The following is a 42,753-nucleotide window of genomic DNA, read 5'->3' as shown; positions in this document are numbered from 1 at the left end:
ATGCTTTAGAACAAGCCTTAAATCTTTGAAGAATAAAAAACAGTACGTATTAAATGCTTTAATTACAAAATATACAAATGCTAGGGTTGAGGGTAAGAATAATACTATTAAAGTACTCAAAAGAGTATCCTTCGGATTTAGAAGTTTTAAAAATTTAAGATTAAGAGTATTACTAAGAGAAAAAATACAAGTAATTTAAAAACAGCATCTATACATGAAAACTGTATTAGATGCTGCCTTTAAAAATTAAATATTGACTTCATCAACGTTATTTGACAAAGAGCCTTCAAAATTAGCTTTGAAGTGCCATTTTTATAATTATTGGTTGTTTGAGTTCTCAGAATTGGTGTCAAAATGTTCATTAGTTTCTTTTTGTATATCAATGCTTGAATTATCACCTGAGTTATTTTCAGTGTTATTCTCTTGGACATCTTTAGCATTATTTGAGTCTGTATTTTGATTGTTATTTTGCTTAGGAGTTTCAGTTTTATTTTCAGAATTACCTCCAAACAAGCCTGATACCCAGTTCCATACTTTTTCGAAGAATCCTTCTACTTCTTGACTATCTGGTAATTTTATAGCCTTATCATCTGTGGCATCTATTTTAGCATTGTTGCCAAGTAAACTATCGTTAGTCTTTTCTAGTATACCTAAGTTTTTACTTCCACCATTAAATAAATTACCAAACCAACCCTTTACAGAATCAAAAAGTCCAGTACCTTTTACATCTTCTCCTAAAGCCTTTAAGTCTGCATTTACATTATCAGAAACATTGCTTAATGTACGCTTCATACTATTATAGTCATAATCTTGTTTAGATATTTTTAACATCATATCTTGTATTTTTTGTAACTCTTCAGGGCTTAAATTAATATTATAGTTATTAGTGATATTATTTATAGTTTCTGCTATTTGTGCAGTATCGTGAGTTCCATTTTTTATAATCTCTGCTTTTATATCGTTTATTACACCAGTGGCTTTTTCTTGACCAACTTCATCACCTAAGTCACCTGTAACTACTAATTCTTCTGTAGCTAGTTCTTTTTTCTCCTCATCTAGTTTCTTTCCAGTTGAGCTCTCAAAAGCTTTCATTACACCAGTAAGTCCACCTGTACCACTTACAGGGAAAGGTGCTGCAACTATTACATTAGCATCTTGCAACCCAGCAGTAGAAAGTGTTGTAGCTATCATAGAACTTGTAACCCATGTAAGGTTTGCAGTTTTTACATTTATTCCATTTCCCTGAGATGTTGGTTCAACATAAGAACAGGATATAGTTACCTTACCAAGTTGAGAATCATTAGCAACTCCCTCTAAGTATTTTCTTTCTTCAGCATTTGTAACATCTAAAATCATTGTTTCATCTTTTTTAACTCCAAAGTAATTTAACATCTTATCTTTTTGTTCTGATGTTAAGTTTGCACCTAGAGTTACTATCCTTGTACTATCTGCAAAGGAAAAGTTAAAACTTCCCAATATCAGAGTACAACATATTATAAGTGAACTAATTTTCTTTTTTAATTTCATACCTAACCTCCTAATTATGTAAGCAATTTTAAAAATTACAATAAGGTAAATTATAATCTTACCTACTTATATATTAAAAAAAGTCAACCGAAAAATACCTATAAAAACAAGTCGATTTAAGTTATTAGATGGAAGACTTTTTGAAAAACTTAGTCTATAGAAATTTTAATTTAAAAATTAGAAAAATAAATATCTATAATCTTTATGAAATATATCTACTTGATATACTATAATATAAACTAATTTTAAAATCAATGCGATTACAAGATTGTAATAAAGAAGTAGCTTAGAATTTACTTATATAATAATGTAAGGTATATAATAATGTAGAGTATTTATGAATTTAATATATTTATGATATGCTGAAATACTAATTTGAAATTTGTATTGGATAAGTAAAGTATAGCACCTGAAATTATCAGATGCTATACTTGGTTTTAAATATTATATTATTATTTTCCAATGAACATTTGAGTCCAGTAGATAGTTCCTTTAGCGTCTTTAGCTACACCAACACCTAAATCAGTGAAATTGGCATTTAAAATATTTTTTCTATGGCCTTCAGAATTCATCCAAGCAGTTACAACTTCTTTAGGATTTCTTTGTCCCATAGCTATATTTTCTCCGGCAGTTCTATAACTGATTCCGAATTTCTTCATCATATCAAATGGAGAACCATAAGTTGGAGATGTATGGCTAAAGTAATTTTTGTTGATCATATCTTGAGATTTAGTAGTTGCTACATTAGATAAATTAGAATCTAATTTAAGTGGTTTTAAACCTCTACTAGTTCTTTCAACATTTACTAAATCTAAAACTTCTTTTTGATAAGAAGCAAAGTTACCAGTTAATTGAGACTCATTTCCTTTAGTTGTTTCAGGTAACTTATTAGAGTTTTCAGTGCTGTTTACTTTGTCGTTAGTGTTGTTACTATTATTGTTAGTGTTGTTACTATTATTGTTAGTGTTGTTACTATTATTGTTAGTAGCAGTATCAGTATTATTTACGTTTTCAGTACTGTTATTAGTGTTAGAATTACTTTCATTTACATTAACATCAGGATTTGAAGGCTTAGTTAAGCATGAGCCTATAGGTAGTGTAAATCTCTTACCATTTACATTTAAGTATATGCAATTCTTATAATAAACCTTTGAACGATATTCATTTGATAAAGCACTTACAGGCAATATAGTTGAAGCAGTTGTAGCCGACACAATTGCCAAAGATAATAAAGTTTTCATTCTTTTTGTCATAAAAACACCTCGCTGTTAAAATTTGAAATATTTAGAATTTGTTTCTAAATTGTAACCTTAATGGTAGGGGTATCCCTCCCGTAAATCTATAATAACATAGAATTTTAAAATATATACTGTAAATATATGCTAATATAGAGTTTTTACTGTTTACATATATAAATATTTCAGCTAATTGATTGAAAAATTGCTTAATGTAGTATACTATAAAAGGAAAATACTTTATCAAAAAGAAATTTAGCTTGAAAGGAGAAAATTATGTCAAGAGAATTAGTAAAAGACAGAGTCATAAAATATTTAATAGAGGACTTATTAGTTCCACAAGAAATGATAGATACAGATGTAAATTTATCTGAGTTTGAAGAGGGAGCAGAAGGTATATTAGATATAGTAGTTAATGTTAAAGATGAAGAAGATTATTATGTACCAGTTATGATAGTTAAATGTGTTGATGAGGATATAGAATTAGAAGGCGAAGTATTAGACAAACAAATAGAATTTTTAGAGGAAGTAGACAACATAACTATGTCAGGAAGACTGGTATTAACTAACGGGGATGCAATGATGTATGCAGACTGGAGAGGTGAAGAATACGATACAGAGGCAGCTCTTCCAACTTATGAGGTAATGGTAAAAGAATTTAAGGAAATGGAAGAAATGGCTGATGAATTAGAAAAAGAACACGGACATGAACACGAATGTGGATGCACAGGAGAAGGTCATAGTTGTAGATGCACAGAGGAAGGCCATGAATGTGGCTGCGGACATCATCACGAATAAGCTGTATAGCTGTAAAATTACATACTTATAGGGGTTATCCCAACTTGACTATAGAATTTAATGGTGTTATTATTATTAAGTTAAAATCAATTAAAAATACATATAGAATTGTATGTATTTTATAGACCGTTGGTGTTGGGGCAAATACTAAAGGCTTATTAATATAACAGGGACTATAAGGTCGTTCGGGAGTAAAAGACTGCACATTGTGTAGTCTTTTATTCTTTTAAAAATAAACAATCACTTCGATATAAAAACTTAAATTATGTCACATAATTTCACAATAAAATAATAATATTCATTTATATCTGCAAATCTAATAATATTTTACGACAATGTATATAAAAAACAAGGAATTTAATGTATATATGTAGAATTATAAATAAATAAATTTATTGACATTCAATAGTTATTAAACAGGCATTTTTTTATTGAGATAATCATATTATAAAAATAAATAAAGGCTACAGACACTTTAACGTTTCAATTAACAAACTATATATAGAAGGGGTTAAATTATGGGGGCTAAAAGAGAACATACTTATGAAAATTATATTTATGCAAACTCATCAAATGCATCAAACTCTATGAAGATGTATTTAAAAGAAATTGAAGAGTACAAAATGTTGTCTGCGGCAGAGGAAATTGAGTTGGCAAAGGGAATAATTAACTGTTCACCACTAGCAAAAGAGAAATTTATCAATGCAAATTATAGGCTTGTTGTTAGTATTGCTAAAAAATATAGAAAAGAAAGTATTGATATACTTGACTTAATTCAGGCAGGTAATATTGGACTTATAAAAGCGGTTGATAAATATGATTACAAGAAGGGTTATAAATTTAGTACCTATGCAACTTGGTGGATAAAGCAGAGTATAACAAGATATATTGATGATTGTGAAAATGCTATTAGAATACCAGTACATCTTCACCAACGAATAAATTTTGTAAAGAGGAAAAAGCAAGAGCTTTCAAATATATTACACAGGGAGCCTAATTTAAATGAATTAGCAGAGGCTTGTGATCTTGAAATTGAAAAGATAATAGATATACTAAAACGTGAGAAAAATGTGATTTCCTTAGATACTCCTATAAAAGAAGATGAAGAAAGTAGCTTGGTAGAATTTATACCTTCTAATGATAATTATGACGATGTTGTAATTCATGAAGTAGAACAAAATAATCTTAAAGAAAAAATAGAAGAGTTATTGAAAGATCTTAATGATCAAGAACAAAGGGTTTTAAGAATGAGATTTGGTATTGACGATGATACACCAAAAACTTTAGAGGAAATAGGCAAAGTATTTGGTGTAACAAGGGAGAGAATAAGACAAATAGAAGCTAAGGCAATACGAAAATTAAGACATCCAAGTAGATTAAAAAAATTAAAAAATTTCTACTAGATAAAAACAAGGTAGATACTGGGGGATTACGTGAGTGATCCCCTAGTTTGATTTATAAATTTTATATAGGTTATAATGTAGTAGTATGCTATTGTATTTTGAATTTGTTTACTTGGTTAGATTTACAAACTATTTATAAGTTATTATAATATATAGAGGAAACTTCAAATTACGACACTTAGAGTGTATGCAAGTTATTAATCAAAAATATAATAGGTGTAGTTTTACTTAATAGAGAATTGGATTAGATTTCCAAGCTACCCCAGTAACCGTGATACAGACGAAATCTTATATACCACTGATTTAATTGGGAAGGTTAGAGAGTAGGATGAAGTTAAGCCGGGAGAACTGCCTATTATATATACTAATATCTGCTGTGGGTAAGATGTTAGATGCAAAATATTAATTGGGACTAAATTTAAAGCTCCAAATTTTAGCATCTTACTTAAATTATTTAAGAGAGGAGGATAATTTTATAGTAGTTAAATTATTGAGAAAAAATAAGTAGGAAAAATAAGGAGAAAAATAATGAAAAAAAGATTTTTAGCGTGTTTATTGGCAATAATGATGTTTATAATGGTTGGATGTAGTTCACAAAAACAAAGAAAAATTATAGATAGGGAAGGAACTGAAGTAAGTATCCCTACCAAAATAGAGAAAATAGTTTCAACAGCCCCATCTAATACTGAAGTTATACTAGATTTAGGGTTAGGGGATAAGTTGGTTGCAATAGATAAATACTCTTCAGATATAGAGGGTTTAAAGGGTAATCTAACAAAAATAGATTTTTCAAATCCAGATGCAGAAGCTATAATTGCCCTTGAACCAGACATAATAATAGCCTCTGGTCACAATAAAACAGGATCAGCAGGAGATCCATTTAAAGCAGTTTCTGACGCAGGAATCCCTGTTGTATATATACCAAGTAGCGATAGTATAGATGGAATATACAAAGATATAGAGTTCATATCAAATGTTTTAGGACAAGACAAAAAGGGAGAAGAACTAATATCAAATATGAAGTCTGAAATAGACAAGATAGCATCTATAGGAAAAACAATAAAGGATAAAAAAAGTGTTTACTTTGAAATAGCTCCAGCTCCAGATATGTATAGTTTCGGCAGTGATACATTTTTAAATGAAATGATAGAAATAGTTGGTGCAGAAAATATATTTAAAGATGAAAAGTCATGGATATCACCTAGTGCAGAATCTATTATAGATAAAAACCCAGATGTAATACTTACTAATGTAGATTATCCAAAAAACTCTATAGAAGAAATAAAAACTAGAGATGGATTTGAGAATATAAAAGCAGTAAAAAATAATGAAGTATACAAAGTAGATAAAAACTCTTCATCTCGTCCATCAAATAAAATAATATTGGCTCTAGACCAAATGGCTAAGGCAATATATCCGGATAAATATGAAAAATAAAAAGTACGCTATTTTAAGTTTAGGTTTAGTTTTTTTGATAATATGTATTGGAACTTCTTTAGGAAGTTCCAATATTAATATATTGGAAACAGCATCTATTTTGTTTAATAAAATATTAAAAATCCCTTTGAAAGACGGAGTAGATACAAAAAATATATCTATAATTTGGCATCTAAGACTACCGAGGGTACTTTTAGCGTTTATAGTTGGAGGGTGTCTAGCCACTAGTGGGGCTGTAGTTCAGTCCGTTCTAAAAAATCAGTTGGCATCACCATATACTCTTGGTGTTTCTTCGGGCACATCACTAGGGGCTGGGTTAGTTATAATTACAGGAATATCAATCCCTGTAATAGGTTCATTTACATTACCTATAGTAGGTTTTTTATTTGGGTTGGCAACTGTATATTCTGTAATCGCATTTTCATCAAAGATAGATAGAACCATGTCAAATAACACCATAATATTGTCAGGTATAGTATTTTCTTTATTTGTGAATGCACTTCTTACAACTTTGACGGCTTTGTTTTCCGAAGACCTAAAGAGTATATCGCTTTGGCAAATGGGAAGTTTTGCTATGAAAGGATGGAGTTATGTGCGTTTAATACTTCCATTTCTATTAGTGGGTATGATTGGTATACTTAGATACACAAAAGAAATGGACATACTTACCCTTGGTGATGAACAGGCAAAGTCTATTGGAATAGATGTTGAAACAATAAAGAAAAAATTATTTATATATTCTACAGTACTTATAGGAGGGGCAATATCTTTAAGTGGAACAATAGGTTTTGTAGATTTAATAGCTCCACATTTAGTAAGAAAAATATTTGGATCGAGACACAAGTATGTAATACCAATGTCGTTTGTTTTTGGAGGGTGTTTAATGGTTACAACAGACCTTATTGCCAGGACAATAATATCTCCATCTGAATTACCAGTAGGGGCTGTGACAGCCATAATAGGAGCACCATTCTTTGCATACGTATACTTTAAAAAAGCTAGGTGATTTATATGTTGGAAATAAAAAATATTTATAGTGGATATGATGGCATAGACATAATAAAAGATGTAAGCGTAACTGTAAATAGAGGAGAAAATTTATGTATAGTTGGACCAAATGGATGTGGCAAGAGTACACTTTTAAAATCTATAGCAAATATTATAGACTACAGAGGAAGTATAAAAATAGACGGTAAGGAAATGAGTTCTATGGATAGAAAGTACCTAGCTACTAAGGTAGGTCTAATGAGTCAAATATCTCAAATATACTTTCCATACACGGTTTATGATACTGTAGCTTTTGGAAGATATCCCTATTTAAAAGGGGTATTTTCAGATTTGTCAATTGAAGATAAGAATATTGTGATTGAGAACATAAAAAAAGTAAATCTATATGAACTTAAGGATAAGATGATAAGTGAATTATCTGGAGGTCAGCTGCAAAGGGTTTTTTTGGCTAGAATATTTGCACAAAATCCAGATATAATACTTCTTGATGAGCCTACAAACCACTTAGATTTAAAGCATCAAATAGAACTTTTAGAAAATTTAAATTCTTGGGCAAAACAAAACAATAAGATAGTAATTGGAGTTTTGCATGATTTGAATTTAGTTCAATATTTTGCAGATAATGTACTAATGATGAACAAAGGACAAGCTATTTCATATGGTAGCTCCAAAGATGTTTTAAATGAAAGCTTATTAAAGGAGATTTATGGATTAGATATTAAGAATTTTATGCTAGAAATACTAAAGAGATGGGAAGTTGTCTAAATTTTAAAATATATAATTATAAAAGTAGGTACTAAAGACTTAAAAATTTAGTACCTACTTTTAGTTTTTAAAAGTTAAATTTTAAGTCTTTAGGACACAAAAAATTCATATATATTAGTAAATATTTTAATAAGTAGAGGATGAGTGTATGCATTTAAACAGAAAAGAAGAATTCTATAAGTTAACTTCTATAATGGAAAATATTAATATAAATATAGCTAATTTAAAGGATATTATAGATAAAAGCTCAATCAATGAAATTCAAAATAGTGTTTTAAGATATTATGAAATTGATATGAAAAGTTCTATAAAAAGAATAAATAGAACCAAGGAGTTAGTAGAGTATATACAAAAGGAGGTCATAACAGCACTAGAGAGTATAAAAGAGTTAGAGAACCCATTTTTGATATTTATAGTGGGTCAAGGCAATTATGGGAAATCAACATTGGTAAATGCACTTCTAAAAGAAAATTTAATTAAAACATCTAATATACCTAACACATGAAAGGTTGATTTGTTTATAAAGTCTAAATACGAAAGAATTGAAATAATGTATAGCGACAAAAGGAATATATCAAAGAGTCTTTCAAAAGGTAAAAAAATACTAAGGGAAGAAGAAGAAAAATATAAAAATTCAAAAAAATTTATTTCTAAGAAACTAAAGCACTATCGAATTCAGAAAAATACTGATATATGGGATTTGAAAAAATATAAATTAGATTTAGAGGCTAAGCACCTTTATAGGTCGGAGATAGTTCAGACTAAGTATTTTATAAATAATGATGGAATACTAAAAGATTTTATACTGGTGGATACGCCAGGCCTAAATCAAACTTTACTTAATGAAGATATTGATAGATCTAAGCTTTATTACAAAAGAGCAGATGGGATTATATGGTTAATAGATGTTCAAAATATAGTGTCTTTAGGTAGCAACAATGCTATAAAAAAAATTCACTTAATAAATGAGGATAATAGCTTAAATATATACAGTGAACCCACCGAGATGTGTTCAACTAAGAATATGATTTTAGTAGTAAATAAGATTGATATATTAAAAAATAATGACAAAGATGATATACAACGGATAAAAACACAAGTAAAATCCATGTATAAAGATATTTTCAAGGACATAGTTTTTATATCTGCGAAAAATGCATTATTAGGAACGAGTTTAAATGATGAATCTCTAATAAGTGAAAGCAATATAGAAGAACTCTACAACAGTATAGATAAAAATTTTAAACTTACAGCTGCAAAAAATCAAATTATATCCAAGTATAAAAATTTATCTATTACAGGCAAAAATATAATAGAGTACATAGATCAATATAAGAGGCGGCTATACAAGGACATTTGTGAGTATAATACTATAGAATTTCAGATAAAGGAAAAAACAGAAGAAATTAAAGAGTATGTTAATAAATTTTTAAAGAGTATGGAAAAATATGAGTATCTAAAGAGTACTACTCAGAGCCAAATCAACGAAGATGTTAGAAGATTAGAATATATCTGCAACAAAAAACTAGAAAAGATATATATATATTTATATTCAAGGGCTATGTTTACTTCGGGTGATATTGAAGATAAATATATGAGTGCCATGAATAATAATTTTAAGGTTTCGTTTAATCTAAATTACATTTCAAAAGAAAAATTACCAGTAAATATAATTTCAACTAAAATTAAATATCTAATAGACGATATATTAGAAGAACTAGACTATAAGATAAACCTTATAAGAAATGATATAGATAAAGTTAAAAATTATAATTTTAACCTAATTTACTTAGATTATTTGGATATAAACAAGCATATTAATTGTTTAGATAACATAGAAGAAATATTAAGAAAGTTGGGGTGATATTTTGGAAGAAATAAAAAAAGTATTAATAGATTCTCCTATTAGAAAAAATATAGGTGATAATATACCGTTTAAAAAGCTAATCTCCAAAAACCTAGATGAGATAATGGAGAGCTTAGAAATATTAGAGAAAAAAGAAAAATCTCCATTAAATATAGTAATAGTTGGAGAGGTTAAGTCGGGTAAATCTAGTTTGGTAAATGCTATTTTATCAAAAGAAGTAAGTGAAGTGGATGTACTAGAGGCAACCTCTTCTATAATAGAAATATCTTATGGAGAAAAAGAAACTAGAGCCAATATAGAAGGTGTAGAGAAGGTATACTTGGACAGAGAATTTTTAAAAAGGGTAAATATAGTTGATACTCCGGGTCTTAAGAGTATAACTGATAGAAATGAACAAAAAACATTAAATTATATACAAAATGCAGATTTAATTTTATTTTTATTTGATGCAACCCATTTAGGGCAAGAGGATATATATGATACTCTGGATTTAATTTCTACCTACAAAAAGCCAATGGCAGGTATAGTCAATAAAGCAGATTTGCTAGAGGATGATAGATTGGATGTGCTTGAGTACATAAAAGATGAATACTCTATTTATATAGAGGACTTCTTTATGATATCGGCATATATGGAGTATCAGGATAGAATAAGTAAGCAGGCATCTATAGGTGATGCGGATTTGGTTATATCTGATTACGATGATTTAAGGGAGAACTTTCAAAACCTTGATAAATATATAGAAGAAGTATGTAATAATTGTGAAAGTATAAAGGATTCTAGTATAAGGTCATCCTTGGAAGGTATAATTCATAAAGAGATTATACATCATCATGATTACTTAAAGAGCATAAATATAATATTGGGTGAACTAAATAAGTATGAAGGCCTAATTGAAAAGAAATGCGAATATATAAACGACAAGATGAATTTTGAAATAAGCGACTGGATAAACAGAGTATTTTTGGGCGATGAGTTATATAAAATAAATGATAATATTGCAAATGCTAGGTTGTATATAAATGAAGATTATATAAATGAAACTATAAATAGAAAAAAGAATGACCTAGACTCTATATATTTCAAAGAATGGAACGAGTGCCTAAAGGAAATAGAATACGAGGTAGATGAAAGTATAAAAAAATCTGTAGACAATATAGAATATAAAAAAGAAATTTTAAACGCACCAAATATAAAGATAGATGATTCTAATATAAATTTAAATGACCTACTAGCAACACTGGGAACAGGAGCAGTATTAGGTGCAACATCAGGAGGAATTATATCTATTTATTCATCTGCAATAGGATCATCTGCAGCATCTCTAACTATAGGGAATGCACTTTTGGCATACTGTCCACCTCTTTTAATTGCCGGGACAATAACTGGAGGTTTAGGAAAATTAATATATGAGAAGGTTAAAATGGAGCAAAAAAATAACGATATTATCTTAGAAATAAATAGATTTGTAGAACAATTAAAACTAGATGTAGCTAAAAGTTTAAGCGAGGGATATGAAAACTCAAGCAAAGAAATAATAGATAAAACAAAGGAAATGTTTAGTGTTAATAAAGGTATATCCATAGATAAATGTGAGGCAGAGACATTTTGTGAAAGTATAGATAGCTATATTAAAAATCTAGAAAAATATATAATAAACTAATTATATAATACAATTAAGTTAAGAATATAAGTAAAGGAGCTCTTTGAGCTCCTTATTTATAATGCATATAAAAAATTTTATAATTACTAAAGGTTTACTCCTAAATTTAGAAAAGTCTTTGGAGTTTGTATAGATACATAGCAAAAGTTTTTACCATATGATTTATGTAAGATGACATACTAAGACTGCTTTTTTCTTCTTCTAAATATAGTTTGTTGATATCCATACCTAAAAGTAGATTAATATTCGATATATATTTAATCTGTATACAAACCATATATATAAAATAAATTAGGCAAATTGTAAATATCAAAAGCAAAAAAATAAACATAGACACACTTCCCTCCTTAAAAATCGAACAGGCTTTAATTAAATTTTACTTGATTATCTTTTTAATATCATCTGAAAAATAATTATAAAAAAACCAATTAAAGGGCAGTTTTCAACAATTATAACACTAAAATTATATTAATAGATATAATATACTGTAAAATATAATAGAATAGAGAAATAATTTGTTGCAAAAAAAATAGGTATTTATGGATTTGTATTATAAGATAAACCCATAAATACCGATGATTTTAAACAAATAAATTATAAATAGCTGTTGTGGATAGACAAACTAAAAATGCAATAACTGTAGGAATTATAAAGCCTAAAGCCGTCCATTTAGAACTGCCAGTTTCTCTTTTTATTGTTATAAGAGTAGTAGCACATGGCCAGTGAAGTAGGCTAAATAACATAACATTTAAAGCTGTTAAATAGGTCCATCCATTATTTCTTAAAACTTCTCCTAAAGCCTGGAAGCTATCGAGTTCTATCATAGAACCAGTAGCCAAGTAAGACATTAAAAGAATAGGAATAACAATTTCATTTGCAGGGAGACCTAGAATAAATGCCAGTAGTATAAATCCATCAAGGCCAATAATTTTGGCTAATGGATCTAAAAAGTTTGCAGCATGAACCAATAGACTAAGATCCCCTATATAGATATTTGCAAATATCCAAGTTATAAGACCTGCTGGCATAGCAACGACAATAGCCCTACCTAAAACAAATATAGTTCTATCTATTATAGATGTATACAATACTCTACCTATCTGAGGGACCCTATAAGGTGGTAATTCCAATGTAAAAGTGGATGGAACTCCTTTTAAAAGGGTCTTAGAAAGTGTATATGAAACAAGCAAAGTAACTATAACACCAAATATTATTAACAAAGTAACACATAGTGCAGTAGTTATACTAGAAACAAAAGAGTTATTTATAATAGAGCTAAAGAAAATAGTCGATACAGCAATAAGAGTAGGGAATCTACCATTACAAGGTACGAAGTTATTTGTCAATATAGCTATCAATCTTTCTCTAGGTGAATCTATTATTCTACACCCGATAACACCAGCTGCATTACACCCAAATCCCATACACATAGTCAGACATTGTTTCCCGTGAGCGCAAGCTTTTTTAAACATGTGGTCTAAATTAAATGCAACTCTTGGCAAATATCCAAAATCTTCAAGAAGAGTGAATATAGGAAAGAATATTGCCATAGGAGGTAGCATTACAGAAACAACCCAAGCAAGAGTTCTATATACTCCCAGTACCAACATATTATTTATCCATAATGGTAAGTGTATAGCACTTAATAGATTTGTAAGTTTAGGCTCGAATGCAAATAAAAATTCAGCCAACATGGTAGAAGGATAGTTTGCACCCTGTATTGTAATCCAAAGTACACCGGCTAATAATAAGAGCATAATTGGTAGCCCAAAGATTTTGGATGTCAGTATCTTATCTACTTTTTCATCTTTATCATTATTTCTACTGAGGTTTATTTTATTTATACAAGCTCTATCAGCCAAGTCCTTAGCTGCATCGTAATTTATCTTGCTAAATCTATCTCTTGTTTCTTGTCTGTCTATACCTTTTGGAATTTTATTTTTTACTTCTTCTAGAGATTTCATATAATCTCCATCTATACAATTATTCATAGAGCCAAAAATGCTCTCATCTCCATCTATAAGTCTAAGGGCTAACCATCTTGGGCTTATATAAGGTATTGCAGCTCTTAATTCACCTTCAAGCGAATAAACTATATCTTCTATATTCTCATCATAAGTTATGCGTTTATTATTAAACTTATATTTATCAAAGCATACATCGTTTATAGACTTAAGAAGATCATCAGTTCCAACTCCACTTCTTGCAGCAGTTAGCACTACGGGTATCCCTAGTTCTTCTTCAATTTTTTCTTTGTTTATATGGATTCCTTTTTTATTTGCTTCATCTATTAAGTTAATACATAAGATGACTTTGTCAGTAAGTTCCATAACTTGAAATACCAAGCTAAGGTTTCTTTCAAGACAAGTTGCATCGCAGACTACTACTACTGCATCAGGATTGCCAAAACATATAAAATCACGTGCAACAACCTCTTCTTGAGACATTGCAAATAGAGAATATGTTCCGGGAAGATCTATCAATGCGTAGTTAGTATCTTTATAATTAAAATCACCACGTGCAGTAGCTACTGTTTTTCCAGGCCAATTTCCTGTATGTTGTCTGAGCCCTGTTAAGTGGTTAAAGACAGTACTTTTACCTGTATTTGGATTGCCGGCTAGTGCAATTACAAATTGATCTTCTTTTTTTTCAATATCAAACATATCTTTTAAAGATTTAATTTTCGTTGTTTCATGAGTTAACCCCATAATTATATCTCCCCCCTAAATGAAAAATTAAATACAAGAGACTAATATTAAGCTACTTTCTTCTTGTCTTAGAGCTATCTTAGTTCCTCTAATATTATAAACTGTCAGATTATTTTTAGGACCCTTTCTAACTACATCTATTAAAGCGCCTTGAGTTAAACCAAGTGCAAGCATTCTCTCTCTTAAATTCCCAGTAGATAGAAGGTTTTCAACTTTAACAGTCTTTCTCACATCTATATCAGCAAGTTTCTTCAAAATGGCACCTCCTTAAAATTTAGCCTAAGCTAACATTCCTAATTTAAATTTATGCACTTAGGGATATCTTTGTTACTGGATATTAATAAAAGATACATTATAAAGATAGATTGTTAATACAATTAAATGTGGGGAGGTGTTTTTTTTGGTAAGAAACGAAGAGTACCATACTTTTAGCGAGTATATGAAAAGTAATTCTCTGACTCCTAGTGAAGAGGATTATATAGAAATGATTTATAGATTATCTTTTGAAGAAAGCTCTATAAAACTAAATGACATATCTAAGTCATTAAATATAAAGCCACCATCAGTAACAAAAATGGTTAAGAAGCTGGACAAAAAAAATTTGCTTATATATACAAAATATGGGGATATAAAGCTTACGAGAATAGGTAAGATTGTTGGTAAAAAGCTTTTAGATAGACATAATACAATATATGAATTCCTCATGCTAATAGGTGTTGAAGATGGTATACATGAGGAAACTGAGAAGATAGAACATACTATAAGCGTAGAAACGCTTAGAAAAATTAATAAGTTAATCGATTTTTTAAATCATGAAAAAGATATACTAGAAAAACTGAGGAATTTTAAAAGAGATTAAATCATCTATTTTTTTATAATGCATATGAAATTATATTCATTTCAAAAAAATTATCATTTAAAGGTTTTAGATAGAAATTTTTTTTATAAATAAGTACCCCTACTTTACAGACAGTTACATTATAATTAAGTATATAAATGAAATATAAAATTATAAATACAGAATAAAAAGGCTGTAAAGGTGGGTGATTACAATATGAAACTGGCAATCTGTGATGATGAAATTGTTTTTAGAAAGCAATTAATAGAGTCTATAGACAAGTATTATAAAAATTATTCTAATCTAGATATATATGAGTTTTCTTCGGGGGAGGAATTACTTGAGAGTTATGATTCTGGGGCAGTATATGATATAGTGTTTTTAGATATAGAGATGAAAGATATAAATGGTCTAGATACAGCCAAAATAATTAGAAAGTACAGAAGAAATGAGATAATAGTATTTTTAACTAGTCACACAAAATATGCTATAGATGGATACGAGGTAAATGCTCTTAGGTTTTTAGAAAAACCGATTAATCAAGAAAAATTAATATCGACATTGGACTATATCGATATTAATTTTTCGACTAAAAAATCCCTTCTACTGCACACTATTGATGGGGATAGTATTATTTACTTAGACGATATTATTTATTTAGAGTCTATAAGAAATTATGTGCATATCTACACTAGAGTTAAATCAGATTTAGACGGTAGAGTAAAAGAACATAAAGTTAGAAAAAATTTAAAGGATTTTCTAGAGGATTTACAAGAAAGTTGTTTTTATCGTTGCCATAGAAGTTATATAGTAAATTTAGATTATGTATGTTCATACGATAGTAGACAGGTAAGTTTTAGGATTAATATTTACAATTCATCACAAATAAAAAACATTCTATACCAAAATGAAGTTTTTTTAAGTATTTTTGGTAAAATAATAATATCAAAAGTAGGAGGGGTTGTATGCAGGAAGAACTAGCGTTAGAACAAAAAAAAGAAATAAAAAAGGATATGAATAGTTTAGGAAAGGCCATAATGCTTTATACGGTTTCTCTATTTGGAGTATTTATTGTTATATCAATAGGGGTATCTATATCCATAGCTATGAAATACAGCAATAACGAAAAGTTAGTGGAAAAAATGACCGAGGAAGTAGTTAATAATCTTGCAAATAATGGATGGTCATACATACTATCTGTTGTTGTAGGATTAATTTTTATTTATATATACAGAAAGAATAAGTTATTTACAGAGGACTTAACTGAAACTAACAAAAAAATGGACCTAAAGACATTTATAACTATGTTTGTGATTTTAATGGCGCCACAATTTATTGCAGTAATTTTGCAGGTTTTATTAGAGTCAGGATTAAATAGCATAGGATTTTCTATTATGGGTCAAATCGAGGAAGCTACAAGTGGAAGTCAAACATTTTCGATGTTTTTATATGTAGCATTTGTAGGACCTATTATTGAGGAAGTTGTGTTTAGGGGTGCGGTTTTAGGATCTCTAAAAAAATATGGTAAAGGTTTTGCTATCATAATATCCGCGGTCTTATTTGGTATAATGCATGCTAATTTAATTCAATCAATATTTGCAATTATTATAGGTTTAGTTTTGGGATATGTTAGAACTGAGTACTCTATAAAGTGGGCTATTTTACTCCATACTATTAATAACCTAATATCAGAAGTAATGTCTTATATGTCATATGGAGGAAATGATTTTTTAGAAACTCTTATTTCAGGTGGTTTATCTGCTTTTATTTTTGCTTTAAGTCTATTAATTTTAAATTCTAAAAAAGAAGAACTCAAAAACTATATAAAAATTAATAAACCAGTTAAAAAGTCTTGTTCCTACGCACTTACAAGATTTTGGATACTTGCATTTATTTTGTTGAATACTTTAATTGCAATAGGAGGAATAGAGAAAATATAATAATTAAAAACTTACATTTATTAAAATAGCTATAATTAGTATGAATTTTATAAAATACTAATTATAGCTATTACTATTTATATTACATAAATCAAATTAGTTGATGCAACTTTTAATACCATCGATAAAAAAATGGTATAATAGGCTTATGTTGTAATTTTTAGATTTAATTAAATTGCTAAAATGCAGTAAGATTTTTTGGAGGTATAAAGTTGAATGAAACTAAAAAATTAACAGAAGCGGCTTTATTATCATCGCTGTTTATAGTTGCTACAATAGTTATAGTTGGAACAGGATTTGGATATATGTTATACCTGGATTTTATAGTACCAGTATTTTTTTGCTCTATATGTATAAAATGTGATATTAAGTATACTTTACTATCAGCTCTTAGTTCACTACTTATAATATTTTTAGTGCTTGGAAATATAGGAACAGCTATATGGGCAAGTCAGAGTATTATTTTAGGTATAACTTGTGGATTTATGATGAAAAAATCGACTACAGTACTAGATGATATTTTATGTAGTTCTATTATAGGAGTTATTATAATGATTTTTGTAGATGTATATGCATCTAAGTTGATAGGTTATAGTTTTATGAAAGAGTTCCAAGGTTATATGAAGTATGTTCCTATAAGAGAATTCGCGGATATAGCCTATTATTTAATGATATCTCTATTCGTATTGGGAACAGTATTTAGCATATATATATTATCTCTAATGCTATGCAACAAAATCAATATTTTAAAATTAAATTCAAAAAAGAAATTTCTAGTTATAAGAAATTTTAGAAGTTGTGGAAGGTTTTTGTGCTGTTCAAAAAATATATTTTATTTATCAGTAGCATATATATTTATAATTGAAATTATAAGACTTTTCAATATAGATTATAGCTTAGTTTATCTAAAGACTAGTATAATATGTTCAGAGTATATATGTATATATTTTGTAATGAGAGATTCTTTTACTTCAATACAAAATTTTATTATGGCAAAGTATAAGAAGATTATTTACCCAAGAGTACTTGGTATATCAATAATGATACTGTTTTTCGTTAATTTAAAATTAACGACTATAGGTCTAGCTATATCAAATATAATCCTTGATAGGAAAATAAATATAATAATAAAGCAAATAGACATAATAAACAGCTATACGTACGCATTGGCTACAAAAAAATAGTATTTCAAAAACAGTCTTTAAATACTTTGGAGAGGGGAAATTATGAATAAAAGAAGTATAAAAGTAATTTCAGTGGATATTATTTTTCTTACTGTATTAGCCACATTAATATATGAGTATATATCAAGTGGTAGCGTGCTAGAGGCTGACAAAATAAGTTATCTAAAGGAAGCTCCAATAGCACATAGAGGATTATTTGACGAAAGCCACCCGGAGAACTCATTGGCAGCGTTTGAAAATGCGATTCAGAGTGGCTATCCAATAGAACTAGATGTCCAATTTACGAAGGACGAAGAAATTATAGTGTTCCACGATGAAAACCTAAAGCGTATAACTGGATACAATAAATATGTAGGTGAAGTTAAATATGAAGAAATTAAAAAGTTAAATATTCTAGGTACAGATGAAAAAATACCTCTATTAAAAGATGTATTAGATTTGGTAGATGGAAGGGTACCTATAATAATTGAAATAAAAGATAGTGACAATGTAATTGAACTTAGTGAGTCCGTGTATAATATTACAAAAAACTACAGTGGAAAATACGCTATTCAATCTTTTAATCCATTTGTGTTAGAGTGGTATAAAAACAATGCTAGTGAAGTAGTTAGAGGTCAACTATCAGGTACATTTAAAAAAGACTCCGGCGGTTTAAGGTGGTATGAAAAGTTTGCACTGGAAAACTTAATGTTAAACTATAAAAGTAGACCAAACTATATTGCATATGAATTAGATGGATTACCGCACTTTAGAGTTTCTTCTTTAAGAAGAAAGGGGATATTAACTCTTTCATGGACTGTTGGCAGCCCAAAAGATTTAGAAAAGGCAAATAGGTATTCTGATAATATAATATTTGATAGTTTTATACCTAAATAATCAAAAAAATAAAAATTAACCAATACTTATTAACCAATACTTTAGGTAGTAGATAAGCACCTAGTACAAATCAATATTTGAAAGTTTATGTTATCAATTAGCATAAATAGAAAAAAATTGAACATAATATTAAAATAGGTTGACAAAATATGAAAATATTAATATATTATTATTAAAATATAATATTTAAAGCTATGACTAGAAGAAGTAGGGCTAATGTATCTTTGCAGAGAGGTTCCGGTTGGTGAAAGGAATTAAGTAAGTTAGTTTGAATACATCTATGAGCAGTGGTTCTGAAACATAAGATTAGTAGGAGTCTACCGTTTCGCACACGTTATAGTGCTGAGTATATTTATACTTAAAGAGGTTGATATCGTGAGATATTAATAAATTAAGGTGGTAACACGTGAGCACAGCTCCCGTCCTTTTATAGGACAGGGGCTTTTTTTAATGCATAGGAAATTATCTTTATTATATGCATTTCAAAAAAATTATCATTTAAAAAAATTATTATTTAAGGTTTTTAAATAGAAAATTTTTTTATTATTATGGACTTATAAAAATTAGGAGGATAAAGATGAAAACTATTGACGAGCAAATTAAAATAATTATGAAAGGTGTAGAAGATATAATAGATGAAAAAGAACTAAAAGAAAAATTAGAGAAGGCACAAAAAGAAAAAAGGCAATTGATAGTAAAATTAGGATTAGATCCTAGTGCTCCAGACATACATTTAGGACATACAGTTGTGCTTAGAAAAATGAAGCAATTACAAGATTTGGGACACAAGGTAATTATAATAATAGGAGACTTTACGGGTAAAATAGGTGATCCAACTGGAAAATCTAAAGCGAGAAAGGCACTAACTACAGAACAAGTTTTAGAAAATGCCAAAACCTACGAAGAACAAATATTTAAGGTATTAGATAAAGAAAAAACAGAAGTTAGATTTAATAGCGAATGGTTGGCAAAATTAAATTTTGAAGAAGTAATAAAATTAGCGGCTACAATTACTGTTGCAAGAATGCTTGAAAGAGAAGACTTTAAAAATAGATACGAAAACCAAATGCCTATATCAGTTCATGAATTCTTCTATCCTTTAATGCAGGCATATGATTCGGTTGCTATAAAGGCTGATATAGAATTAGGAGGAACAGATCAGAGATTTAACTTACTTATGGGCAGATCTTTACAAAGAGAGTTTAATCAAGAATCACAAATAGTAATGATGATGCCTCTAATAGAGGGCTTAGATGGTAAAGACAAGATGAGTAAGAGTTTAGGAAACTACATTGGAATAGATGAAAAGGCAGAAGTAATGTATGCTAAGGCTATGCGTATACCAGATGAGTTAATAGTAAAATACTACAATTTAGTAACTGATGTTCACCCTGATGAAGTTAATAGAATAAAATTAGAATTAGAAGAAGGTAAAACTAATCCAAGAGATATAAAAATGAATTTAGCTAGGGAAATAGTTGCATTATACCACGGAGAAGAAGAAGCTAAGAAGGCTGAAGTAGAATTCAAAAATGTATTTCAACAAGGACAAATACCTACAGATATAAAAACTTTACAAGGAAGTAAAGATGATTTTGACTTACCTGAGATATTGGTTTCAAATGGAGTTGTAAAAAGTAAGAGCGAAGTAAGAAGATTAGCTACACAAGGTGGAGTAAAAATAAATGGAGAAAAAGTAACTAATTTAGCTGAAGTTAAGGTTGAAAATGAATTAATAGTTCAGATAGGAAAGAAAATATTTGTTAAAGTTGAGTTAGTTTAGAATATTTATTAAAAATATCCTTTAAAATCTTATATCTAGATTTTGAAGGATATTTTTAATATCTCTAGAAATATTTTATTTTAGGTTATATTACTAGAATAAATCAAGTATAGCCTGTATAGACGTTTACAATATATATTTACTTAAACTGTTATAGTAATTTTAAAAATAAGAAATGCTACTTGAGTAGACTTAAATCAATAGCTTGTAATTTTGGTGAAAATTCTGGGTATTTATCTATAAATTTTACAATGAAATTATCATCAAATTTAAATAAAGTAGATACTATGTTTGATAAGTTTAAACAAAAATCTTGGTGTGAATTAAACATATCAGTTTTAATATATTTTATAAGTAATTCTCTGTTTATGCTTAGACTGCAATAATAAATTATTTTTAGATCTTTTTCGTTTATATCTAAATTTAGATTTTTTATAAGTGGAATATAAAAATTACTTAATAAATAATCAGATATAAACTCGTAAAGTGAGTTGTTATTTAATACCTTAAGATGGAAATCTAGGTTTGTTTCACTCTGCAGTATTTTATAGTTAAAGATAAAAGAAATAATAGTAAATTTTTCAAGATAGGACAAATCATCTTTAAAGTTATTATCGATAAATACTATAATCTCTTTTAAAAAGTCTTCATATATCCTTTTTAATAAATCTTGTTTAGTTTTGAAGTAATATGTAAAATTACCTAATGTAATATTACACTCATCACAGATTTGTTGAATTGTCGTCTGAGAATAACCTTTTTTATAAAATAGTTTTTTAGATACTGATATGATATAGCTGCAAGTATTTACTCCTTTTTTGTATCTAGCCATACAAAACCTCCTAATAAAGTAGAAACGATTATGTAAATATATTTCTTGATTATAATTAAATTATATCTAAAAATTGAATAAAATAAAAGAATTTAACGCAAAAAATATTTTTTTGTTTAAAAAAAATGATTCTCTAAGCGGATTATAATAGGATGACATTATAAAATGAAAATTTTGAATATTATGAAAAAAGAAATAAAAAATAAAAAGAAGTCGTATAACTTCTTTTTAAGAAAATTTAATTATAAAAATCTTATATTAATATGAAAAAATATTCATTATACTAAAATTTTAAATTTATACCCATTTTCTTTAAAATAAGGAATTATTAAATCTAGTGACTTAACAGTTTCTTCTTTACCATAAGTGTCATGCATCAAGATAACAACTATTTCCTTATCTTTAGATGATTCTTTTGCAAATTCAAAGAGTTCATTATAGTCTTTCTTTTTACCCTCTGCATCAGCATTCAAAGCATTCCAGTCTATAGATGCCATATCGTGTTCAGTTAAATAATTTTTAAGCGGATCCATATTCTTCCATGACATATACCCTCCAGGGCATCTTAAAACTCTTGATGAAAACTTATCTCCTAATACTTTTTTCATAGCCATATCAGTTTGATTTATTTCATTTACAAAATTATCTAGGTTTAAACTTCTATTAGGATATAATGTTTTGTAGTTATGAGAATATGAGTGGTGAGCTATAGCATGTCCCTCATCAAAAGTTCTTTTTAGTATTTCAGGAGCACCATTAGATTCCAAAGAGTCTCCTTTTATAAAGAATGTAGCTTTGACGGAATGTTTATTTAGAGTATCTAAGACTTTAGGTGTATTTGTAGTTGAAGGACCGTCATCAAATGTAAGAAAAACTACTTTTTCTCCATTATTTGAATAGTCAAAGGTACTAAGTTTGTTATAGATTTCTTTTGCATCAAATCCGTATTTTTTTACTGAATTTTTTTTGGCACCTATAATAGGTTCATTTTTCTCTTTTTCAATTTTCTCTAACCTTATTCTTTCCTTCTCAGCCTCTAACTTTTCAAGTCTCTTCTTTTCAGCTGTATTTTTAACTACTACTGTTGCTCCGACTATAAATGTCAGTAAGATAGTTAGTACTACTGTTAATTTTGTTTTGCTTAACTTTGTTCTATTCATTGCATATACCTCTCTTTACCTAATATGTCGAATTATATCGAAATCATATAATACAATTATATCTAAAAGGATTAGCAAAGTAAATTGACAATGTTGTAAATAATTTTTTGAAATTATTTGAAACTATTTGTAAATATGTAACAAATACATATATATCTTAGTACTTATATATAAGATGTTAATTAAATACGATGAAAACTTCAATATAGTTTAAAAAATAAATTAGAAAATGAACTAGAATAATTGTTTAATACTTGGTTATAAAATAAACCTGAATAATTGTAAAAAACATATTTACAAAATAAGGTTAATGTATTAACCTTAGACTTAGGATGCATATTATACAAAATATATTATATATATTATATATATAATATATTTATTTATGTGCCTATAAAACTCTCTTTTTAGGGGGTTTATAATTTTGTGTAAAACAATATTTTCAGACTTATATAACACAAATTTCTATTCATAAAGGAGGGAGAATATTGAAGAAATATTCAGGAGAAATAGGGTTGATTGTTGTTGCAATAATATGGGGTAGTGGTTTTGTAGGAACACAGTTAGCATTAGATGGAGGTCTTACTTCCTTACAGATTATAACACTAAGATTTTTTATAGCATCTGTAATTTTAAATATATTATTCTTTAAGAGAATTAAAGAAAATATTAATAAGAAAGTTTTAAAAAGTGGTTTTTTATTAGGAATATTTTTATTTTTATCATTTTGGGTTCAAACGGTAGGCTTAGTTTATACTACAGCCTCTAAAAATGCATTTATAACAGCTGCTAATGTAGTCATAGTTCCATTTATAGGATATTTTATTTTTAAAAGAAAACTAGATAAGTTTGGAATGGCAAGTAGTTTAATAGCTCTTATAGGAATAGGAATATTATCTTTAGAAGCAGATTTCTCTGTTAATATAGGAGATTTACTTACATTAGTATGTGCCTTTGGATTTGCATTTCATATATTCTTTACAAGTGAATTTGCCAGGGATAATGATCCTATAGTATTGACAGTAGTACAGTTTTTTGTAGCTTTTTTACTTTCATTTATAGTGCAAATGCTAACGGGAGAGATGAAACTAGAAGCTCAATTAGGTGGTTATTTAGGAATGTTACATTTAGCTATATTTAGTACAACGATAGGATTTTTAACTCAAACAGTTTGTCAAAAAAAGGTTGATGGTACTAAGACAGCTATAATACTATCTACAGAAGCTGTATTTGGGACTATATTTTCTATAATAATACTAAAAGAGGCGCTTACATTAAAATTAATAATAGGTAGTATTTTAATATTTGTAGCAATCATAATATCTGAGACTAAATTATCATTCTTGAAAAAAGAGGAAAAAGTTGATAATATATATGGTAACAGTAATGTTGAAAATATATAGAAGTATTGTTTAATAAGAAAAAATAAAATTTATTGTTTAAGGTATATGTCTGCGGGTATATATATAACTGTAACACATTAAGATGTTAAAAAATTTAATTTATTAAATATATACAATATAGGAGGAGTAATATTATGAAGAAATTTGTTTGTACAGTATGTGGATATATACATGAAGGGGAAGCTGCACCAGAAAAATGTCCAGTTTGTAAAGTAGGACCAGAGAAATTCGAAGAAATGAGTGGAGAAATGGTTTGGGCTGACGAACATAGAATAGGTGTTGCTCAAGGTGTAGACGAAGAAATAGTAGAAGGATTAAGAGCTAACTTTACTGGAGAATGTACAGAAGTAGGAATGTACTTAGCAATGAGCAGACAGGCTGATAGAGAAGGATATCCAGAAGTAGCTGAAGCTTATAAGAGAATAGCTTTTGAAGAAGCAGAACATGCTGCTAAATTCGCAGAGTTATTAGGAGAAGTTGTTGTGGCTGATACTAAGAAAAACTTAGAAATGAGAGTTGAAGCTGAGTATGGTGCAACTGATGGTAAAATGAAATTAGCTAAGAGAGCTAAAGAATTAGGACTTGATGCTATACATGATACAGTTCATGAAATGTGTAAAGATGAAGCTAGACATGGTAAAGCATTCTTAGGATTATTAGATAGACATTTCAGAAAATAATATGAATAGTATTTAAATAAATAGAAAGTCAGTCTGTGATTAAATTTATCATGGGCTGACTTTTTATAATGCATAGAAAATTTTTTTATTTAGATAAATAGAATTCTATAAGACCTTATAGTTTATAATATGCTAAAATAAATAATTGATAGGGAGAAATTTTATAACTCTATTTATAAAAAATGGAAAGGATTATTTTAAGTTATGATTTTGATTAAACAAGGAAGATTGATAAATCCTAAAACTAAAAGAGATGAAGTTGTAGACATAGTTATAAAAGAGGACAAAATATATAAAATAGGAAATTTTGAACAAACGGATGAATATGAGTATATAATAGACGCTAGAGGGCTTGTAATATCACCAGGTTTAATAGATGTACATGTACATTTTAGAGATCCAGGCTTTACATATAAAGAAGATATATTAACAGGGGCAAACTCAGCACAAAAAGGAGGGTTTACAACTGTTGTATGCATGGCAAACACAAACCCTATAGTGGACAATGAAGAAACTTTAAACTACATAAAAGAGAAATCAAAGTTAGCTGATATAAATGTATTACAAGCAGCGGCCATAACCAAAGGGTTTAATGGAAAAGAGTTAGTGGATATGAAAAAACTTAAAGAAGCAGGTGTACTTGGATTTACTGATGATGGTTTACCTATAATGAATAGTAAATTGATTATGGATGCTATGGTTATAGCAAAAGAACTGGATGTAGTGCTTAGTTTTCATGAGGAGGATCCAAATTTAGTTGAAAACCCAGGTATAAATGAGGGTGAGGTTTCTAAGAAACTAGGAATAGAAGGTGCTATAAGTGTAGCTGAAGATGTTATGGTTGCAAGGGACTGTATGTTAGCACTTAAGACTGGGGCTAAGATAAATATACAACATATAAGTTCTAAAGTAGCTATAGATATGGTTAGGCTAGCAAAATCTTTAGGTGCAAACATTTATGCAGAAGCTTCACCTCACCATTTTTCATTAACAGAAAAAGACGTACTTAAGTTTGGAACAAATGCTAAGATGAATCCTCCACTTAGGACAGAAGAAGATAGAAATAAGATTATAGAGGCGCTTAAAGATGATACTATCGAAATAATAGCTACAGATCATGCACCACATAGTCAGGATGAGAAAGATAGGGAATTTGTAAATGCGCCAAGTGGAATTATAGGACTTGAGACATCTCTAGCCCTTGGAATTACTAACTTGGTTAAAAAAGGCCATATAAGTATTATGAAGCTTCTAGAAAAAATGACTATAAAACCAGCAGAGTTATATAACCTAGATAGTGGAAATATACAAGAGGGTTCATTGGCTGATTTGGTTATATTTAATATGGATGAAGAGTGGGTAGTTAAAGATTTTGCTTCAAAGGCCACGAATTCTCCGTTTATAGGAGAAACTTTACATGGAAAAGTAAAATATACTATTTGTAATGGAAAAGTAGTATATAAAGATGAAAACTAATCTTATATAGATTTATATATAATTTTAGATTATGAGTTACTTAAAGTAGATAATTTATTAGAATAAAAAAAATCCCAGTAAAATTTTTTTACTAGGATTTTTTTTAATTGACTAATTTAATAGAATATTAACCGTAGATAGCCTCAATAGGATGTACTTTAGAAGCTTTAATGGCAGGTATCATACCAAATATTACTCCTGTTAGTATAGTCGTCACAAGGGCGTATATTAGGCTTTTAAAACTAAATACTGCCTCAAATGGAAGGCGAGTAGATATATAATTAGTTGCAATTATACCTACCACAATACCGAGTATTCCTCCACAGGTAGTTATAAATATAGCCTCTGATAGAAATTGCATAAGTATGTTTTTAGGTTTGGCACCTACAGCCCTTCTTATACCGATTTCTCTTTTTCTTTCCATAACAGATATATACATTATGTTCATAACTCCAATACCTCCTACGAACATAGAAATAACTGTTATAGCCATTACAAAGTTGCTAATATTGGATTTAGCTGACTCTATTTCAGCTATAGAATCAGATTGATTTTCAGCTTCATAATAACCGGCTATACCAGGATGCAATTCAGTTAATTTATTTACTATATTAGTAGATACATCAGAGACTTCATATCCCTTGGCTACTGTTAAACTTAAACCAGATATTTCAGTTGAATACATATCTTGAATGCTAGAAGAATTAAATGCTTTTTCAGGAATAAATGAAACAAAAAATCCTGGATCTTCATACATTTGTGTGTTTTCTTCATTATCATTGCCAGGCATTGGAAGATCTGCAACACCTATTATTTCATATACTATATTGTCTAAACTGACACCATTTCCAATTGCTTTCTCAGGATTGTCAAAAAGTTGGGTTGCAGTGTCAGTTGTAAGTATTATTACTTTTCTATCTTCGTCGTCTGGGGAAAATCCTCTACCAAAATTGACATCACACCCTTTTACTAAATCTTTGTTTTTAAAAGGGCAATAATCTATAGGTGCACTTTTTTTGTCAAAGAAAATCTCAGATGAATTCACAGATCCCATACTATTAAAGTCTTGATTAGCAGGGGCTATTTTTTCTACTCCTTCAATAAAGGAAAGAGTTTCGATATCCTGATTTGTAAATGGTTTGAAGAAAATACTCATAGAGTCTCCACCGTTACCACTACCACTATAATCATCTGAATAAAAGTAAATATTGGTTTTTCTAGTATTTATTTTGTCAAATGACTTAGAAATTTCTTTTTCAAATCCATTTCCTATGGAGTTTACTATTACGACTGATGTTATTCCTATTATAATCCAAAGCAATGTAGCGATAGTACGGAGTTTATGACCTTTAAAATTCGCTAGAATACTTTTTATTAAACCCATAATTACACCTCCATACTAAGTACGCCATCTTTTAATCTTATAACTTTAGTTGCATACTTAATTAAATCTTGATCATGTGTAACCATAATTATAGTTTTTCCTTGGCTATTAAGTTTTTTCAAAATATTCATAATTTCAATTCCTGTTTCACTATCTAGTGCTCCTGTAGGTTCATCTGCAAATATTATCTGTGGATTGTTCACCAAAGATCGGGCTATAGCCACACGCTGTTGCTGGCCACCGGATAGTTGTACTGGAAAATAACTTGATTTATCCAAAAGACCTACTGCACTTAGTTTATCATTTATAATTTGTTCTTTATCTATATTTTTTGAAGAATTACTATATGTAAGAGGTAATTCTACATTTTTATAAATACTCAATGTGTTTATTAGATTAAATTGCTGAAAAACAAATCCGATATTCTTGTTTCTAAAAACCGAACGTTGATTTTCAGTTAAATTTGTTACGTCGTTGTTATCGAATAAATACTTACCATTATCAAAATTATCAAGAAAACTTAATATGTTTAATAATGTAGTTTTACCGCTCCCGGATTTACCCATTATCATAACAAACTCGCCTGATTCTATATCTAGATTAATTGATTTCAAGACGCATAATTTATTTTTCCCTACTTTATAATACTTCTCAAGACCCTCTAGTTTTATTATTGAACTCAAAATACTTATATCCTATTTGCTACTGTATTACTCGGAGTAGCCAACAGGATCTCCTTCTTTCATATCTTCAGTAGGGAATTTTATTATATTATCATTTTCTTTAAGTCCAGATCTTATTATAGCGAATTCATCATTTTTGCTTGCAACATCGACAATTTGTTTTTTTAGTGTTCCATCTAAGTCCTTAAAAACATATGATTTCTTGCCATCTTTAAGTATACAAGATGATGGAATTTTAAAGCTTGAATCTGAAACTTTAAATGATGCTTGGACATGAAAACCGTTGACTAAATCTTCCTGAGAGTCAAAGGCTATATTTATGTCATAGTAAGATAATGAAGACTGTTGGTCTGAACTAGCAGCATCAGAAGAAGGTCTTTTTGAAATATAGCTTATTCTTCCTGTTAGTTTTTTGCTGTTTGAAAATATCATAACATCTACTGTTTGGTCGATATTCATCTTAGCTAAGTCTTGTTCACTTGCTTTTCCCTTCATATAAAACTCTTCTCCCTGAAGTGATATAAAGGCAGATGGTTGTTCAGAATTTTGATTATCTTCATTTAGAAAAACAGTCCCTGAAAAAGGAGCATAAGTACTGTTTGAAACTTTTTTACTTACAGTAGATATCTGAGAATTTAGCTTTTTTATTTCGATATCCAAAGAAGTTTTTTCCTCAACTGAACTAGATAAGTTTCTTTGGTTCTTAATGTCACTCAGTTGAGAGTTTAGCGAAGACAACTCAGATGCCGCAGAGTTATTTTTACTTGTAAAAAGTAAGTCTCCTTTTTTTACAGACTGTCCATTTTTTACTGAAATACTACTTATTTCATCTCCTTCAGGTGGATAAAAGTCCTTAGATTCTTTTGGGACTATTACTCCATTTATAAAAATCTTCTCACCCTCTGGAATAGTGTAAGTTTCTACCCCTTCTTCTACACCACTGTTTAAATCATCGTTGTTTTTTAGCTTGCCATATGCGAACATACCTATTGCTATACAAGCCACTATAGATATAGCAGTTATAATCACAAGTTTTTTATTTTTGAAAAATAGCATATTTTTCCTCCTAACATAAATAATACGATATAAAAATAATTTTAAATGTAATTAGGGAAAAAAGGTAGAATAAGTTTAAATTGTAACCAAATTGAAATAATTATTTGGAAGAATAGTATATTTTGTAGAATAAGGCTTTTAAATTATCTCATGATTTTAAAAAAAATGGTAAAGATAAATATGTACAATTTATAATAAGGAGTAGTGTATGTTGAAATCTAAAGGAACAATTAATAAATTTATGTGTTTATTATGTCTATTTATAGTATTAACACTGTCAACTGGATTTGGATATAGTAGTGAAAAAGGTAAAATATCTAGAAACATATATATACAAGACGTATATGTAGGTTCCATGGGGTTGGATGAGGCTAGAAAAAAACTAAATGATAAATACAAGATAGGTCCAATACTAATAAAGTATAATGACAATAAATGGACTATAAATCCGAGTGATATAAATCTTGACTACAATATAGAAGAATCCTTAATGCAGGCCTACAAGTATACTAGAACTGATAATAAGTTAGAAAATATTAAGAGGTATATTGATTTATCCTTTAATCAGCCTCAAAAAATATACTTAAGGGCTACATACGATGAATTAAAACTAACAAAATACTTAGAAAAAATTTCTAGAACCATAAACATTGACGTAGAAGAAGCCAACATAAAGATAAATGATTCTGGAGAGTTTAAAAGAATACCTTCTAAAGACGGCTTAGAGGTCGATGTAGTAAAGTTAAAAGAAGAAATTTATAAAATGATACGAAAAAAAAGTATAAGCAAAAAAGCATTAGATGCTCCTGTAAAAGTTGTTAAGCCTAAAATAACTACAAAAGATGTAGAGTCGATAGACTCTATACTAGGCAAATATAGTACAAGTTTTAATGAAAATAATGCTAGAGGAAATAACATCCATATAGCTGGAAAAAGTAGTAGCGACAAGATTATAATGCCACAGGAGATATTTTCATACAACAAAAGTACAGGATCTAGAACGTCGAGCAATGGATATAAACCAGCAAAAGTAATTGTCGGAGGAAAGTATGTAAACGGAGAGGGTGGAGGTGTATGCCAAGTATCTACCACTATATATAACGCTGCACTATTAGCGGCTCTCCCAATAGAAGAGGTCCACAACCATACATTTCCATCCAGATATGCACCTAGAGGAAAGGATGCAGCTGTATCATATGGTTATACTGACTTAAAGTTTAAAAATCCATATTCACATCCTATATATATAAAAAATATAGTCAGCAACGGAGCAATAACATCTATGATATATGGTAGTAGTCAGGACAAAGAGAGAGTATTTATAAAAACAGAAGAACAGTACAAAAATGATAATTTAGTAGTAAAGACTTATAGAATATATTTAGATGAGGAAAACAACAAAATAAGAGAAGAGTTAGTTTCTACGAGTAAATATAAAACTAAGCATTAAAAAATATAGTAGGTGTTTCAAATTTAAGAATTCAAAACACCTACTATATTTTTTATTCTTCTCCCGTTTTTATGCTATTAGAGTCATAACTTATCCAATCACTAAAGCTTCCTATATAAACTTTATGCTCAATTCCTAACTCTCTTAAAACAAGACTATTAACACAGGCGGAAACACCAGAACCACAATATAAAATTACCTCTTTATAATTTTCTAATTCCAAGAAAAAAGAGCGGAGAAAGGATATATCTTTAAATGAACCGTCTTTAAAGTTGTCTTTTAATAAATCCTTGAAATAATAGTTTTTAGCACTAGGTATATGACCAGCTTTTGAGTAGGCAGGTTCAATTATACCTTGGTATCTTCTATTTTCACGGCAATCTATTATTATAGTATCGGGATTATAAAGCTTAGATTTTACATAGTCCATAGACGCTATTAAATTGTTATTGATTTTCATGTTTATTTTTTTTGACGTAGAGTTTGGGATGTTGATTTTTTCTTCAAGAGTACCGCCATGATGAGTAAAGGATGCTATGCCCCCATCCAATACTACTACATTATCTATTCCTAGGTGTTTTATTTGAAAAAACAGCCTACAAGCACCATTTAAATCACCGTCATCATAAATTACAACAATAGTATTATTATCAATTCCCATTTTTTCTAATTTTTCCTTTAGGATACTAGGGTCTTGAAGTGGATTTTTGCCTCCATGTTTTTGAACTGAAGATGATAAATCTTTATCTATATCCAAAAGAAAGCTTCCCTTTATATGACCCTTTTTATAAGCTTTAATGCCATAATCTCTATCAATAAGGTCAAACCTGCAGTCTATAATAACCAAGTTGTCTTCGTTATCTAATTTTAAAAGCAGCTCTTTAGCAGAAATGGTATTTTTCATAAAATCTCCCCCATTATATATTCTATTTAGATAGTTGTACTAATAATAGTATATCACTAATTTTTTTGAAATGCATATACGGAAATTATCATTATTAACAGTTTAAAAATGAATATAATTTCTTATCCGTTATAAAAAATATTTTGTTTAGAGGAAAAGATAGCGGGTATATATTTAGTAACAAAGAAAAACAAAATAAATTATAAAAATGATATATAAATTTAGGAGGAGTAATATTATGAAAAAATTTGTTTGTACAGTATGTGGATATATACATGAAGGAGAAAGTGCACCAGAAAAATGTCCTGTTTGTAAAGTAGGGCCTGAAAAATTCGAAGAAATGAGTGGCGAAATGGTTTGGGCTGATGAACATAGAATAGGTGTAGCAAAGGGAGTAGATGAAGAAATAATAGAAGGATTAAGAGCAAACTTCACTGGAGAATGTACAGAAGTAGGAATGTACTTAGCAATGAGTAGACAAGCAGACAGAGAAGGTTACCCAGAAGTAGCTGAAGCGTATAAGAGAATAGCTTTTGAAGAAGCAGAACATGCTGCAAAATTTGCAGAGTTATTAGGAGAAGTTGTTGTAGCTGATACTAAAGAAAACTTAACAGTTAGAGTAGAAGCAGAATATGGAGCAACTGATGGAAAATTAAAATTAGCTAAAAAAGCTAAAGAATTAGGACTTGATGCTATACATGATACAGTTCATGAAATGTGTAAAGATGAAGCTAGACATGGTAAAGCATTCTTAGGATTATTAGAAAGACACTTTGGAAAACAAGCTTAATATATAAAATATGCTAGGTGGGAGAAAATAAAAATCTCCCACCTATTTTTAATTTTAAAACTTCACAACTAAAAAAAATAAAATATTATCATGATTTTTATTGGGTAATATACTTAAAAATGGTATATTATAAGTGTGATTAATTTCACGTATGCAAAAAGTACTGTAATATTTAAGATATTCAGTAAGTATCAATAGTGTATAGTTTTATTAATAGTGTATAGTTTTATTAATAGTGTATAGTTTTATTAATGGTAGATATATAAATCTATCGAAATCTACTTGTCAGAATCATATCTTAAATTCGGCGAATGGGGGAGAATAAAATATGAGCAACAGAATAGTTACTAAAAGACAGTTAACAGATAGTATATACTTAATGGAAATAGAAGCGCCTAGGGTTGCTAAGGCTTCTAATCCAGGTCAATTTGTTATAGTTAAGAATGATGAAAAAGGGGAAAGAGTTCCTTTAACAGTGGCAGACTATGATAAGGAAAGAGGAACAGTTACTATTGTATTCCAAACTGTTGGATGCTCAACTAAAAAGTTAGCTATGTTCGAAGAAAACGATTTCATTATGGACTTTGTAGGGCCATTAGGTCAAGCAAGTGAGTTTATACATGAAGACATTGAAGAACTGAAAAATAAAAATATAGTTTTTATTGCAGGTGGTGTGGGGGCTGCACCTGTATATCCACAAGTAAAATGGTTTAAAGAACATGGATTAGATGTGGATGTAATAGTTGGAGCTAGAAACAAAGAACTAATAATATTAGAAGATGAATTAAAAAGTGTTGCTAAAAATTTATATGTAGGAACAGATGATGGCTCATATGGATTCAATGGAAGAGTTACAGATATATTAAAAGACTTAGTAGAAAATCAAGGTAAAAAATATGATCATGCGGTTGTAATTGGACCTATGATAATGATGAAATTTATGAGTATGTTAACTAAAGAATTAAACATACCTACAACAGTAAGTTTAAATACGATAATGGTTGATGGAACTGGAATGTGTGGAGCGTGTAGAGTTACAGTAGGAGATGAAGTCAAATTTGCATGTGTAGATGGACCGGAATTTGATGGTCATTTAGTAAATTTTGATGAGGCTATGAGAAGACAGGCTATGTATAAAACACAAGAGGGAAAATTGCTATTAAAACTTGAAGATGGGGATACACACCATCATGGTAATTGTGGATGCGGAGGTGACAAGTAATGGCTAATAAAATGTCTAGAGTACCAGTTAAGGAGCAAGATCCAAAAAAGAGAGCTACAAACTTTGATGAGGTATGCTTAGGTTATACATTTGAAGAAGCTGTTTTAGAATCTAGTAGATGCCTAGTGTGCAAAAAACCTAGATGTGTTGAAGGGTGCCCTGTAGAAATCAATATACCTAAATTTGTAGAGAAAATAAAAGAAAGAGATATAGAAGGAGCTGCTAAAGAGATCGCTAAGAACAGTTCTTTGCCAGCTGTATGTGGAAGAGTATGTCCTCAAGAAAGCCAATGCGAAGGGAAATGTGTACTTGGCATAAAGGGTGAGGCTTTATCAATAGGTAAACTAGAGAGATTTGTTGCAGATTGGTCAAGAGAAAATAAGGTAAACTTATCTGATAGAGAACCTAAAAATGGTAAAAGAGTAGCTGTTATAGGTAGTGGCCCAGCAGGTCTTGCTTGTGCGGGAGACTTAGCTAAAAAAGGCTATGAAGTAACTATATTTGAAGCTATGCATGAACCAGGTGGGGTGTTGACTTATGGTATACCAGAGTTTAGACTTCCCAAAGAAGGTGTAGTAAAACCTGAAATAAATAATATAAAAGAATTAGGTGTTGAAATAGAAACAAATGCAATCATAGGTAAAACTATACAAATAGATGAGCTTATGAATGAAGAGGGATTTGATGCAGTATTTATTGGTTCTGGAGCAGGATTACCTAAATTTATGGGCATCAAAGGTGAAAATGCAAATGGAGTATTTTCAGCAAATGAATTTTTAACAAGAATAAATTTAATGAAAGCTTACTTAGAAGGTTATGATACACCTGTAAGATTAGGTAAAAAAGTTGCGGTAGTAGGTGGAGGAAATGTTGCCATGGATGCTGCAAGAACAGCCTTAAGATTAGGTGCAGAAACTCATATAGTATATAGAAGAAGTGAAGCTGAATTACCAGCTAGGGTAGAGGAAGTACATCATGCAAAAGAAGAGGGTATAATACTTGATATATTAACTAATCCAGTAGAAATCTTAGTAGATGAAAATGGAGATGTTAATGGTATGAGATGTGTAAAGATGCAGCTAGGAGAACCAGATTCATCAGGAAGAAGAAGACCTATAGAAATAGAAGGATCTGAGTTTGTTATGGATGTAGATACAGTTATAATGTCTCTAGGAACAAGCCCTAACCCAATGATAACATCAAACACAGAGGGACTTGATGTAAATAAGAGAAAATGTATAGAAGCTGATGAAGTAGGCTTAACTTCAAAAGAGGGCGTTTATGCAGGTGGAGATGCAGTTACAGGTGCAGCTACAGTAATATCTGCCATGGGAGCTGGGAAAAAGGCTGCTGAGGCAATAGATGAATATTTAAAACAAAAAAGTTTGTCAGAATGCTAACATAACTACAAGTTTGTAACATGGATAAAGGGATATCTCTAAATGATTGAATCGTAAAGAGATATCTCTTTTTTATGTATAAGGAAATTACAATTAATCTTAAACAGTCAATAACTTATACGACTTAGAAATTTCAATATACTGGTGTTGTAAGTAAAAAAATTAGCAACTGACGAAGTTATTGGCGACATGAACTAAATTTAAAAAAATATAAGAAAAAACAAAATTATATATCAGAGAGTAATTAGAGAATATAAAAGCTTAATAAGAGAAATACTAGTATAAAAGGGAAGTATTAATATAAAATATTGAATTTGGAGTGATATTATGAAAAAAATATTATATATAAGTGTTAATTCTAAGCCAGAGTCTTTATCATCTAGTAAAACTGTTGCTAGAGAGTTTATAAATAGGTTCTTGGAAAAAAATAAAGACTTTGAGTTAGAAGAAGTTGATTTATATAAGGATCATATACCTAGATTAGAATATCAGTACTTTGAGGATAGAAACTGTATAATAAAAGAAGAAGATGCAAAAAAACTAGATGATAAAGATAGAAGAGAGATAGACAAGATTAGAAAACTTTGTGATCAATTTGTAGAGGCCAGTGTATACGTTATAGCAGCCCCTATGTGGAATTTATCTTTTCCTGCTCCACTCAAAGAATATATAGATTGCATTATTCAAGATGGAAAAACTATAACATTTAAAAATGATAAACCAGAGGGGATTTTAAATGATATTGATAGGAGTGTAGTGTATATACAATCATCAGGAGGAAATATACCTTGGGCACTAAAACCTCTAATGGATAAAGGAGTAAACTATATACAGAGTATAATGAAGTTTATAGGAATAAAAAAATTTGATGAGTTGTTAGTAGATGATACTGGTACAACCAATGAACAGAGAAAAGAATCTATAGAAAAATCATGTGAAAAAATAGATAATATTATCGATAATCTTAAGTTTTAGATAAGCAAATATAGAAAAAAGTTATTGTAGAACCTAACTTTTATTTTAATAATCATTTAAAATATATACATCAAAAGAAAACATAAACATCCAAAAAAAATATTGAAATTGATGATATATTTTATATACCGTAATTACTTAGGTATTAATCGATATATACTTAAAAAATATAAGCTATATAGGATAATGTATACAATATATAAAATTCTAATGTAAAAAAATTTTTATATATATGAACAGTATTTTTTAAAATGAATATTTAGAATTGATAGATATCTCTATTAACTAGCTAATTTCATCAGAGGGTATTGAAAAATGAAAAAATATAAAATTCACAAGAATGAAAAAAAGGTCGAAAAAAGGTATAAAAGACAATAAAAAATGGTTGTATTTTCTCTAAATTGTACTATAATATATTTTGTAATGAAAAAGATTTTCTTAATAAAACTGCAAAAAAGTGGTTAAACTTAGCTTATTTACTCTAGAGTAAAGAGATCTTTTAAAACATTATTATGGGAATATATAAGAAATTATCTATTTATTCAAAAAATTTAGGGAATATAATTTACTGAAATAATATAATTTCTTGTATGTTATAAAAAAATGAATTTATATTAAGGAGAGAGTATGGAAAATAAAGAACTTCAAAAAACGCTTGGAATATCTGCGGCTTTATCGACAGTTGTTGGTATGGTTATAGGGGCAGGAGTATTCTTTAAACCTCAAGCAGTATATTCATTAACAGGAGGAGCTCCTGGATTAGGAATTATGGCATGGGTAGTAGCTGGAATTATAACTATAGCAGCTGGACTTACAACAGCTGAGGTATCAGCAGCGATACCAAAAACTGGTGGTATGATGGTTTATATCCAAGAAATCTATGGAGAAAAATTAGGATTCTTAACTGGATGGATGCAAACGGTATTATTTTTCCCAGGTATGGTAGCGGCACTTGCGGTTGTGTTTGCAGAGCAAGCCACTGCATTAATAGAACAACCTGGATTATTATTACCTATAGCAGTAGCTGTAATAATGCTAGTAGCATTTTTAAACACATTAGGATCGAAGACTGGTGGGGCTATACAAACTGTAGCGACTGTTTGTAAGTTGATACCACTTATACTAATAATGATATTCGGATTTATTAAAGGGTCTGGGGAAAACGCTATACTAACTCCGATGGTTGCAGAAAATGTGAATTTCGGAAGTGCAGTAGGTCAAGTATTAATAGCAATATTATTTGCTTATGATGGATGGATAAACGTTGGAGCTATAGCAGGAGAAATGAAAAATCCTGGTAAAGACTTACCAAAGGCTATTGTTGGTGGTTTGTCTTTAGTTATGGCTGTATATTTTGTAGTAAACTTAGCTTATCTTTGGGTATTACCAGCTAATGAATTAGCTACATTCTCAGCACCTGCAGCTGCAGTAGCTGAGATAATATTTGGTGAAGTTGGAGGTAAAATCATAACAGTTGGTATACTAATATCAGTGTTTGGAGCTTTAAATGGTTTCGTTTTAACAGGATCAAGAGTTGCTTATACTTTAGCTTGTGAAAAAACTTTACCGGGATATAAAAAACTATCAAAATTAAATAAAGCCCAAGTTCCAGCAGCCTCTATATTATTGGTATGTATAATAGGATCATTATATGCTTTATCAGGACAATTCAACTTATTAACTGATTTATCAGTATTTGCAGCTTGGATATTCTATATCTTAACATTTATGGGAGTTATGAAATTAAGAAAAGAAAAACCTGATTTAGAGAGACCTTATAGAGTACCTTTATATCCAGTAATACCACTATTAGCTATATTTAGTGGATCATTTGTTTTAATCAACCAATTATTCTTTGCAGGAATGAAGAGTAGCCTTATATCTGTAGGAGGAATAATAGTAACATTAATAGGATTACCAGTTTATAATGCTATGTCTAAGAAAGTTAAATAAGAATAAAGATAATTAAAATAGCAAGAGCTGTCACACTAAAAATATTGTGACAGCTCTTTTTATAATGCATAGGAAATTATATTCAATATTATCCATAAATAACAAAAAATAAAAGGATTAATATAAATAATAAATAAAAAAAATAAAATTACTAATAGTATGAGGATAAAGTGTAAGAATAGATATATAACTAATTTTTATAGCAGACTATGGAGGACAGAATATGATAAAAAGATTAAAGACATTTATAATACCTACTTTTTTAATAATAGTATCTATATTGACGTTTCAAAAAACTGCATGTGCTCATACAAACCAAGTTTATTCAAAAAAATCGTGTAATAAAATTGCATATATAACTATAGATGATGGACCTAGTAAGCATACAGATGAACTTTTAAATATATTAAATAAATATAACGTAAAAGCAACTTTTTTTATGATAGATAGGAATATGAGGTTATATCCTCAACAGGTAAGAAATATAATCGATTGTGGACATTCAGCAGGTTTGCATAGTGTTTCTCATGATATCAATAAGCTATATGAGGAAGACACATCAGCAAAAGAAGAATTTGATGCTAACAATAAAACTTTTCATGAAATTACAGGAAAGGATACAAAACTAGTAAGATTACCCTATGGAAGTAAACCATACATGCCAGAGAAGAGTTATGAGACTTTGGTAGAGGCAAACTACAAAATATGGGATTGGACAATAGATACACAGGATTGGAAGGTCACATCAGATAAAATTATAGACAATATTAAAGTCAATTCAAAGAACAAAGAGAATATAGTAATACTGATGCACGAAAAAAAGCAGACGGTACAGGCATTAGAAGCTGTACTAAAATATCTAATTGATGAAGGGTACGAGTTTTTACCTATAAGACAAGATGAAGCTCCTAGAAATTACTGGGTAGTTGGATAGTCTATTTGATATAATAAATTTAACAATATTATTCGCAGCTTAAGATTAATTATAATTTGCTTATACTTAATAAATTTAAAGGATCTATAAAATAGGAGGAGTATAATGAAGTGTACAAACTTTGTTTTTAAAGGGGAAGAAGATTTAGATATATACACATATAAATGGGAATCTGAAGATAGTAATTTAGAGATTAAAGGAATAGTGCAAATAGCTCATGGAATGGCTGAGACAGCCAAAAGATATGAGAGATTTGCTGAAGAATTAACCCAAAATGGATATAAAGTATATATAAATGATCATAGAGGTCATGGTAAGACAGCCAATACATTAAATAATGTAGGCCATTTGGCAGAAAAGGATGGATTTAAATGTTTGCTAATGGATATAAGTAAACTTACAGATATAATAAAACAAGAAAATAAAGGCTTGCCTATATACCTGTTTGGGCATAGTATGGGATCATTTGTTAGTCAAAATTATATAATGGAATATGGATACAAAATAGATGGTCTAATACTATCAGGTTCTAATGGAGATCGTGGTCCCATACTTAATATAGCTGAGAAGATAGCTAAAAGAGAGGTAAAAAAGCATGGTAGGAGGGCAAAAAGTAGAAAACTAGATAGACTTATATTTGGAGGTAACAACAAAAAATTTAAACCTGCGAGAACGGAGTTTGATTGGTTGAGCAGAGATGAACAAGAAGTTGATAAATACATAAATGATGAATTTTGTGGAGGAGTATTTACTGCGGGATTTTTTCATGACTTAATAAATGGATTAAAGATAATAGAAAATAGGGATAATCTAAAGAAAGTACCTCTAGACCTTCCTATATACATAATGTCGGGAGATAAAGATCCTGTAGGCAGAAATGGCAAGGGGGTTTTAAATCTAAAAGATAGGTATAAAAGATTGGGAGTAAAAAATCTATCATATAAATTATACAAAGATGGAAGACATGAAATGTTAAATGAAATTAATAGAGATCAAGTAACAATGGATATAATAAATTGGCTAAATCAAATTAATAAAAGATAGAATAAGAGTCATCTTAACTTAAGGGTTGAGATGATTTTTTGTTTTTAATTTAAAGGAGTAATAGATTGAGTATAGAAAGTTACAATTTAGTTACATATTTTAAAAACAAACCTAATATATATATACAAATAAATAAAAGTTTTAGTAAATTATATTTCAAAAAAGTTAATAGATTAATATTTTTAGAAGTGAAAAATAGAATTATTTAATAGGGGGAAATACCATGAATTTTAATGAAAAGAAAACTATAATAGCACTATTATCTTCGGTCTTTATATTAATAGTATCTCTTAGTGGATACTGGATATTAAATAAAGAACAGGTAAGTTTGATTGTTAGAGGAGAGGAAAAAAAGGTTTCGACGTTTAAAAGAACAGTTAAGGACTTACTTGAGTCTGAAGGAGTTAAATATGACAATGATGATATAATAAAACCTAGCTTAAACACAGAGGTAAAGGATTATATGAAAATTTCAGTTATAGATGTAACTAAAAAGAAAGAGTCAGAGTATACAGATATACCATTTAAGGTAAAATTAGTAGAAGACAAAAAATTACTTAAAGGAAATACAAAGGTTGAGACAGAAGGGAAGCTTGGGGAAAAAGAAACAGAATATGAATTAACTTATTATAATGGGAAGTTAGTTGAAAAAACTAAGAAAAAAGAGTCTATTTTAAAACAGCCTGTTGACAAGGTAGTTAAAAAAGGAATAAATGAAGAGTTGATAGTTGCATCTAGGGGAACTTCATCAGGTAGGGGGAGTAGTATACAAAAAGGTAAAAGACATATGAATGTGGTAGCCACTGCTTATTCAGGAGATACTATAACATCTACAGGAACAAAACCTAGATGGGGAGTAATTGCTGTTGATCCAAGGGTAATACCATATGGTACAAAGGTATACATTCCTAAATTTGGGATGACGTTTGTTGCAGAAGATTGTGGAGGGGCGATAAAAGGAAATAAGATAGATATTTTTATGGGAAATGAATCGCAAGTATATAATTGGGGTAGACGTAACATTGATATATACATAGTGAACTAATAGTTTTTATCTTAAAATAATATATAATTTAAAGCTTTATTTTAGTATAATATAATCTTGGAAGGGAAAATAGAGTATTTTATAGAAGATATTGATATTTAGTATAGGGAGGTAGGACTGTTGGGTAATATAGATAAAAATTTTATCTTAAATGTGATAAAAAATTCAAACTATAGTGAGTTAAGTTCAAAGGCAGCAGAAATATCTTTTTATTTATTACTATCTATTTTTCCATTCTCGATGTTCACTATAAGTATAGTAGTGTACATACCAATATTTCATCTAAATAAATACATAAATATATTGAGGAGCATAATGCCAGAAAGTGCATTTAATATTATAAGTTTAATAATGAATTCTGCAATGGAGAATAGAAGTTTAGGACTTATAATTATGAGTTTTTTTCTTACTATATGGACATCATCAAGAGCGGTTAAATCTCTTATAAAGGGTATTAATAAATCATATAAAATAAATGAAACAAGGTCTTTTTTAAAAGTACTAATAATAGCTTTTCTATTTACAATAATTCTTTTAGCATTAATTTTTTCATCGATGGTGTTTTTAATATACGGAGAAAAAATAGGATACTTTATATTTACTTATTTAGGGCTAAACAATATATTTATAAAAGTTTGGGATATATGCAGGTATACAATCGGGATATTCACAGTAGTAATAATTTTGGTGAGTTTATATAAGTATACTCCGAACAAAAAAATTACAGCTAGAGAGGCGATTCCTGGGGCTATAATAGCTACTTTTGTTTGGATTTTAGTGTCTCTTTTATATTCATACTATACAAATAGATACTCAAATTATGAAATTATATATGGAAGTATAGGCGAGATAATAATTCTTATGACCTGGCTTTATATAAGTAGCTGGGCGATTATTATAGGTTATGAGGTGAATGCAAGGCTATATTTTAGCAATCTTTACTTAAGAAAAGGTAAGAATAGATAAAAAGAAATCTTTAGGTGTTTTAAGAGGGTGTCTTATAAAATATAGACCAGCTAGTTAAAGTCAACAGTTTTTAAAAATATTTTATAATTATGTTTTTTCGTATAGCAAATAAACCATCAAATATACACGAATTTTTGATGGCTTATATGGAAAAATAGTTCATATTAGCCGTTAGGCTATATTAGGTAGACTTTTGTTTTCTAGATACATCTTACAGTGCAATTTAGGGTTACGTACTTCATATGGTTTTTGGTTGCGTAGCACAGAAAAAATATAGTTCATTAGCTTATGCATAATGGCAACTAGTCCAACTTTTTTGCTTTTACCATTCATATTATTTTTATAATAATTAAGCAAAACAGGG

General features: G+C 29.1%; 38 protein-coding genes, 1 pseudogene, 1 riboswitch and 1 other annotated feature. Of the genes and pseudogenes, 28 read left to right on the top strand and 11 right to left on the bottom strand.

The window, feature by feature from the left end; all coding sequences use genetic code 11:
• On the top strand, nt 1-199 hold a 199-nt coding region (locus BUB34_RS08125; protein ID WP_143153358.1), incomplete at its 5' end, for a transposase.
• A gap of 119 nt (nt 200-318) precedes the next feature.
• Here BUB34_RS08125 and BUB34_RS08120 read toward each other — a convergent pair.
• The gene (locus BUB34_RS08120) at nt 319-1,527 is read right to left on the bottom strand and encodes a DUF1002 domain-containing protein (RefSeq protein ID WP_073126314.1); all 1,209 of its coding nucleotides are present in this window, start codon (nt 1,525-1,527) and stop codon (nt 319-321) included.
• 452 nt (nt 1,528-1,979) lie between these two features.
• Nucleotides 1,980-2,780 carry a CAP domain-containing protein gene (locus BUB34_RS08115; protein WP_073126313.1) on the bottom strand — a complete coding sequence of 267 codons (801 nt, stop codon included), beginning with the start codon at nt 2,778-2,780 and terminating at the stop codon, nt 1,980-1,982.
• Nucleotides 2,781-3,038: 258 nt separating this feature from the next.
• On the opposite strand from BUB34_RS08115, the gene BUB34_RS08110 reads away from it, so the two are divergent.
• The 8 genes from BUB34_RS08110 (at nt 3,039) to BUB34_RS08075 (ending at nt 11,703) form a co-directional block, all read left to right on the top strand.
• Nucleotides 3,039-3,560: a type I restriction enzyme HsdR N-terminal domain-containing protein gene (locus BUB34_RS08110; protein ID WP_073126311.1), complete on the top strand. Its 522-nt coding sequence runs from the start codon at nt 3,039-3,041 to the stop codon at nt 3,558-3,560.
• Between the two features lie 518 nt (nt 3,561-4,078).
• Nucleotides 4,079-4,963 carry a sigma-70 family RNA polymerase sigma factor gene (locus BUB34_RS08105; protein ID WP_073126309.1) on the top strand — a complete coding sequence of 295 codons (885 nt, stop codon included), beginning with the start codon at nt 4,079-4,081 and terminating at the stop codon, nt 4,961-4,963.
• Between the two features lie 197 nt (nt 4,964-5,160).
• Nucleotides 5,161-5,333, top strand: a riboswitch (cobalamin riboswitch).
• 158 nt (nt 5,334-5,491) lie between these two features.
• The gene (locus BUB34_RS08100; protein ID WP_073126307.1) at nt 5,492-6,400 is read left to right on the top strand and encodes an ABC transporter substrate-binding protein; all 909 of its coding nucleotides are present in this window, start codon (nt 5,492-5,494) and stop codon (nt 6,398-6,400) included.
• Nucleotides 6,390-7,406, top strand: coding sequence for a FecCD family ABC transporter permease (locus BUB34_RS08095; RefSeq protein WP_143153357.1), 1,017 nt, complete (start codon nt 6,390-6,392; stop codon nt 7,404-7,406). Before BUB34_RS08100 ends, BUB34_RS08095 begins: the two co-directional genes overlap by 11 nt.
• A gap of 5 nt (nt 7,407-7,411) precedes the next feature.
• The gene (locus BUB34_RS08090; protein WP_073126304.1) at nt 7,412-8,173 is read left to right on the top strand and encodes an ABC transporter ATP-binding protein; all 762 of its coding nucleotides are present in this window, start codon (nt 7,412-7,414) and stop codon (nt 8,171-8,173) included.
• A 148-nt stretch (nt 8,174-8,321) separates the two neighbouring features.
• A complete protein-coding gene (locus BUB34_RS08085; RefSeq protein WP_073126302.1) occupies nt 8,322-8,678 on the top strand; it encodes a GTPase in 357 nt (118 codons plus the stop codon).
• A gap of 9 nt (nt 8,679-8,687) precedes the next feature.
• On the top strand, nt 8,688-10,037 hold the full coding sequence (locus BUB34_RS08080; protein ID WP_073126300.1) for a GTPase: 1,350 nt from the start codon (nt 8,688-8,690) through the stop codon (nt 10,035-10,037).
• 4 nt (nt 10,038-10,041) lie between these two features.
• Complete coding sequence (locus tag BUB34_RS08075; RefSeq protein WP_073126298.1) at nt 10,042-11,703, top strand: dynamin family protein; 1,662 nt, start codon at nt 10,042-10,044, stop codon at nt 11,701-11,703.
• 581 nt (nt 11,704-12,284) lie between these two features.
• Here the strand turns inward: BUB34_RS08075 and feoB are convergent.
• Nucleotides 12,285-14,411 (bottom strand): ferrous iron transport protein B, encoded by a 2,127-nt coding sequence (gene feoB, locus BUB34_RS08065; protein ID WP_073126294.1) that lies wholly within the window; start codon nt 14,409-14,411, stop codon nt 12,285-12,287.
• A gap of 27 nt (nt 14,412-14,438) precedes the next feature.
• Nucleotides 14,439-14,666 carry a FeoA family protein gene (locus BUB34_RS08060; protein ID WP_073126292.1) on the bottom strand — a complete coding sequence of 76 codons (228 nt, stop codon included), beginning with the start codon at nt 14,664-14,666 and terminating at the stop codon, nt 14,439-14,441.
• A gap of 136 nt (nt 14,667-14,802) precedes the next feature.
• Here BUB34_RS08060 and BUB34_RS08055 point away from each other — a divergent pair, with 136 nt between their 5' ends.
• The 6 genes from BUB34_RS08055 (at nt 14,803) to tyrS (ending at nt 21,032) form a co-directional block, all read left to right on the top strand.
• Complete coding sequence (locus tag BUB34_RS08055) at nt 14,803-15,270, top strand: metal-dependent transcriptional regulator (RefSeq protein WP_242948853.1); 468 nt, start codon at nt 14,803-14,805, stop codon at nt 15,268-15,270.
• Between the two features lie 195 nt (nt 15,271-15,465).
• Nucleotides 15,466-16,230, top strand: a complete 765-nt coding sequence (locus BUB34_RS08050; protein WP_073126290.1) for a LytR/AlgR family response regulator transcription factor — start codon at nt 15,466-15,468, stop codon at nt 16,228-16,230.
• Complete coding sequence (locus BUB34_RS08045; RefSeq protein ID WP_073126288.1) at nt 16,215-17,189, top strand: CPBP family intramembrane glutamic endopeptidase; 975 nt, start codon at nt 16,215-16,217, stop codon at nt 17,187-17,189. Before BUB34_RS08050 ends, BUB34_RS08045 begins: the two co-directional genes overlap by 16 nt.
• A 212-nt stretch (nt 17,190-17,401) precedes the next feature.
• Nucleotides 17,402-18,373, top strand: a complete 972-nt coding sequence (locus tag BUB34_RS08040; protein ID WP_073126286.1) for a YybS family protein — start codon at nt 17,402-17,404, stop codon at nt 18,371-18,373.
• A gap of 42 nt (nt 18,374-18,415) precedes the next feature.
• Nucleotides 18,416-19,249, top strand: coding sequence for a glycerophosphodiester phosphodiesterase family protein (locus BUB34_RS08035; RefSeq protein ID WP_084120299.1), 834 nt, complete (start codon nt 18,416-18,418; stop codon nt 19,247-19,249).
• 185 nt (nt 19,250-19,434) lie between these two features.
• Nucleotides 19,435-19,679, top strand: a binding site (T-box leader).
• A 147-nt stretch (nt 19,680-19,826) separates the two neighbouring features.
• Nucleotides 19,827-21,032, top strand: a complete 1,206-nt coding sequence (gene tyrS, locus BUB34_RS08030) for a tyrosine--tRNA ligase (RefSeq protein WP_073126284.1) — start codon at nt 19,827-19,829, stop codon at nt 21,030-21,032.
• Between the two features lie 178 nt (nt 21,033-21,210).
• Here tyrS and BUB34_RS08025 read toward each other — a convergent pair whose 3' ends face one another.
• Both BUB34_RS08025 and BUB34_RS08020 read right to left on the bottom strand, forming a co-directional pair.
• Nucleotides 21,211-21,864, bottom strand: a complete 654-nt coding sequence (locus BUB34_RS08025; protein ID WP_073126282.1) for a TetR/AcrR family transcriptional regulator — start codon at nt 21,862-21,864, stop codon at nt 21,211-21,213.
• A gap of 278 nt (nt 21,865-22,142) precedes the next feature.
• Nucleotides 22,143-23,024, bottom strand: coding sequence for a polysaccharide deacetylase family protein (locus BUB34_RS08020; protein WP_073126280.1), 882 nt, complete (start codon nt 23,022-23,024; stop codon nt 22,143-22,145).
• Between the two features lie 488 nt (nt 23,025-23,512).
• On the opposite strand from BUB34_RS08020, the gene BUB34_RS08015 reads away from it, so the two are divergent.
• The 3 genes from BUB34_RS08015 to BUB34_RS08005 all read left to right on the top strand — a co-directional run bounded on the left by BUB34_RS08015 (nt 23,513) and on the right by BUB34_RS08005 (nt 26,583).
• Nucleotides 23,513-24,427 (top strand): DMT family transporter, encoded by a 915-nt coding sequence (locus BUB34_RS08015; protein ID WP_073126278.1) that lies wholly within the window; start codon nt 23,513-23,515, stop codon nt 24,425-24,427.
• Between the two features lie 134 nt (nt 24,428-24,561).
• Complete coding sequence (locus BUB34_RS08010) at nt 24,562-25,107, top strand: NADH peroxidase (RefSeq protein ID WP_073126277.1); 546 nt, start codon at nt 24,562-24,564, stop codon at nt 25,105-25,107.
• A 204-nt stretch (nt 25,108-25,311) separates the two neighbouring features.
• Entirely contained in the window at nt 25,312-26,583 is a 1,272-nt protein-coding gene (locus BUB34_RS08005; RefSeq protein WP_073126275.1) for a dihydroorotase, read from the top strand.
• A gap of 127 nt (nt 26,584-26,710) precedes the next feature.
• Here BUB34_RS08005 and BUB34_RS08000 read toward each other — a convergent pair whose 3' ends face one another.
• From BUB34_RS08000 to BUB34_RS07990, 3 genes are read right to left on the bottom strand one after another with little or no spacing between them, the layout of a single operon-like run.
• Nucleotides 26,711-27,967, bottom strand: coding sequence for an ABC transporter permease (locus tag BUB34_RS08000; protein WP_073126273.1), 1,257 nt, complete (start codon nt 27,965-27,967; stop codon nt 26,711-26,713).
• Nucleotides 27,968-27,969: 2 nt separating this feature from the next.
• On the bottom strand, nt 27,970-28,653 hold the full coding sequence (locus tag BUB34_RS07995; RefSeq protein ID WP_200787894.1) for an ABC transporter ATP-binding protein: 684 nt from the start codon (nt 28,651-28,653) through the stop codon (nt 27,970-27,972).
• 24 nt (nt 28,654-28,677) lie between these two features.
• Complete coding sequence (locus BUB34_RS07990) at nt 28,678-29,706, bottom strand: efflux RND transporter periplasmic adaptor subunit (RefSeq protein ID WP_073126269.1); 1,029 nt, start codon at nt 29,704-29,706, stop codon at nt 28,678-28,680.
• Between the two features lie 208 nt (nt 29,707-29,914).
• On the opposite strand from BUB34_RS07990, the gene BUB34_RS07985 reads away from it, so the two are divergent.
• Entirely contained in the window at nt 29,915-31,156 is a 1,242-nt protein-coding gene (locus BUB34_RS07985) for a VanW family protein (protein ID WP_073126267.1), read from the top strand.
• 52 nt (nt 31,157-31,208) lie between these two features.
• On the opposite strand, the gene BUB34_RS07980 is transcribed toward BUB34_RS07985, so the two are convergent.
• Nucleotides 31,209-32,060: a sulfurtransferase gene (locus BUB34_RS07980; protein ID WP_073126265.1), complete on the bottom strand. Its 852-nt coding sequence runs from the start codon at nt 32,058-32,060 to the stop codon at nt 31,209-31,211.
• 238 nt (nt 32,061-32,298) lie between these two features.
• Here BUB34_RS07980 and BUB34_RS07975 point away from each other — a divergent pair, with 238 nt between their 5' ends.
• The 9 genes from BUB34_RS07975 to BUB34_RS07935 all read left to right on the top strand — a co-directional run bounded on the left by BUB34_RS07975 (nt 32,299) and on the right by BUB34_RS07935 (nt 42,389).
• Nucleotides 32,299-32,850 carry an NADH peroxidase gene (locus BUB34_RS07975; RefSeq protein WP_073126263.1) on the top strand — a complete coding sequence of 184 codons (552 nt, stop codon included), beginning with the start codon at nt 32,299-32,301 and terminating at the stop codon, nt 32,848-32,850.
• Between the two features lie 328 nt (nt 32,851-33,178).
• Complete coding sequence (locus BUB34_RS07970; protein ID WP_073126262.1) at nt 33,179-34,072, top strand: sulfide/dihydroorotate dehydrogenase-like FAD/NAD-binding protein; 894 nt, start codon at nt 33,179-33,181, stop codon at nt 34,070-34,072.
• Nucleotides 34,072-35,472, top strand: coding sequence for an NADPH-dependent glutamate synthase (gltA, locus tag BUB34_RS07965; RefSeq protein ID WP_073126260.1), 1,401 nt, complete (start codon nt 34,072-34,074; stop codon nt 35,470-35,472). Before BUB34_RS07970 ends, gltA begins: the two co-directional genes overlap by 1 nt.
• A gap of 327 nt (nt 35,473-35,799) precedes the next feature.
• Nucleotides 35,800-36,447, top strand: coding sequence for an FMN-dependent NADH-azoreductase (locus BUB34_RS07960; protein ID WP_073126258.1), 648 nt, complete (start codon nt 35,800-35,802; stop codon nt 36,445-36,447).
• A gap of 627 nt (nt 36,448-37,074) precedes the next feature.
• Entirely contained in the window at nt 37,075-38,400 is a 1,326-nt protein-coding gene (locus tag BUB34_RS07955) for an APC family permease (protein ID WP_073126257.1), read from the top strand.
• 223 nt (nt 38,401-38,623) lie between these two features.
• On the top strand, nt 38,624-39,334 hold the full coding sequence (locus BUB34_RS07950; protein ID WP_073126255.1) for a polysaccharide deacetylase family protein: 711 nt from the start codon (nt 38,624-38,626) through the stop codon (nt 39,332-39,334).
• 105 nt (nt 39,335-39,439) lie between these two features.
• Entirely contained in the window at nt 39,440-40,378 is a 939-nt protein-coding gene (locus tag BUB34_RS07945; protein WP_073126254.1) for an alpha/beta hydrolase, read from the top strand.
• 223 nt (nt 40,379-40,601) lie between these two features.
• The gene (locus tag BUB34_RS07940) at nt 40,602-41,423 is read left to right on the top strand and encodes a 3D domain-containing protein (protein WP_073126252.1); all 822 of its coding nucleotides are present in this window, start codon (nt 40,602-40,604) and stop codon (nt 41,421-41,423) included.
• 120 nt (nt 41,424-41,543) lie between these two features.
• The gene (locus BUB34_RS07935; RefSeq protein WP_073126250.1) at nt 41,544-42,389 is read left to right on the top strand and encodes a YihY/virulence factor BrkB family protein; all 846 of its coding nucleotides are present in this window, start codon (nt 41,544-41,546) and stop codon (nt 42,387-42,389) included.
• A 171-nt stretch (nt 42,390-42,560) separates the two neighbouring features.
• Here the strand turns inward: BUB34_RS07935 and BUB34_RS13415 are convergent.
• A pseudogene (locus tag BUB34_RS13415) lies at nt 42,561-42,753 on the bottom strand (hypothetical protein); the annotation flags it as partial.

It is taken from the genome of Asaccharospora irregularis DSM 2635, from assembly GCF_900129815.1.
In the GTDB taxonomy this organism is placed as follows: Bacteria; Bacillota; Clostridia; order Peptostreptococcales; family Peptostreptococcaceae; genus Asaccharospora; species Asaccharospora irregularis.
This window is presented reverse-complemented; position numbering and strand designations above follow the sequence as displayed.

Coding starts and splice junctions, on each gene's coding strand:
- BUB34_RS08115 (WP_073126313.1), bottom strand. CDS start 2,780: ATGACAAAAAGAATGAAAACTTTATTATCTTTGGCAATTGTGTCGGCT.
- BUB34_RS08090 (WP_073126304.1), top strand. CDS start 7,412: ATGTTGGAAATAAAAAATATTTATAGTGGATATGATGGCATAGACATA.
- BUB34_RS07955 (WP_073126257.1), top strand. CDS start 37,075: ATGGAAAATAAAGAACTTCAAAAAACGCTTGGAATATCTGCGGCTTTA.
- BUB34_RS08110 (WP_073126311.1), top strand. CDS start 3,039: ATGTCAAGAGAATTAGTAAAAGACAGAGTCATAAAATATTTAATAGAG.
- BUB34_RS07960 (WP_073126258.1), top strand. CDS start 35,800: ATGAAAAAAATATTATATATAAGTGTTAATTCTAAGCCAGAGTCTTTA.
- BUB34_RS07940 (WP_073126252.1), top strand. CDS start 40,602: ATGAATTTTAATGAAAAGAAAACTATAATAGCACTATTATCTTCGGTC.
- BUB34_RS08010 (WP_073126277.1), top strand. CDS start 24,562: ATGAAGAAATTTGTTTGTACAGTATGTGGATATATACATGAAGGGGAA.
- feoB (WP_073126294.1), bottom strand. CDS start 14,411: ATGGGGTTAACTCATGAAACAACGAAAATTAAATCTTTAAAAGATATG.
- BUB34_RS08020 (WP_073126280.1), bottom strand. CDS start 23,024: ATGAATAGAACAAAGTTAAGCAAAACAAAATTAACAGTAGTACTAACT.
- gltA (WP_073126260.1), top strand. CDS start 34,072: ATGGCTAATAAAATGTCTAGAGTACCAGTTAAGGAGCAAGATCCAAAA.
- BUB34_RS08085 (WP_073126302.1), top strand. CDS start 8,322: ATGCATTTAAACAGAAAAGAAGAATTCTATAAGTTAACTTCTATAATG.
- BUB34_RS08005 (WP_073126275.1), top strand. CDS start 25,312: ATGATTTTGATTAAACAAGGAAGATTGATAAATCCTAAAACTAAAAGA.
- BUB34_RS07970 (WP_073126262.1), top strand. CDS start 33,179: ATGAGCAACAGAATAGTTACTAAAAGACAGTTAACAGATAGTATATAC.
- BUB34_RS08025 (WP_073126282.1), bottom strand. CDS start 21,864: ATGGCTAGATACAAAAAAGGAGTAAATACTTGCAGCTATATCATATCA.
- BUB34_RS08035 (WP_084120299.1), top strand. CDS start 18,416: ATGAATAAAAGAAGTATAAAAGTAATTTCAGTGGATATTATTTTTCTT.
- BUB34_RS08105 (WP_073126309.1), top strand. CDS start 4,079: ATGGGGGCTAAAAGAGAACATACTTATGAAAATTATATTTATGCAAAC.
- BUB34_RS08000 (WP_073126273.1), bottom strand. CDS start 27,967: ATGGGTTTAATAAAAAGTATTCTAGCGAATTTTAAAGGTCATAAACTC.
- BUB34_RS08045 (WP_073126288.1), top strand. CDS start 16,215: ATGCAGGAAGAACTAGCGTTAGAACAAAAAAAAGAAATAAAAAAGGAT.
- BUB34_RS07945 (WP_073126254.1), top strand. CDS start 39,440: ATGAAGTGTACAAACTTTGTTTTTAAAGGGGAAGAAGATTTAGATATA.
- BUB34_RS08100 (WP_073126307.1), top strand. CDS start 5,492: ATGAAAAAAAGATTTTTAGCGTGTTTATTGGCAATAATGATGTTTATA.
- BUB34_RS07950 (WP_073126255.1), top strand. CDS start 38,624: ATGATAAAAAGATTAAAGACATTTATAATACCTACTTTTTTAATAATA.
- BUB34_RS08050 (WP_073126290.1), top strand. CDS start 15,466: ATGAAACTGGCAATCTGTGATGATGAAATTGTTTTTAGAAAGCAATTA.
- BUB34_RS07975 (WP_073126263.1), top strand. CDS start 32,299: ATGAAAAAATTTGTTTGTACAGTATGTGGATATATACATGAAGGAGAA.
- BUB34_RS08120 (WP_073126314.1), bottom strand. CDS start 1,527: ATGAAATTAAAAAAGAAAATTAGTTCACTTATAATATGTTGTACTCTG.
- BUB34_RS08095 (WP_143153357.1), top strand. CDS start 6,390: ATGAAAAATAAAAAGTACGCTATTTTAAGTTTAGGTTTAGTTTTTTTG.
- tyrS (WP_073126284.1), top strand. CDS start 19,827: ATGAAAACTATTGACGAGCAAATTAAAATAATTATGAAAGGTGTAGAA.
- BUB34_RS07980 (WP_073126265.1), bottom strand. CDS start 32,060: ATGAAAAATACCATTTCTGCTAAAGAGCTGCTTTTAAAATTAGATAAC.
- BUB34_RS07985 (WP_073126267.1), top strand. CDS start 29,915: ATGTTGAAATCTAAAGGAACAATTAATAAATTTATGTGTTTATTATGT.
- BUB34_RS07990 (WP_073126269.1), bottom strand. CDS start 29,706: ATGCTATTTTTCAAAAATAAAAAACTTGTGATTATAACTGCTATATCT.